The organism is Psychrobacter sp. NPDC078929, from assembly GCF_050267985.1.
Taxonomy (GTDB): Bacteria; Pseudomonadota; Gammaproteobacteria; order Pseudomonadales; family Moraxellaceae; genus Psychrobacter.
This window is the reverse complement of record NZ_JBNNFX010000006.1, coordinates 1-57,671: the sequence shown is the minus strand read 5'-3', so window position 1 is coordinate 57,671 and position 57,671 is coordinate 1. Positions and strand designations below refer to the sequence as shown.

The window sequence follows — 57,671 nt, the reverse complement described above, 5'->3', positions numbered from 1 at the left end:
GCATTTGGAAAACAAAATGAATAGGAAGTAAGGAAAATCCATACCAGATAATGCTACTTTAACGGCACCTTTTTGTTTTGAGCGCACTATATAAAATAGAGTATGAGATAAGGAATTTAACGCTCTCACTTATACTTGAAAGTCTTTACCTAGATAAACAGATTTTACTAAATCATTTTCTAACACTTCAGCCGAAGTGCCTTCTGCAATGATAGCGCCTTCTGATACAATATAAGCCTTTTCACAAATAGCCAGTGTATCTCGAACATTATGATCGGTGATTAAAACGCCAATGCCACGATTTTTTAACGTCAAAATAACGTCTTTAATATCACCGACAGAGATAGGATCTACCCCTGCAAAAGGCTCATCCAATAAGATAAACTTAGGATCAGCGGCCAATGCTCGCGCAATCTCACAGCGACGACGCTCACCGCCTGACACGCTCATACCCTGAGACTTGCGCACATGTTCTAAATGGAACTCGCCAATCAACTTTTCAAGTTCTTGCTGTTGTTCAGCTTTACTTAATTCTGTACGAGTCTGTAGGATAGCTAAGATATTATCTTCGATAGACAATTTACGAAAGATTGACGCCTCTTGCGGTAGATAACCGATACCCGCACGCGCACGCTCGTGCATTGCGTATTTAGATAAATCCATTTTACCTAGCGTAACGCGGCCCTTATCCATATTGACCAGTCCCACCACCATATAAAAGCTTGTCGTTTTACCAGCACCGTTAGGCCCCAACAGTCCGACGACTTGACCCTGTTCGACAGAAAATGAAACGTCTTTGACTACCCAACGCTTTCCATAGCGCTTGCCTAAATTTTGCATAGTCAATCGAGCGACAGGCGCCGTATTGGTATTTGATGCCGATAGGTCTAGATTTTTATCATCGCTCATAACTTACTCTTACTTTCACAAAATTTAAGCATTGCTAAAGGCAGACTTATTTACTCATAGCCTGTTTATTTGGATTAACGTACGCCACTTTGGTTTGTACCATTGTTAGGCGGGAATACCAGTTCAACGCGCTGATTGCCGCCAGCAGTCGCTTCAACATCACCTGCTTTTAGGCTATAACGAATGACGTTACCAGCGAAGCTTGCACCATTCTGAACCAGCTTTGCATTGCCAGTTAGCGTAATAATCCCAGACACTGCGTTGTAGTCAATTTTATTAGCCTGCCCTTTTGCCAAGCCCTTTTCTTGCGTGACTACTTGCTGCATAGTCGCTGGACGGCCAGTTGCTACCGCTGAGTTAATGCTACGCTGCTGAGATAGATTGACCGTGATGTTGTCGGCCGTCATCTTAAACGTACCTTGAGTAATAATGACATTACCTGCATAACTGGTCACGCCGGTACGCTCACTATAAGTGGCCTTATCTGCTAGCAATTTGATCTGCTGATTAGAATCTGATGGCAATGCATGACTATATAGCGGTAGCGCCAATAACATCACCATTGGCAGTGCGCGCAATTTGTGCAAGCAGAGTGATGATGCGCGTAAAGTAGGCAAAAATTTAAGTTTCATATAAATAACTCATTTCATAATAGGTGGTAGGATTTGCAAACTTTATGCTAGCTGCTATTTTTTGATACGGTAAATAGAAAGACTTTGACTAAAATAATGCTTTATCTTGGCGTTCAGATGGAGAAAAGGCAACAGCCACTTGACCAAATTCATACTCACCTGTCTCAAGATTGGCAGTCATACTAGAGGCTTCAAATCGATTCATGCCTTGTTCGATTTTCACAGGCGCGTCACTGTATACTTTGCCTGACTTCGTATTACCTTTTAGCGTACTACCAGTCACTTTTATCGGTTCGATATCAGGAGTACTCTTATTACCTTCGCTCACCAGTGTAAATCCACCTGATAAACTAAGCTCCCCTGTCTGTTGACTGATGGCTGCACTGCCCGCTTGAATACGATAACGTTGCTCTGCAGATGGTTCCCAATTCATGGTAATACCTGACATTTCATCCTGATTGGTCTCAGGATTATGCGTCAAAGACTCAGCGGTAAGCTCGTATTCGGTTTCGCCTTGCTCATTCGTCTGAACGGCTTTGATATCGGTGGCTTCATAATCGACATCTGTCGTTTCAATATTGACTGGCGGCGTTACGTCGCCTTGCTGCTGAAAAAACCAACCCGCGATACCGGCAATAATTAAGGCTAATACAATTAAGACACGTGTATTCACGACTGGTTATCCTGAGTTTGCGCCTCATCAAGCGTGTAATGCGCGATAAAGTCTTGATAATGTCCATGACCTTTTAAAATAAGGTCACATATCTCGCGCACTGCACCAGTACCGCCAGCACGAGTCGTTACCATGTCACTGCGCTTGATAACTTCAGCATGCGCGTTAGGTACGGTTGCCGCGAATCCTACTGTTTGCATTGCTTTGATATCCGGTAAATCATCGCCCATATAGGCACAGTCGGCAGCAGTGATATTCAGGGCAGGATCTAAAGACGATAGCAGCTCGTTTAATGCGATTAATTTATCATCACGGCCTTGAACCACATGGTTGACGCCCATTTCTGCTGCGCGCTTATTCACCATTGCACTACTACGACCGGTAATAATGGCTGTCAAAATACCGTAACGGGCTAAAGACTTAACACCCACACCATCATGTACTGAGAACGCTTTGATCTCAACACCATTGGCATCATAGATGATTTGACCATTGGATAAAATACCATCGACATCCATGACCAATAGTTTTACTTGTCCGGCTTTCTGTATCAAGTCCTGCATTATTTGTCTCTTTTTAATATTTATTTTCGAAGCGTTATTCTATATAGCTTAACTATTTCAACGGCAACTCACAAACCTTATTTGACCCCAGCTTGTAGCAAATCATGCACGGTAATAATAGCTTCTAAACGATCTTCATTATCAATGATCAATAACTGGCTAATACCACTTTCATTCATAACACTTAGCGCATCTGACGCACGCATCGTTTTACTAATATGGCGTGGATTGCTGACCATCACTTCATGCATTGGCGTTTGTAGATCGATGCCTTTTTCTAACCCTCGGCGTAAGTCACCATCTGTGAACACACCGACGACCTTATTGTTATCATCAGTCACTACGGTCATGCCCAATCGTCCGGCAGACATGGTAAACAAAGCTTGTTGCAATGGGGCCTGCTGATGAATCAAAGGCAAGTCTTCTGAATTGGTATGCATCAAATCTTCGACACGCGTCAATAGCTGACGACCCAAGGCACCAGCAGGATGCGATAATGCAAAATCTTCAGAAGTAAAATTACGTGCATGTACTAAAGCAACCGCTAACGCATCTCCGAGCGCTAAAGTAGCCGTCGTACTGGAGGTAGGCGCTAGATTAAGTGGACAAGCCTCCTGCGACTGACCAAGCGTTAATACAATGTCAGCTGCTCGTGGTAGCATACCGCGCTTATCACGACTGATACTGATAAGAGGGATATTTAGATGTTTAACAACTGGCAGTAGCATCTTGATTTCATCTGACTCACCTGAGTTTGAAATAGCAAGCAGCACATCACCTTTCACAAGCATCCCCAAATCACCATGCCCCGCTTCACCAGGATGCATAAAAAAAGCAGGCGTACCAGTTGAGGCAAAGGTCGCTGCAATCTTGCGTCCAATCAGCCCTGACTTACCCATGCCTGTAACTACCACTCGACCCTTACAAGTCAGGATGATGTCACATGCTTGGGCAAATCTGTCGTCAATCTGCTCTGTTAGTAGTGCTAACGCAGATATCTCTGTGTTAATGGCCTCGATAGCAGTGGTAATAAATTGCTCATGGGTTAAGTTGTTTTTGGTATCACTCATGAATCCGCTCTATTTTTATAATGAATCAATACGCTATTTTACTACACTATGTTTCATATTAGTAATAGTCTACAAAATCTACACTAATATAGTGCTGCATACGGAATAAAAGAGCTTGCTGCTATCTATACAAAAAAAACCCACTATTATTAGCAGGTTTTAAACGAATAAATCATGTCTTAATGTTTTTTCAGACAACACGCTCGATTAATTCAATACGTTAGCTATTGCTATCATTAGAACCGTCGTTTGGCTTATCTTCAAAGCCGGTGTTATCTACCGTGGCATCAAAGCCACGATCTTGACCGAAGCCACCACGCTCGAAGCCGCGCTCTTGACCTTGTCCAAAGCTACCGCGTTCAAAACCACGATCCTGACCTTGGCTAAAACCACCACGATTGAATCCACTGCGACTCGATGCGAATCCGCGCTCTTCAAAGCCGCCAGCAGCAGGGTTACTACCACGTTCAAAACCACCGCCTTGATATCCAGTCGGTGCTGCGCTCTGAGGCTGAGCACTTGTACCTGTCGTCGTACTACTACGCGGGTTACGCGCTGGCACGACTGTTGAGATGGCATGTTTATATACCATTTGGCTCACTGTGTTTTTTAGGAGAACAACATATTGATCAAATGATTCAATTTGGCCTTGTAATTTAATACCATTTACCAAAAAAATAGAGACAGGAATGCGATCTTTGCGCAGCGAGTTCAAGAACGGATCTTGTAAAGTTTGTCCTTTTGACATGAAATCTCTCCTAAATATTATATAGTTATGTTTTGAGTGCCAATTATTTTAAGTGTTAATTTAATTATAATGGCTAAAAGGTAGATACAATAAGGTGTTTTCTTTATAAAACGTATCTAAATAAATATTCGTTGCTCTTAAGTGATTCCACTTTATCGCGAATACGTTATTATTGTAAATAATTAAGTAACTGGTTGTTTCGTTAATAATTTCTGTCTACAAAAGTTCATAAAAAAGACATCATAACAATGCTCAACGCACTGAGCCAAATTATAACAGCTATCTATGTCAATTTTTGAAACTAATTGTGTTAGCTATCATCGCACTTTAAGACAAGTACTCCCGTGCTTCGACCATGGTTTCAAACGTTTGTAATATCATACGACTGCTAGCATCAGCCCCGCTCTCAAACTCTACTGTCCCATTCGATGATGCACTGGGCAGTTGCATTACCTTTCTCAGCCACGTGTACTGACGTTTTGCTAGCTGTCTTGTAGCATATAATGCCTTATTTTGCATTTCCTGACAAGCAAGCGCCTCGGTCTCTTGGTTAGCCATGTTTGGTTGAGCAGCTGAATGAGCAACATTATCTGAGATTTCTTTTTCTCCGTTGACAGCTGTATGCTTTCCAAAAGCTTCATAAAATTGAGCTTTATCTAGATGAGCCTCATTAAATATCGGATGATCAATATGCACCAAGTATTCTAGTACTTGCCTGTAACCCACACAGCGCATCGAAGGCATATTAGGCGTGAGCGGATACTTTTTTAGTAAGTCTATGACTTCAGCCACTAGCCCTTCATTCCACATTATGTCTAGACGTTGTTCGATACGATCATGTAGCCATGGACGATCTGGCATTACCGATAGCGCGTGCCACTGCTGATTCGGATTATGTGCCAATGCTTGCTTTGGCTTGCGCTGCCAGTCACTTATTGGAATATGTGTTTGTAGATAGACTTCAATTGCTCGCGTGATACGCTGAGTATCAGTAGCATTCAAGCGCTCATGACTTATAGGGTCTATACTCCCCAAATAATCATATAGAGCGCTAATACCTTCCTCTTGACGCCACTGCTCTACGCGCGCCCGTACGCTGTCATCGCTATCAGGCACAGGAGACAATCCATCGAGTAGCGCCATGTAATACATCATGGTGCCACCTACTAATAATGGTATCTTGCCATTTCTGTGACATTCGTCAATAAGACGAGCAACGTCACTGACAAACTCCGCCACGCTATAGCTTTGCGTAGGATCGATGATATCGACCAAATGATGTGGATAACGCGCCAGCTCAATCGCTGTTGGCTTGGCTGTGCCAATGTTCATGTCACGATATATCAGCGCTGAGTCCACAGAAATTAATTCAAAACGACCTGTATCGTATAGCTCGTATGCCAGTGATGTCTTGCCGCTAGCAGTTGGTGCCATAAGACAAACCACGCTATTATCCGCCAGCTTGTGAGGTAGGCTATCAGACGAATGTTGCATAAAGTGGCCTTTCATAATATATGTATAACTCAGATATCGATTGGTTTAATTGCTTTAAGATGTTGTAATTATTTTCAGATATTCAGGATAGCATTAGCTTTACTAAGAGGTGACTGTCTATCGCTTTAATAGCATTGTTCATGATTATTTCAGTAAGATCATTTGCAAAAACTATTGAATCTTGCGCAGACATTTGCGTATTGACACTAATAAGTTGCTGATTAATCTCAGTAGCACTGCTTGGCAATCTATCTTTTTTGAATACTTGCTGACTAGAGGTAAGTGATTCGAACAACTGGCTTACTTTAAACTGCCAGTCTTTAGCACTTATCAGTGCACACTGCCCTTGGTGATAAAATAATAACCAAGGTAGCTTTTTATCATCTGTGTTTAAGTCCATGTCAACAGCTTCTACATCGTTAATGATATCTAAGCAAATTGGTAAAGATGCAGAGGTAGCTGCTCCATCAGAATAATGTGACGTGCTGTTGTTACTATTGTTACTTTGGTCTGATCGTTCATTGATATAAGATCGCGCTGACTCTTGCAATGAAGGATTATATGAAAGTGATTGGTTTGCAGTAGACTGATAAGACTGCTTATTAGATTCTACTTTATTATGCTGCCTTGGGTTATTGCTAGACTGACTACTTGAGATGAGCATTTCAGACAAACGACTTTCAGAAGCATCTTCGTTTGATAATTCTTCAGATATGTATTGGCTGTCAGTTTCTGGCTTCGGTACAGATTTAAATGCAGACTCAGACCCAAACTTAGCTACATTAATCGTTTTCAACTGCGTACGAACTGTATGACCTAAGTGCGCCATAATATTATTCAATGGACTGATTTTGATACGTTGTTTAGATGGATGTACATTGATATTTAACCATTGGGTTGGCAAATCAAAATACAGTGCATACCCCATACCTACTAGCTGCGCACCTTGTGCCAGTTGACGTATTTGATTGCTAATCAGCGCTTCCTTTACTAGTCTGCCATTTACATAAATCAGCTTTGGTAAGTCAGATTTTTCATAATGCAATGGCCATAACCAACCACTAATCGCTGCTTGATTAGCATTGCTACTATCATACTCTACAGACGACTGTATCAGACTCGACAAATCTATCGATATTGCTAATGCATTATCTGTCAATGCCATACCAGTCGCTTGTTCCAACCGCGGTAGTGGCAAACGACTGTCATTGTTACCACTAATACTCGTAGCACTTGCAGATAATGATAGCCGCTGTTTATTGTCATGGTAAAGTGTCAAAGCAATATCGGCACGCGCCAGTGCGACTTCTCGAACGATGGTTTCGATATGACCGAATTCAGTAGCAATAGATTTTAGGTTGCCACGGCGGGCAGGCACATTGAAATACAAATCTTTTACGACAATCGTGGTACCGCGGTTATGCACAACTGGCAACAGTTTCGGTATGTCATCTAATACGCCAGCGACCTGTAATTGACGGCCAATACCACTCTCATCATGACTACTGGTTAAGGTCAAACGCGAGACAGCAGCCATAGCCGCTAACGCCTCACCGCGAAAACCCAACGTCGTAATACCATGTAAATTAGCAACGTCAGCAACCTTACTGGTCGCATGACGAGTGATGGCCATGACCATATCATCAGGATGAATGCCCACCCCATTATCTACTACCTCAATCAGGCCCATACCGCCTTGAGTGATGCGCACTTCAATATTGGTCGCGCCAGCATCGATGGCATTTTCCAGCAGCTCTTTGACCACTGCTGCTGGACGTGTCACCACTTCACCTGCTGCTAATTGATTGATCAGCAACGGCGATAGTTTTTTGATGCGGGTATTAGGATAATTATCTGGCATTGATAGATGTCATATTTTTGGAAAGTAGCGATTGGTATAATTTAGATATTCATTTAGATGCTAAGTTGTGATAAATCCAAACCTTGCGCTTGACCTGCCTTTGACAACCTCAACTGCACTTGGCGAGTTTCAGTGTCGTTATCATCACTGACACTTTGAGTCATATCGATGAATAACGTGGGCGGCGGAAGATAGCTATCAGCGCGGCTAGCCCATTCGATAATGACCAGAGCATTTGGCTCATCCAGATATTCATCAAACCCAATGAAAGACAGTTCTTCTGGATCTTGCAAACGATACAGATCTGCATGATAAACTGGCTTAATCGAGCCATCACTTTTCTGAATACTGTAAGGCTCAACCAAGGTATACGTTGGGCTTTTTACTGCACCTATATGACCAAGCGCTTGCAGCCAATAACGAGTCAACGTGGTTTTGCCTGCACCCAAGTCACCTGCCAGCCACACACTGCCTGTCAATGGCAGATCAGCTAATTGCTGCGCCAATGATTGAGTATCTTGCTCAGAGTTCAGTATCAATGTTTGCGAGTATGTGTCGTCTTTTATAGATTCATCAGTGTGCATCAGTCTGAACCTGCCTGTGCTTGCTCTGTTTGTACCTGCTCTGTCTGTACCTGCATGGTCACAGTTGGATTGGTAAAGCTTTCACCGCGAATCAGCTTGGCATACAGCTCAGAGTCAGTCCACTCAGCACGAACCTGCTCACTGAATTCAAAATCTTCTAAGACCAGCTTACCCATTTGATCGTTTGCAACATCATCAGCAAAACACTGCGCATACCCTGTCGCCGTCTCGTGGGCAATCACTGAGTACACGCTGACATCCGCTTCACCATTTTGCATTTGTGTCTGACGTAGTATTTCTTGTGCCCAAAAGAATATCACTCGTGAAAACTGCTCTGCTGATGGTGAAACTGGCAAGCTAATCCAACGTGCGCTGAATTTCTTACACGCTGCAACATACTCAGGATCATCTTTGTTCCAAAAACAAATGGCATGATCAAAGCTATCTATAATGTCTTTGATTGAAGATTTTAGCAGACCAAAATCATAAACCATTTGCCCATGGTCTAAACGAGTGGCCTCAAGGATCAGCTCGATCTGATAGCTGTGGCCATGAATCGAGTGCTTACAACGCTCAGAACTACAGTTACGAACGATGTGAGCATTTTCAAATTTGAACAGTTTACGAATACGCATAATAATTTGACCAAAACAGTAAGCACTATGGTGCTAAATGTTAATAAATAAGAGTTTGCCGCGTTTATAAATCGGTTTATGACTCATTATAGCAAATCGCCATGTATCCGTAAGTAAGCACTTATTAATACAATGATTGATTGAACGAATCAATTGATAGACTAGGACTAACCTTATTGGAGTTGCTCGTCATTCTGCATAAAGAACACTTAGCGAAAACAATAGAGGATTTGAATGATAATTGAATCGTAGACGAATTGTGCGAGCGCTATCTATTACTAAAGCTTAAGCCTATACTCTATTCAGTAAGCAGCTATGTTAGCTGTATTCACCCTGTCTTGAATGCGCTTAACTTGGCGTCAAGAGTAGTGTGCTGTAAAAAAGGAAACGATTATGAGCAAAGGTCAAGATAGTAAGAAGAACGTTAAGAAAAAGCCCCTTTTGACTGCTAAAGAAAAGAAAGCTGCCAAACAAGCTAAGAAAGACGACAATGGTAGTATTTTAGGTAAACATTAATAATCAATACATCAATATGCCAATCTGACCTAACCGTTTGATTGGTATTTTTTGATTCGTCATTGGCTTTTAGCTAAGTACTGTCTTTAATTAAGCTCCGCGCGGTGCAAACATAATAATCGCCATTCCTAATAGTGCAACTACTGAACCCACTATGTCCCACATAGTTGGCCGTATACCATTGACCGTCCACAACCATAAAATCGCCATACATATATAAACGCCACCATATGCAGCATAGACCCTGCCCGCAGCAGTTGGGTGTAATGACAGCAGCCAAACAAACGCGACTAAGCTCAGCGTACCAGGTATCAGCAGCCAGATTGACTTGCCTTCTCGCAGCCACAGATAAGGCAGATAACATCCTGCAATCTCAGCCAATGCAGTAAGCGCAAATAGCCCAACCGTCTTTAATTCTGTCAAAAATCACTACTCCTCATCTACTACTTTTCTAACCTGCTAAGACCAGCCATGTATTGTACGGCATTCCCCAAAATAATCACCCTATCTCTGTCACCACTTATAAAAAGCTATTTTTTCTGACATGACAGTTAAAATCACAGTACAATCTATCATAACAAACAAACCTCTTAGATAACCGTCTATCGAGGCCATACCGACATTGTAAATAGGAAGTTAGCATCATGATGCGTATTGGATTATTTTTATTAACCAACTTAGCAGTGATTGTGGTATTTAGCATTGTGTTTGGTATTTTATCGAGGTTTTTTGGGATTGGCGGCGTGCACAGCGCAGGTGGTCTTAACTACATTAGCCTTGCCGTTATGTGTGGTATCTACGGTATGGTCGGCTCGATGGTGTCGCTATTTATATCAAAATGGATGGCTAAAAGATCCACTGGTACGGTGGTGATAGAATCTCCACGCACCGCTACTGAGCAATGGCTAGTCGATACCGTAGCCAAACAAGCACGAGCCGTAAATATCGGTATGCCTGAGGTTGGTATTTTTAATAACTCGCAGCCAAATGCCTTTGCGACTGGCTGGAATAAAAATAAAGCGCTAGTGGCAGTATCGTCTGGTCTACTACAGAATATGAATCAAGATGAAGTCGAAGCGGTATTGGCGCATGAGATTGGTCATGTGGCTAACGGTGATATGGTAACCCTTGCCCTTATCCAAGGCGTGGTCAATGCGTTTGTAATGTTCTTTGCACGTATTGTCGGTAGTTTCGTGGACCGTACTGTGTTCAAAAACACCAGTGATCGCCCAGGTATCGGTTACTTTATCACCAGTATTGTGATGGATATTTTGCTTGGGTTTTTGGCGTCTGCCATCGTGATGTGGTTCTCACGCTTACGTGAATTCCGTGCGGATCAAATGGGCGCAAAACTTGCCAGTCGCGAAAAAATGATCAGTGCGCTTGATGCGTTGCGTCCTTCTGCACAGCGACCAGATCAAATGCCTGAGAGTATGAAAGCGTTTGCAATCTCGTCTGGGCAAACTCAAGGCTTTAGTATTGCCAACTTATTCCGCTCACACCCCACGCTTGATGACCGTATTGCGGCGTTAAGAGAATATAATCCTAATTAATGACAATCGATTTAAAACCAACTTGCTACTTGTTAGCAGGTTGGTTTTAAAAAAATACTTTATATAGAAAATTAGAAGTTAGAGTATGAATACTCAGTCACTATCATTTTATTTAGTAGTAAAAGGCTAAACATTAGCGCTAGTTTAAATAAAAGAGATATTACTTCTTTTCCTTAGATGGAAAAAGCGATACCAAACCATCTCCTATGATTCCTCGCCAAGCAAAGTAATCATGTCCTGCAGCATACTCTTGATAATGTGTATCGTACCTTTTTGCCAATAAAACGTCTCGCAGATGACGATTGGTTCCCAATATACCGTTGCTACCACTTTTACCACGAGCCGTTTCAAACACGCCTGCGCTCAAAAAGAAACGAACGGGTGCCTTATCCATTTTTATTACCTCAGACGCTACGAAGTGTTTATCTTCTGCTGTCTGATCTTTTGGATGCCACCAGTAAGACCCAGACATAGAGATAACATTGCCAAATATGTCGGGGTGACGTAGTGCGATAGTCGTCGCTGCTAAACCGCCATAACTTGACCCTGCAATGACCGTTCTATCCGTTGGTATCGCTACTGGCAATCGTTTATTTATTTGTGGTACTAACTCATTGGCCAATACATCTGCAAACATTGGGTTGGCAGGTAATTCACGTGCACGGGCATCATTATCAGGATTGCTAATAAACACCGCTGTCACTGGTGGAACCTTACCTTCTGCAATCAAATTATCTAAAATCGTGGGCAATCCAACCGTATCAATATAGGCTTCCGCATCAAAGATATATAACAGCACCGCATCATCTTTACTATTCTCCTTGTTGTTATTAACAGTTGGGGAGTAAATGGTGATATCGCGAGTATTGTCCAATGTACTATTGGTAAATTTAAAGGTAGACAACTCTCCTTTGGGAACCTCTGCCTGTCTTTTTATCCAACGCCTATTTGGTGCGTCTTTTAACGTAATAGTAGATTTGGTTGTGTACTTATCAGTGGCTGAACGTGGCCATGAATGGTGATTATAAGGATCGGCTTGAGCCACGGCTTTTATGGCGACTCTACGAGCAAACTCAGACAGAGGTGGCTCAGGGGTATTGGGAGCAATCTGATAGGATAAGTGCGTGTTGTTTGGCACAATAAAGCTTTTGTACCATGTATCAGAGTCTACCAATCGTTGCAATGCATCATGATTGGTGGACGGGCCACCCATTAACTTGACATTGCGATAGTCTCCTCGCGCTAAAAACGTCATCACAGTGCCCAAAGCTGTGTCTTCAATCAGCGGTGTACCTAATACTTCCACTTCCGCCCAAAAGCGATCTGTACTCTGCCCTTTCTGCAATGACTCAAGTAATGCCGATACTCTGGGGCTGAGTAACGTGTCAGAACTGTCTAGAGAATTTCCTAAAGAACCTTTTAAATCTTGCTCTGCTAAACTAACACGTTGTTCGAGCACTATCTGATAAGCACCTGAGCCAGACAGTCGCCAGGTCTCTGCACAGTTTTCGGCTACTGAATAGAAGTGTTGTTTGCCACTTTTATTATCAATCAAACGGCGCGATACTTTTCCTGTGGCATCGATAACATCTAGCGTCATCATACTTCTATCACTCTCAACATATCCGGTTAGATAATCGCCTGTATCGCAAGGAACGCTAAAATCTAATGACTTATGCTGTGGCTTGATATCAGCGTTTTCCCTGTTGGAATGATTTAAATCGCCTTTCAAGGGACTTTCAATCGTTAGCATCGTTGCCTCCGAACCAAATGCAGGAAATGACGCCGAATATAATAAAAAGGTAAAGCCTGCTATGGCCCATTTCTTCTTAGGAAGAAATCGTATGTATCTCATTCACTACTCCCTCATTTATTCACTGACAAACATCTAATTTCTACCTTTACAGAATGTCTAGCGAATGATACAAAAGTGAAATACTACCTTATTTTTAATATAGATGATATTGAAAATCATTATCGTTTGATAATTTATTCTGTATAATTAAATAGACAATGACAATTTATTTTTCCTTTATAAAATAAAAAACCCACCTGACTCAATTAAAGTCAGATGGGCTTTTAGAATAGATATAATGACTAACTAAATATCAAACTCAAGCGCTCTGTCACCTTCGCTATCTTTGATACGCGTTGGCAAACCAATCTTGTTCAATAGATTGATAAATGGCTTAGCATCTAGCTCTTCGACGTTGACCATCTTGCCTGCATCCCATTCGCCAGTCGCGACCAGTATCGCAGCAGCAACAGGTGGTACACCTGCGGTATAAGAGATACCTTGGCTACCAACTTCGTTATAAGCGTCTTTGTGATCTGAGACGTTATAGATAAAGACTTCGCTATCAACATCGTTGATCTTGCCTTTGACTTTATCACCAATACAGGTCTTGCCTGTATAGTTCGGTGCAAGCGAGCTTGGGTCTGGTAGTACTGCTTTGACCACTTTAAGTGGCACAACTTCTTGACCTTCAGCAGTCATCACTGGCTGCTCAGATAGCAATCCTAAGCTTTGAAGCACAGTAAATACATTGATGTAATGCTCACCAAAGCCCATCCAAAAGCGAATGTTTGGCACATCTAAGTTGGCTGACAATGAATGAACTTCATCATGACCACTCAGATAACTGTTTTGCACGCCAACCACTGGCAAGTCATCAGTGCGTTTGACTTCAAACATTTTGTTAGACTGCCACTTGCTATCCTGCCAAGAGTAAACGGTACCGGTGAACTCACGGAAGTTAATCTCTGGGTCAAAGTTGGTCGCAAAGTATTTGCCGTGGCTACCTGCATTGATATCAATGATATCAATATCAGTAACTGAACCTGCATCCATCATGTCATAGCCAAGACGCGCATAAGCATTGACCATACCAGGATCGAACCCTGCACCTAAAATGGCAGTGACATTGTTGTCTGCACAGCGCTCTTTACGTTGCCATTCATAGTTGTTGTACCATGGCGGCGTCTCACATATCTTGCGTGGATCTTCATGAATCGCCGTGTCAATATAAGCAACACCTGTCTCAATACAGGCTTCTAATACCGTCATATTGATAAATGCCGAGCCGACATTAATGACGATCTGAATCTCTATTTCTTTGATCAATTGCACCAGCGCTTGGCTGTCCATCGCATCGACTTGATGCGTGTGCAAGACCGCAGCTTGCTTAAAGCTGTCTTTTTCTTTTACGCTTTGCGCGATATCATCGCATTTGTCTTTGGTACGTGAGGCGATATGAATCTCACCAAGCACATCATTATGCATCGCACATTTATGCGCGACCACTTGAGCGACACCGCCTGCTCCGATGATGAGTACGTCTTTTTTGTTGGGCTTAACTGGTTGGTTTGTGTTCAATGAACAATCCTCCTTTGTGTCCCTGTCGATACCATTGATTGTGGCTATGCAAAACAGAAACGAGTGAATGATATGCGTGAATTAAAAAGGAAGACCGAGGAAAACCCACGCACCCGTCGGGCAAATACCACTCTAGTATTTGCCCGACGCGATTATAACAATTTTATCGTGTTATCGGTAAAAAAATCTATGAAAAACAGAAACACAAAAATACTCGACCATTTAGACTAAGCTGTTGTTTTAGAATGCTTAAAGTTAATAATCAAGCAACAATAGCATAGTACTAAAAGCCAAACACTAAGATAGACTGGCTTTGTAATCCTGATAGTCAAACTCGCGCTGCACATCAATCGATCCATCAAGGCGACGAATAACAATGGCAGGCATGTTGACACCATTGAACCAGTTTTTCTTAACCATCGTATAACCTGCGGCATTACCAAAGGCAATCTGATCGCCTATCTGTAAATCACTTGGCAAATCATACTCACCAAAGATATCTCCTGCTAGGCAAGAACGGCCATAAATAAGCGTACTGTCTGTACCGGTTTCGAGCGTCGGTTCTGACGTCTCAATCACTGAATGGCCAATAGGAGCGATATCCACCGCTGTATTGTTGATAGCGGCAATGGGTGCTGACTCACGATAAATCAGCAAATCAAGCATATGCGCCTCGATAGAGGAATCAACCACGGCAAGACTTTTTTCATTGTGCATGGTGTCTAAAACGGTGGTCACCAATGTACCCGCGCCATGAATGCTCGCCTCACCTGGCTCAAGGTAGACTTGCACACCATAAGTTTCGCTAAACGATTTTAAGCGTTCAGCCAGCTTCTCTAGTGGATAGTTAGGAGCGATGAAATGAATACCGCCGCCCAAACTGACCCACTCAAGCTGCTGCAAAATATCACCGAATCGTACTTCGATATCAGCCAAACTTTCGCTAAAATCCTCAAAACTGTCGTTCTCACAGTTGTTGTGAATCATGACGCCCGTAATGTCGCCAAGCACCGCTGCAATTTTGTCTTTATCATGCTCGCCCAAACGACTAAATGGACGCGCAGGATCCGCAATGATAAAAGACGAGTTGCTGGTTTTCGGGTTAAGTCGTAGTCCTACAGGAATGTTTTTCGAACGTGCTTGCGTCCCAAAAGCATTGAACTGCGAGATTGAGTTAAAGATGATCTTATCAGCGTATTTTAATACTTCAGGCATCTCATCGGCACTATAGGCCACGCTATAGGCATGAGTCTCTTTTTTGCCTTGGCTATTAGCATCGTCATTGTTGCCAAAAGTTTCATACCCCAATCTCACTTCGTTAAGTGAAGATGAAGTCGTACCATGCAGATAAGGCTGCATCACATCAAAAACACCCCATGTGGCAAAGCATTTTAGTGCTAATAATGCCTTTGCGCCAGACAGCTCACATAGCCGAGCGATGATTTTCATATTGTCAACGATGGCCGCTTCATCAAGCACATAGTAAGGCGTTGGTGGCAATGACGCGTTAGTAGAATTCTCTAGATTTTTTGCATTCATAATAGATTACCTAATAGACACTCTGCTGTTGGTATCTTGACAGACAGATATAAATATTTGCGCTATAGTAGACTAAATTCATCATAATTAGAATATCTTATGGCACTCTCAACCGATTATTCCACCTCAGCCAGTCGATCCCATTCATCACAATTGGATCCGAAAAACATAGATTTGACTTACCTAGATCCTGATGCGCGTGCCGTGTTAGATTTTTGGTTTGATAAAAACAATGAAGCATACTGGTTTGAACAAAACGATCGTTTTGATAAGCAGATACAGGATAAGTTTGGCGGCATTTGGCATGCAGCGAAACAAGGCGAATGTGTCACTTGGCGTATCGCAGAGTCTTCATTGGATGGTAATAGCTCGATAACGGCATTGGCAGGACGCTTGGCAGAAATTATTGTGCTAGATCAGTTTTCACGCAATTTATGTCGCGGACAAGCAAGTGCATTTGCACAAGACGGTATGGCATTAGCACTCGCCCAAGAAGCCATTCAACAGCCTTATTTTGACACCCTACCGATGCAATGGCGTAGGTTTATTATCATACCGTTTATGCACTCCGAGTCGGCCATGATTCATAAGCGTTATCTACCGCTATTTGAACAATTAGATGATGCAAACACATTAGACTTTGAACATCGTCACAAACAAATTATTGATCAATTCGGGCGATACCCACATCGAAATGAGGTACTAAATCGCGACTCAACCGAAGATGAAAAGAACTTTTTAAAACAGCCTAATTCATCGTTTTAAGCCACATTCCTAGTATTGTATGAAGATAATTAAAGTTATTACACAAAAAGAAGGTCTGAATCATATCACTGGTTCAGACCTTCTTTTTTACGACAAATCTTTAGAGGGTATTAAATACTTATTAGTAATTTACCTTACCAGTAGTAAACGTAAATGACTGCTGCTCTAATGTTTTATCGTCAACCAAAATATCAAAGCTGACCTTATATTTGCTATTACCATAAAGTCCACAATTACCACCTTTATTACTACCTGATTCACAGCTTTTGAGCGCATCCGTTAGTGGCAAAATAAATGCTTCATTCGTTGGTAGTGCATAATTCGTACCTTTGTACGGATCATTGTCAGAATCAAGCAGTTGAATCGGCACATCTATATTGCGCTGCACATCTCTGAATTTAACGTTACTCACTTTAACTTTATCGGCGGATGGCATGTTGATATAAACCGGCTGTCCGATAGGATCAGTACGCAAATTGCGCCCAGAGCCTCTGACAGGATTTGGGGTTTCGTTATAAAGTGCAGTGACTGTCCCTGTCACATCTTGACATGGATACGTAAAAACGCCTTCAAGTGTTTTATTTGTCGTGGTTTTTGTCCCTGCAGCATTACTTACCAAAACATAGCCTTTATTGTTAGCAGCATTTTTACCACTAGGCGTATAGGTAACCACTCCTGTTCCTACTACTCCTGAGGTTGGCAACATTAAAGAGCGTAAATGATAAGGCGCTGACAACAACGATTTTGCCATAGAACTTGCCACGGCTTCTGTACTCAAAAAATTGCCTGCCGAACTGTAATAGACAGACTGGGCAATGTTTTCAGTGACACTATATTGAGAGTTGCCATAGTCTGCATTGATCAATCGATCTGCCAGATCTAACCCACTGAAAAAAGGATTATTAGAACCTGTCACACTAGCAATATCGCTGATTTCATTTTCAAAATGCGCGTTAAAGCTGGTTGGCGAGCTATTGGTAAATACATATTTTATGTAGTTCGCGTGCTTAACGGCAATATCGTCTAGCCCTGTATCAACGGATAGACCATTTAGGCCACAACTGCTTCTTGCCAAACTAAACTGATCATTCGCACTTAATGCTGCTTGTGTATTGTTATCAGCTGGTACACTACTGTCAGTGTCAGGAGTACCACTGCTTGGTTTGTCACTTTGATCAATAGGTGTTGCTATAATCGGTGCTGAGGTGATTGGTTCTGACGTTGTTAGCTTAACTTTCTCATCACTTTTCGAGCCATTTAAACCATCCACAGATGGATCACTTCCTTCAGACTCACTACTTCCACCACAACCAGTCAGAAATAGAGTCAAAAATAGCACTGCAGCAAGGCTTTTTTGGGAAGTGTTGGCTATCATCTCTCATCCTATAAAGTAGTAATATTTGTGTGTCACTTATAGTAAAAATAAATATTAGAACTTAGCTATTGATTTAATAGCCTTTGATATTAAAAACGTGCTGTATTTAAATTTATAAAACCTTGCTCATTGTTTTTAAAGAAATTACATTCATGAGTATAAATTTTTTACTCTCATATTACAATATGACTTTTCGCTTAGGCTATTTCGAAGACTGATTATAAGTCCAGTATTATTAAGTTTCTAGCATTTTTCTCACTGGCGCAAAACTACGTCTATGCGTTGGCAAGACGCCATATTTTTCAATCGCCTCCATGTGCGCACGCGTTGGATAGCCTTTGTGTTTGGCAATACCATATTCCGGATACTGAATATCCAGTGCATACATCGTCTCATCACGACTTACTTTTGCTAATATACTGGCCGCTGCAATACTAGTATGACGCGCATCGCCTTTTACCCATGCTTGGCAATCAATCGCCAATGGCGCTCCCTCTAAATGTTTAAAGCTATCATAGTTCAAGTCAGGGCAACGATTTCCATCAAACAGTACTTCGATCTTTAATTGATTGAGCGACGTGCTTTTATCATTTCTAGTAGTCGAGAATTTTTCAAAAATCACTTCTAGCAATGATTCAGTACACAAGCGCATACCAAGCATCGTTGCTTGCAAGATGTTCACTTGATCGATCACTGCTGCTGGTATATCAGCGATGATATAACCGATAACATGCTGCTGAACCAATGGATAAAGGATATCGCGCTTTTTTTCACTCAGTTGTTTGGAGTCGGTCAGTATCGACAACGGTGTGTCTTTGAGCGGTTGTTCCTCAATGAGCCCTGACCAAGTCGCAGGTAATATTGCCGCCGCCACATTGACGCTGCCTAGTAGCGGGCCGCGCCCTGCTTCATCAACGCCGATTTGTAGTATTGATTGCTCCGCCTCTTGGTTATCATTAGTCAGATATTGAGTAAGTAACTCAGCGGTATTCATTTGCCCATATAAACGTATGGGCGCTGCTAACTGAATATATTGTCCTTTGACGTCAATATGCTCAATATTAATGTCAATTATTTGAGCTGAGCTTTCTGTACTGTGTTGAATATGCATAATATTAGAAGGTCTTTCTTGTTTAATTAGGATTAATAGTATCGGTATTTTGGATAAACCACTGTTCAATCACGCTGTTTGCAGGCTCATGGTTACTTTGCTGTTGTAGCGACTGCTTTGTCACTAGTAAGTCGTGTAATTGCTCGGCATAAGCGCGTGGTTGCAGCAATCGCATTACGGTGCGGCAGATATTGTCACCGCTCGCTTGCTCTTGAATCAGCTCAGGCACAATCGGTGCATTAGCCAATATATTAGGCAATGCCACATATGGCACTTTTACCAGACGCTTGGCTATTTGGTAAGTCAGCTGATTTAATTGATATACTACTACCATCGGCCGTTCAAGCAACATTGCCTCCAGCGTTGCTGTCCCAGATGCCAGCATCACGATATCTGATGCCGCCATGGCATGTTGGCTAAATTCCGGCTGGGTATCATCATAGACCACCACAATTGCTTCACGTAGCTGTTCTGAGCGTTGGTCGATCACTTCTTGTACGATATATTGATGGTTTTGATCGACCGTTGGAATGATGAAGCACAGCTTAGGATCTAACAGGATTAACTTTTGGATGCCATCAAGCATCAATGGCAGAATAGCTGTAATTTCACCGCGCCTAGAGCCTGGCATCACACAAATAAGCTGACTCACATCATCGAAACGTTCAATAAAAAACTGCTGTAATCCATCATTGTCCCAGACCAACTCACTACGACGTTGATTGATTGGTGTATCGATCAGGTTCTGATCAATGGTTCGTAGTAATGGATGACCCACACAGATCGCTGGATGGTTATGTCGCTCATAAACTGGCAACTCAAACGGGAATAGACATAGCACCAAATTGGTCGCCGCTTTAATATTATGGATACGCGACTCGCGCCACGCCCAGATAGAAGGACTGACGTACTGCACACAGAACACGCCTTGGGGCTTTAGTTTTTTGGACACGCGTAAATTGAAATCAGGTGCATCAATACCAACGAACCAATCAATATTAGCAGCCTTAAATGCGCTCAATAGCTCGCGGCGCGCTTTAAGCAAATCTGGTAGCTGCGACATTACCTCAACCAGACCCATCACTGCCAAACGCTCTAATGGGAAAATACTCTGTAGCCCTTGCGCATGCATCTTCGTACCGCCTACGCCTACCCAGACAATATCATCACGTAGATTATTCATTTGCCGCATAAAATCTGCGCCTAAGCTGTCGCCAGATACCTCACCTGCGACGATGCCTATCACTAGCGGCGTAGCATTTATCTTTGCTACTTGAGAATCCGTCTCGGCTTGATGAATGAGGTCAGTATGGTGATGAGACGTAGCAGAATCTGTCATGACAAGCTCTCGATATTAGAAATACACAAAATAAAATAAACCGTTATTATAAAATATAACGTAATAAATCAGCGATATGACCTCACGGATAATGTGCACACTCATCCGTACTGTTTTAATGCCACAGTTTGGGCCACCCATCGCTAATGTTGCTATCATACTTGACGATGATACAAATAGCGAAATTCACGCATAAAATCTGAGCGTTATGCATCAAAAACTCAACCAACTCTTATTAATAGATAGAAAAACCAAATGCTAAACGTGCATTTAGAACGTCAAATATCATGCTAAGTCTCTATAAGTATAACTAAGTTTTAGTTTTCTCATTCCAGTTATCAGTCAATTAACTGCTCGACTACCCTTGTCAACCAACACTTTTGTCCGCATAATGAATGTTCCTATAAATCAGCTAGACGATATATAACCATGACAACATCAGTTACCCATAATGCAGATATTGACGACGTGAATATTGAAAAATTTATTCCTTTGATTACTCCCGCCGAGCTAAAAGCCGAGCTGCCTTTGTCAGACGACGCGTATAACACCGTACTAAAAGGTCGTAATACTATTCAAGATATCTTGGACGGTAAAGACAAGCGTTTGTTTGTGGTCATTGGCCCCTGCTCTATTCACGATATCAAAGCCGCTCACGAATATGCCGATCGTTTAGCCGTATTGGCAAAAGAAATCGAAGACAGTGTATTTGTGGTCATGCGTGTTTATTTTGAAAAACCTCGTACGACGGTTGGTTGGAAAGGCATGATCAACGACCCTGACATGAATGACAGCTTTGATATAGAAAAAGGCTTGCGCACGGCTCGTAAACTGCTACTTGATTTGAATGAAAAAGGTCTACCTTGCGCGACTGAAGCACTTGATCCAAATACACCGCAGTACATCCAGGATCTAATCAGCTGGTCAGCCATTGGTGCACGTACCACTGAGAGCCAAACGCATCGCGAAATGAGCTCTGGTTTATCATGCCCAGTTGGCTTTAAGAACGGTACTGATGGTGGTATGACGGTTGCTGTAAATGCCATGCAAGCGGTTAAAGAAGGTCATAGCTTCTTAGGTCTATCATCAGATGGTAAAGTCTCTATCATCAAATCTAAAGGTAACCCTTACGCGCACGTGGTACTTCGCGGTGGTAACGGTAAACCTAACTATGATGAAACTGCGGTAGCTCAAGTTGAAAATGAGCTGGCAAAAGGCAAGACCAATAGCAAGATTATGATTGACTCAAGTCATGCTAACTCAGGTAAAGACCCTTACCTACAACCGATGGTTATCAAAAACGTTGCTGAACAAATTCAAAATGGCAATAAATCAATTATCGGTATGATGATTGAGAGCCACTTAAAAGGCGGCAATCAAAAATTGACTGCTGATCTAAGCCAGCTTGAGTATGGCAAATCGATCACCGATGGTTGTCTAGATTGGGATAGCACCGTCATAGCATTACGCGAATTACGTGATATGGTAAAAGATGTGCTACCAAATCGCTAATAGCTATCCACAATAAATTATCGTCGAGCAAACAATAAAAAGCCCCTTTCGCACTAATACGAAAGGGGCTTTTTATTTATGAATATTCTATAAGAAACACTCTATTCTAAAACTTGGTTAGCAATGACCAACAACGATACATGTTTCGTTAATTGGTCAGAGCTAGCCTTATTTTTACATTAGTATTTTTATAACATTAATATTGCATTTCAATGCATATTGCACTGCTCTTAATTAACTATTTGCAGCACCTAACACGCTCTCTAAGCTTTCGAGCACATGCTTAGATGAGACATTCTTTTGTAAATCAACCAGCTGCTCATGCGCTATTTGACGACGAGGCTCAGCCAACGTATTCCAGCGGGCTAGTACTTGCAATAAGCGTGACGCTAACACAGGATTGGCATCATCTAATTTTTGAATCACGCCTGTATACATCTCTAGACCTTCTGCCGTCCAAAGTACCGTCGGTTGTGAGCTAAAAGCACTGATAACTGAACGGACACGGTTAGGGGTATTCCAATCAAAGTCCGTATGCGTCAGTAGCGACTTAACCATATCAGGCGTCACATCATCAGCGGCAGCTTGTACACTGAACCACAAATCGACAACCAGATCATTTGCTTGGAAACGATCATAGAAGTCTGCTAAGTACTTATCTGCATCTACCAGCTGATGATTGACCATGGCCTTCAATGCACCAAAGCGCTCAGTCATACAGCTCGCATTGTCATACTGCTGCTGTGCCCAGTCTGCTGCATCATCTACATTCGCCGTCAATGCCATATCGAGTACGACATTACGCAGCGCACGAATGCCTCGAGCTTCAGCGCTATCCTCATAAGACTGCATTGGCAGATTATTGTACAGCTCAGCCCATTGGCCTTTTAACTTATCAGCCACTTGCTTGTATAGCCCATCACGCTGCTCTTTAACCAACACTGGATCGTAGTCTTTAGAAATAGCAGAAGCCAACTCTTGCGCTGATGGAATATCAAGCAATCGTGCCGCTAGCATCGCATCATCAGCTGCTAAGACAGGCAGTATCTGCGCTAATGCTTCTAGGTATACATCAGGGCTGCTCTTCGTACCTTGGCCTTGCAGCAAAATACGATTTACCAGCATTTGAGTTACTTGCCAGCGGTTAAACCCATTGGTTTCATGCTTAAGCAAAAATGCTAAGTCTGCATCTTGATAGTCATAATTGAGCTGTACTGGCGCGCTAAAGTCACGCAGTAATGACACAACAGGCTCGCTTGCGACATTTTCAAAGACAAACGTTTGCGTCGCCTCGTCAAGCAATAACATACGTTCAGCGACGATAGCGCCTGAGTCTTTGTCAAATAATGCCGTTGCTACAGGTATCGGCAATGGTTTTGGCGCATCAAAGCCTTTGACATGGCGTGTCTGCTGATTCAAAGTGATGGTCAGCGTCTGTGCTGCGCTATCATAGGTTTGAGAACCCGATACCACTGGCGTACCAGGCTGACGATACCAATCAATGAAATTCTCGATTTTGTCATCAGTGATACTCAGCGCTGATAAAAAGTCCTCAACCGTTACTGCTTGTCCATCATAGCGACGGAAGTACTCATCTGTTCCTTTGCGGAAATCATCTGGCCCTAACGTATTGGCAATCATACGCACAATTTCAGCGCCTTTCTCATAGACAGTCGTTGTATAAAAATTATTAATCTCAACGAAGCTCTCAGGACGTACTGGATGCGCTAATGGGCCTGCATCTTCGCTAAACTGATGCGCGCGCAAAGTCGCTACGTCATCAATACGCTGCACCGCACTTGACTGTTGATCTGCTGAAAATGACTGATCGCGGTAAACGGTAAAGCCTTCTTTCAAGCACAGCTGAAACCAATCACGGCAAGTAATACGGTTACCTGTCCAGTTATGAAAATACTCATGAGCAATAATGGCTTTTACGCTAAAACTACGGGCATCGGTAGTTGTTTCAGGGCTAGATAACACACAAGCGGTGTTAAAAATATTCAAACCCTTATTTTCCATTGCACCCATATTGAATTGGCTGACCGCCACAATCATGTAGCGATCTAAATCGTAGGCTCGTCCATAATTGACCTCATCCCATTTCATCGCATCTTTCAAAGCTTGCATACCGACATCGCATTTATCGATATCAGCAGACTTGGCGTACAACTCAAGCAATACTTCTCGACCTTCGCTGGTCGTATAAGAGTCTGTCAATACATCTAAATCAGCAACCACACAGGCAAATAGATAGCTTGGCTTATTGGTTGGATCGTGCCAGATGGCATAATGACGGTCTGGCGCGTCGGCCACTTCGCCTGCTTCGACTAAGTTACCATTCGCCAATAACGTCGGATAACGCTTATCTGCTTCAAGTCGCGTGGTAAATATCGCCAACACATCAGGGCGATCGGGATAAAAAGTAATTTTACGGAAACCCTCTGGCTCACATTGAGTGACAAACATAGTATCGTCACTACTACCGGCCATGTATAAGCCTTCAAGCGTCGTATTGGTCTGCGGACAGATACGTACTTGAATATCTAAAGTAGCTCGCTCAGGAGCATTATGAATCGTCAGCTTACCCGCTTCTTGCTGATAATCCTCAGTGCTCAGCGTCTTACCATTCATCGTAATCGTTAGCAGCTCTAATGACTCACCAAATAAGACAATATCCCCTGCCGTTTGGCGTACCATCTCAAGCGTACTGTCTACCTGCGCGTAGTCTTCAAACAGCTTAATATCTAAATGTACCGTATCGACATCAAAACTTGGTTTGGTATAGTCTTTTAAGTTAATCTTACTTGGCGCATGTGGCGGCACATCTGGCATTTCAGGATTAATGATTTGTGCATCAGTTTCAGCAGTAGACATATGGTGTCCTATTATTATCAGTGATTTGGTTATAAGTTATTTTTACTGGGGATAAGTAATGAGTAATATGATTTCACTATTTGCAAAAGGCACTAGTGCAAATAAAGACTTAGTCTCTAGGCTAACTAATCAGCTAAGCGCATAGTAAGCTAAGCACATAGACAAAGCTTCGTAGTGATTAAGCTAACTTTTATTACTAAATTGATTTTCTCATCAAGCTTATAGCTAGATTGACCTAAATCGCCAAATTTCAAGTATGCAAAGTAAGATATCGTCGGTTCAAGATGATTTAAATATGAAACATACGTTATCAATTGGATAATGTCGTTGAAAATGATTTAATAGTCGTACTGATGACCAATCATTTAACTAACGGCCTATTATATGACAAAAAATACGGTGAAACGCGCAGACATTACCCTACCTTTGCTTATAGAGTATGTTGAGGCACTACTACCCTCATTGACGACTCAGACAGAACAGTCATCTGATCATAATAAAGATAATAATGAGGCATTATGGGTAACACATAACAATGCGGACTTATTAGCACTACAAGCACAACTTGACGATACTACATCTACTAATGAGAACACTGAAGCGAAGCTGAATGCACGACACTTATCAACGTTATCGGATCTTGCTAAACAACACGTACCTGATCGTTATGAGCTTGCTTGCTTTTGGCTGCCTACCTTGTCAGCAGAGCTGACTCAACACTATGTGCCGCTACTGATGCGCTACCGTGACCTGTATGCCGCGCATTTACTTATTGCTTTAGATAGCTCAATAAATTTGAAACCTTACGGCTTTACGCCATTTGATATATTGAATGAGCCATCTCTAAATATTGATGACATTCAATCTATTACCTCATCAACCGTTACTGCGACGCTTTGGCAATTTAATCTATATGACTACAAACAACTGCCGAATTGGCTCAATGCTGATTACTGGGCTAACCCTGAAAACTGGGGCAAGCACCGCTGGTAATACGCTCGATTTTATCTATCGTAATTTACAGTAAAAATACTTACATAAATTAACATTTAGTATATTATAGATAGAGATTGCCTAAGTTTTATCGGAAGCAGTTTAAAAAAACAAATTTAATTAAAATTTTAGGAGCTCGTCATGTCAATCAGTTTTTCTAAGATCGCTGTTCTTGCTTTATTATCAAGTGCCGTTGCATTAACCACTGGTTGTGCTACCAAGCGTTCTACCTCAGAAGTTGTCGTTGCCCCGCTAGGTATTCCAGGTGGACAAGTGGGCTATAACGGTGCTGTTATCGTTGATAACTCAAACGCTGTCATCACTGGCGCTGAGAATATACAAGCAGTGGTCTACTTTGCCTTTGATAGCAGTGAAATTACTGCTCAATCAGCGAGCGTCCTTAATCAACACGTAAGCCTGCTAAATTCAAACCCAGCAGCTACTGTCGTTATTGCAGGTCATACTGATGAGCGTGGTAGCCGTGAATATAACATGGCACTAGGTGAGCGACGCGCACAAGCTGCACGTAACTACCTAGCTGCTCAAGGTGTCACTGCAAACAACATCCGTGTGATTAGCTATGGTGAAGAGCGCCCTGCAGCAGCTGGCAACACAGAAGACGCGTATGCACAAAACCGTCGTGCTGAGCTGTCTTACTAAATTGTGATTTAGCGTTATTTATAGCGTTCGATAGTTTAATGAAAGCCCAGCAAGAGTATATTGCTGGGCTTTTTGGATTTTTAGTAGGTTAATTAGATATAAACTATTTAAATATAGCTATTGTATGACTATCTATGTATCAAATACATAGCGTTCATAATTACACATTCTTATATATTCAATTCTACAATAATCGTTTTTGATGACTATTAATATATGCCGACTTCTAACCTCACCCAGATACAGTATACTCAACTCGACACCACGACATGGTGTGTGACTGCCCAAGTGAGCGAGTCAATCAGTCATTTAGTCACTGGAAGCTTATGGAACAAGTCATTATGGTTTTCTTCATGTAATACGTCGTATGAAGACATCATCAAGTTTGATAGCCTAAATTGGTACTATCAGGTGGCGACAGCAGTGCCTAAACACTCAGTACCTGCTCTAGCACGTAAACAGCGTCAGCAGCAGCGACAAGGCGTCAGGCAACTATTGCAAGAGCTGCTTAAAAAATTAGAAATAGATGACACCTTGGATGAGTCAAGCTTTCCCTATCGGCTCGTCAACAGTCAGTATTACGTATGCTTTAGCCATACAGGAGCTAGTAGTTCAAAGCAAACTACAGAATCGAATCAGACAAATTTTACACGTTTACACAGCAAAATAGCGGTTGTTATCAGTCGCCAGCGTCCTGCTGGTATTGATATAGAGACCAATAATATTGCATGGCATGTAGTCAAACGTTTCTATTCAAAGAGCGAGCTGACCATTTTACAGGAGCTATCTACAGATCAGCGAGAACGCACTGCCAAACTGTTATGGCAAATAAAAGAAAGCTTTATCAAAGTGAACCAATATACATTAGCTCAAGGCTTGGGTATGGATTACTCCTACCTTATTCCTAGCTTGATTAGAAATAATAGAGAGATTAACTCTGCATCTGTACTCAATGATAGTGAAGATACGGACTACCAATCTGTTTACCGCATTGCCACGTTACAATCTCAGCAAACTGTCATTGTTTTTTGAGCAGAGTTTTCTGAGTAAAGTTCAAACCTGATTTTTAGAATATCTTTTAATACTTTATTTTAAGCATAAAAAAACGACCCTAAAAAGGATCGTTTTTTTATTTTCTACTAATGACAGTCTTTAAACTGTGATTAGATTAGAAACGGTAAGTTGCACCAACTTTAACGATTGGCAACCACTCTAACCAATCTTTGTCTTCTAGCTCTTGCTCAGCAAGTTTAGCAACTTGACCCGCATTAAGACCAGAAGGTATATCAGTAACACCGTTAGAAACTCTCACAACATTTTCTGGGTCAGTTGCATTTACTGTAGCATCTGTTTTACCCATGTAAGCTGCGCCAATTTCACCAAATAGACCAAAGTTATTTGTGATGTTCGGACGGAAACCGATAGTAGCGTAAGGAGCTAGCTTGTTACGATGCTCCATAGTACCTTGTAAAGTACCTACATCATCTGCGTTGTATGACACATCATTAATTTTGTAAGTACCGCCTTTAGAGTTAGCAGTTACATCAAAATCGTTGTCTGGAACGATGATACCAGCACCAACTGTGAACCAGTTACCAGTAGGACGTAATTGTACACCTAGGTATGGGTTACTAAAGTCAGCATCTACATCATAGTTTACGTCGTCTGCATCGAAATCACCGCCGAAAAGGTCAGCTACATCGCCACCTGCCCAACCAGCTTGTAGTTCAGTTTTCTCATTCATTGACCAACCGATATTCGCACCATAACCTAGAGTACCAACTTCAGCGCTAACTGATGCTGGGTTTACTACTTTATTAAAGAAACCTTTAGTGCCACCAACAACAGCGCCAGTAGTGTTGCTTACTACACCAGCGTCAGCATTGTATGCATAAGAAGCAGGTTCTGCTTGATAAGCAACAGCAACTGGCTCAGCTTCATATGCAACGGCAGCATTGTTATCAACAACGATAACTGGATCAGCAGCTAATGCAGCAGTTGATGCTAGAACAGCAGCAGAGATTGCCGTCAATTTAATCAATTTCATAATTATTCTCCTAAAGTGTGAAATAAACCCGCCCATAAAAAACGATGATTGTGCTTTTGTTAAACCATCATTTTGTTGAGGTGATTAAAACAATTCTGACTTAAAAAGTCACCCCTACTGATGCTGTTTTTATTTGCCATTATGTAAAGATTGCATAGGTACTGTAATAATTGCTACACCAATCTGCAAAAATTCGCTTTTATGTTACATAACGTCCTTAAAGTAACCAAACAGCGTAAACATGAGACTTCGCTTGCTTAATGTTTATGTAAGGGTATTGCAAAACATGTCCACATAATTATCTAGGGCGTGTCTTCAATTCACTCGATAGTTATCTAAATGGGCTAAAAATAGCTAAATTTTGCCAAACATCGTCAAATCGCTGGTTAATATCCCGATATTATCTGCACTATTTTCCTCGTTTGACGGCAACTTATCTCATTTTTATCACCATTTTTGAAATGAAGACACGCCCTAGAACGCACTTTGAATCAATGACAGTTATATGGCTTAACCTTACCGAATAGTGTGCCTTGTGAGTTAACGTATCTATTGTTACTTATATGAGAAAATCTACACCGATAAATAAAACGATATAAATGATCTCATATAACGCGACTAACGCTTGCCTCAAGCGAATATTATGCTAAATTAGTTGTTATAACAGATTTGTTATAGAACGTCAGTATTGTCACTATTTGTCTTAGTTATGAAAACCTTGTGACGCTATTTGCTCTATTTCTTTACTCCTACTGAGTCATATATATGCCTAAAGTATCGTCGATTACCCGTGTCCTAGAAATCATAGAAGCAGTGTCCTATGCTTCAAAACCGCTTTCTCCACTCGAGCTTTCACAAGAGCTAGATATTCCTAAACCGACCATTCATAGATTGATTCAAAACTTGGTTGATGATGGTTTTTTGACTGTTGATATTGGTGGCAGTATTATCCCTGGTAAGCGCGTACGCAATTTGAGCGTTGAGCTATGGCAACAACGACTGTTCTTTAACGAGCGGCAGATGATTTTGCAAAAACTGGTTGATGAGCTTAAAGAAACTTGCGGTATTGGCATTCCCTATCATATGAATATGATCTATACCAACCGTGCTCAGACGACCTTGCCACTACAGATTTATCTTCCTGTCGGGGCAAAGTCACCTATGTGGTGTACAGCGACTGGCAAGCTCTATCTAAGCCAATTATCTACGACTAGCCGTATGAAAATATTACAAGGGTTACCACTAGATAAGTTCACTAAGAATACCATTACTGATATCGATGCATTAAATGCCGAGCTTGATCGTATCGCTGATACTGGTATCGGCATCGATAACGAGGAGTTTATCTCTGAGATGGTCGCAGTGGCTGTACCTATACTGGACAAAAAGTCACGCTATCTGGCTTCTCTCTATCTGCATGCACCAACCATACGGGTATCACTTGATGATCTATTGACCCATGTACCACGACTGCAGAAAGCTGCGCAAGACGTTCAGACGCTCGTCTACGATCTGCAAAGCTAATATTATCTATTAGCCATCAAAAAAGGTCTACGCTATGATTTTAGCGTAGACCTTTTTCTTTTTAGCAAATGCATTCTCTTAATTAATGCCACCTACTAATGATACGAAAAATTCTTAATATTAGTATCTTTAAGAATTGGTATTCCTAAAAATTGATATGTCTAAGAAGGTTACATTCAAAAGAGAGACAGTCAAGAGAATCATGTTTAAGACAATAATGAGACATCATGACGTCCGATAATGCTAGAGAAGTCTTTATCACCATTCTCTACAGTATGTGAGGCATATAACTCTGTTGCTTTGGCACCCATTGGTGTTTCTACTTCAGTGTCTTGAGCAGTCTGCATCGCAAGGTTTAGATCTTTTTGCATCAATTTGCTCATAAAGCCCCCTTGATAGCCATTGCTAGAGGGCACGTTTTCCATGACTTTTGGATAAGGGTTATAAACTTCTAGTGTCCAGTTACGCCCTGAGCTCTGTAGCATGATGTCTGATAGCACTTTGGGATCTAAGCCGTTCTTGACGCCTAGATTAATCGCCTCTGCCGTCCCTGTCATCAAAATACCTAACAGCATATTGTTGCAAATTTTTGCGACTTGTCCTGCGCCGTGCTCGCCAGCATGAAAGATATTTTTCCCCATCACAGCAAGTATTGGCTCAGCCTTAGCAAAAGCGGCATCATCGCCGCCGACGATAAAGGTCAAACTACCAGCAACTGCCCCACCTGTACCGCCAGAAACTGGTGCATCCAAGAAGTCTATACCAAGCTTATCTGCCGCCTCTGCTACCGTCCTTGCATCAGCCGCCGCAATCGTACTACTGTCAATCACAAGCGTGCCTTTTGGCAGTTCTGCAAGTAACCCATTAGAGCCACTATCACCCAAGTACACCGAATGTACATGCTGACCTGCAGGTAACATACTAATCACGACTTGAGTATTACTTGCAGCGTCTTTAGGACTTTTTGCGACACTAGCCCCTGCTTTTGCTAGGCGCTGGGTTGCAACCTCAGACAAATCAAAGACAGATAGCTCATAACCTGCCTTTAATAAGTTCTCTGCCATTGGCGCACCCATATTCCCAAGCCCAATAAAGGCAATATTTGGTTTAGAGTTATTATTATCCATCGTACTTGTATCCTTTGTACCCATCTCATCACTCCTTGATGATTTATGATGTAGCAATAGCTACATACTATTTAACAGTATTTATTAGTGAATATTGCTTATTAATGAATGCTGCTATCTTATGTCTTAGCATCATTCTTCAAAGCGTTATAAAGTCGCTGACTGTTTTACGTTATAAATTTCTTTTAGGCAGTTAGCGGACATACTGACTACCCAAAGCGTCACTACCTAACCAATCGCTCAAAGGATGCTCACCTTTTGCATAAGGATTGACAAAATGCTGGTCGATATACGCCTGCCCTTCTACACTGATACAATCTACTAATGAGCGCGACCATTTAGGACTTCTATCTTTATCAATCAATAGCGCCCGCACGCCTTCTTTGAAGTCAGGATTGGCCGCGCAATGTACTGCGACATTGGTCTCTAAATACAGTACTTGTTCGATCGATAGGTCAGCGACTTTGTGATACAACGCATAGGTTAATGCAGCCGTGACTGGGCAGCCATGCCGATAGGTTGCAACTGCTCGCTGAGTCCAACTGTCTTCTGCAAAGTCTTGGTTTAGCTGCATGAGTGCTTCATCGCTTTGTAGCAACGCATCAATATCAGCCAGACCACCACTATTCATTAGTTGCTGAATAGGTTGCCAATATATTGCAAGCTTACTATCTGGCAGTTCGGCTACTGGCAACTCAGCAAGCGCACGGCTGACAATACTATGCGCACTATTGTTATGGCACTTATCTGCACCGCTCGTGTTATCGACTGCCTGCCAGTCGCTCTGTCTGAGGCGCTGCATGACGGCATCATAGTCATGGCTGGCAACGGCATACTCTGCCAGATTGGCCAATAGCGCGTCACTGCCATTGCACATCGCGCCAGTTAGACCTAAAAACAAACCCGTCTTAGCAGGCATACGCTGCAAAAACCAACTGCCAGATGCATCAGGGAACAGTCCAATAGTGACCTCAGGCATGGCAAAACGTGTGCGCTCAGTGACCAGACGATGACTACATCCTGCCATCAGTCCCATACCGCCGCCCATGATGATGCCATCGCCCCAAAGTATTAATGGTTTCGGATAAAAATGCATTTGACGATAGAGACGATACTCATGACTGAAAAACTCAGTAGCATACGGGTTTGGCATGGGTGCACTGGTAGACATACTGTCATAGAGCTTACGAATATCACCGCCCGCACAGAATGCTTTGTCGCCCGCACCTTTTAACACAAGCGCAACCACTTGCTCGTCCGCTTGCCACTGCTCTAACTGCGCTGAGAGCAATTGACACATATCAACGCTGAGTGCATTAAGCGATTTGGGTGTATTAAGTGTCATGATCCCAATCAAGTGACCGCAATCTGTCGGTTCAGTATTGAATAACACAGGTGCTTCTTGTTTAGTATCGTTCGTCGCTGTCATAGCTGATGTCATAAAAGTGACCTACAAAATTAAATAATAGAAATGGCTCAAGCGTTTTGACTGCTGTTTATTTGTTTTGCCAATTGGGTTTACGCTTTTCTAAAAAGGCTTGTACCCCTTCGCGCTGATCGTTGGTATCAAACAATTTCACGAAAGCTTCACGCTCATGGATAAGATTTTGCGCAGGCGGGGTATCTCTAGCCGCCTGAATCAGTTGCTTGGAATAACTGACGGCGACGGGTGATTGCTTTGCTACTTTTTTTGCTAAGTCCTGAGCGATTTGCAGACCTTCACCTTTTGCAGTGACCTCTTCAACCAGACCGATACGCAATGCTATATCTGCATCGACGCGCTCGCCGCACAGTATCATGCGCTTAGCCCAACCCTCTCCTACTAACATAGCTAGGTTCTGTGTGCCGCCTGCACAGGGCAGTAATCCCACACCTGTCTCTGGCAGTGCCATCTGGGCGTGCGCTTCTGCGATACGAATATCACATGCAAGCGCACATTCAAGTCCACCGCCCACCGCATAGCCATTGATGACAGCAATACTGACACCGCGATAGGCAGATAGGGCCTCAAACGCTTCGCCAAATGCAATCGCCATGCTGATGGCACGGCCTTTATCACCATCTGAGAAATTGTTTAAATCTGCACCCGCTGAAAAGAACTTTTCGCCATCTCCATGCACGATCAGTGCATAGACATCGTCGTTGGCATTGAGGTCGGTAATGAGCTGCTTAAGTGCATGTAGACTGTCCATCGTCCACGTATGTGCCGGTGGGTTATTCAACGTCAATGTTGCGGTATGGCCATTAATTGATAGCTGTAGATTTGTATAATCTGTCATAAAACATCCTTGTTTCAGTAGATCGAGATAAATTAGCGAAGTTGGCTTAGCCCTTCATCTTGCAAGACTTGACGCGAAATAATCACGCGCATGATCTCATTGGTGCCTTCTAGAATTTGATGCACACGCAAATCGCGTACGTGGCGCTCAAGTGGATACTCGTTTAGATAACCATAGCCGCCGTGCAATTGCAGAGCTTCATTGGCAACATCGAAACAAAGGTCGGTGGAGAGACGCTTGGCCATTGCGCAGTAGGTAGACGCTTGTCCATCGTTGTTGTCAACTTTATCAGCTGCTAGATACAGCATTTGGCGTGCGGCGATGGTCTGGGTCAACATATCAGCAAGTTTAAACTGTACCGATTGTAAGCTAGCAATCGGGCTACCAAACTGGCTGCGCTCTTGCACATAACTGGTTGCGGTCTCTAACGCCGCTTGTGCCGTACCTACCGCGCAAATACCGATATTGATACGACCACCATCGAGTCCTTTCATAGCGATACGAAAGCCTTGGCCTTCCTCACCTATCAGGTTTTCTGTTGGGACTTTGACATCTTTAAAACTAATCGTGCGTGTTGGCTGTGCTTTCCAGCCCATCTTATGCTCATTTTTACCATATTCAATACCAGCACTATTGGCATCTACAACAAACGCTGATACACCTTTTGGCCCAGCACCACCAGTACGCGCCATCACCACCAATACATCGGTTGAACCTGCGCCAGAAATAAAGGTTTTTTCACCGTTCAGTACGTAATGATCGCCCCGCTTCTCCGCTTTGGTACGGAGTGAGGCCGCATCAGAGCCTGCGTTTGGCTCTGTTAGGCAATAGCTGCCAAGCCACTCACCGCTGACCATATTGGGCAAATATTTTTTGCATAGGCTATCGCTACCATATTCGCCGATCATCCATGCGGCCATATTATGGATGCTCATATAAGCCGCCACGGACGTATCACCCCATGCCAGCTCTTCGAATACCATTGCTGAGTCAAGTCTTGGCAGGCCCAAGCCATCATACTCTGGATTGGTGTATAGCCCCAAAAAGCCAAGCTCACCAGATTTTTTGATGATGTCCACTGGGAAATGCGAGGTGCAATCCCATTCAGCAGCGTTCGGTTTGAGCTCTTTTTGCGCAAACTGACGGGCCGTTTGGCGAAAGGCAACTTGGTCATCGGTCAATGAAAAATCCATAGGGTCATCCTTGTTCTTATAGATCAAATAGAGGGCTTAAATCTCAGATAAACGTCAATGAAAACGCTAATAAAAATATTGGTCAGAGATTTTATAAGACATTAGCGCTATATGATAACGGCATAACGATAATCAAATTGCGTTCAATAGTACCGCAAGTCGTATTAACGTCATACCGAAAATACAGTAATCCGACGATTAAATCGAAATTGTCGTGTTAACACCGCGGCTCGCTTCATCATCGAACCAACGTGCCGTCACTGTCTTCGTCTGAGTATAGAACTGTACGGCTTGCTTGCCATAAGGACCTAGGTCGCCAAGCTTACTGGCACGTGAACCTGAGAATGAGAACATTGGAAGTGGCACAGGAATCGGCAAATTAATACCGATTTGACCAACCTGAATGTCTTGCTGGAACTTATGTGCGGCTGCGCCTGACTGAGTAAATATCGCCGTACCATTGCCATGTGGATTGGCATTCAGTAGTTCAATCGCTTCGTCCAAGCTGTTAGCACGCATGATACATAGTACTGGACCAAAGATTTCTTGTTGATAAATTTGCATATCACTTGTGACATTATCAAAGATAGTTGGACCGACGAAGTTGCCTTTCTCAAACCCTTCAACGGTAATTCCACGGCCGTCTAGAATCAAGCTCGCGCCCTCTTCTACCCCAGTATCAATCAAGTGCTCGACACGGGCCTTTGCAGCAGGCGAAATCAATGGTCCCAAATCCTTGTCATTTTTCCCAGCTGAGACGACCAAGCTTTCCGCTTTTGCTTTAATATCATCAATCCACTCACCAGCTGCGCCTACTAGCACGACCACTGATAATGCCATACAGCGTTGACCAGCTGCACCAAATGCTGCGCCTGCTAGCTGATTGAGCGTTTGCTCTTTATTGGCATCAGGTAAGATAACACCATGGTTTTTCGCGCCCATCATGCACTGGGCACGCTTACCTGATTGGCTAGCACGCTCATAGACGTGTTTGCCTACATGAGTAGAGCCGACAAAAGAGACGGCTTTGATATCTGGATGGTCGCAGATAGCATCGACGGTTGCTTTGCCACCATGTACTACGTTTAGCACGCCTTCTGGTACGCCCGCTTCAATCGCTAGCTCTACCAAACGCATAGTCACCATCGGATCTTGCTCAGACGGTTTTAGGATAAATGTGTTGCCCGTAGCAATCGCCATTGGGAACATCCATAGCGGAATCATCGCTGGAAAGTTGAATGGCGTAATACCAGCACAAACGCCGAGTGGCTGCCAAATACTATAAGTATCGACCCCTGACGCAACGTTTTCTACGAAGTCGCCGATTTGCAGATTGGCGATACCAGCGGCATGCTCTACCACTTCTAGACCGCGAAACACATCACCGCGCGCATCTGCAATCGTTTTGCCTTGCTCTGCGGTCAAGATTTCTGCCAGCTCATCCATATGATCGCGAATCAAAGATTGATATTTCAAAAAGATACGCGCACGCGTGGTGATTGGCGTTTTGCGCCATGTTGCAAACGCAGTCTGTGCGGATGTAACCGCTTGGTTAATCTCATCATTGGTGGTTTGCGGCACTTTGGCGATGACTTCTTGCGTCGCTGGATCAGTGATATCAATCCATTCGTCGGTGTTTGATTGTACGAACTGACCATTGATAAGCTGTTGAACGTGGTGCATAAGATATCCTTATCTTTTTTGCGAGACTACCGTGTGACGGCACCTAGATATTTATTAGAAAAGTAAAAGCAATGAGGGTTTGTCTATAAAACATTCATAAAAAATTGAATTTTAAAATGATTTATTTTGTATCGTTATTAACTATAACAATAAATCAATTTTACGGTCAAGCGCTTTATCAAAATTTTCGCTAAGTTTGTTTTGTTAAAGGGGATTTATCCAAATATTAGAAACAAAAAGCCCATGATTGCTCATGAGCTTTTTGAAGTTAACCTGACTTTGATACGCGATGAACAACATCACTATTTTTGTATGAGGCTAATTTATACCAATCAATAATCTTTCATCGCCTGCTTGATCGCATCGATTGCTGTTGGATTGTCAAGCGTTGACATGTCTCCTGTTGGCTGGTCTTCCGCTAACGCACGAATTGAGCGACGTAGGATTTTACCCGAGCGAGTCTTTGGTAATGCCTGTGGGAAATAGATAGCAGCTGGTCGTGCGATACCGCCCAAAGATTTGACGACAGCACCTATTACTTGTTGCTCGATGCGGAAACGGTTTTCGGTGGTTTCAATTTGCGTCTGATCTTTTAGGACGCAGAACGCAATAGGTAGCTCACCTTTTAGCTCGTCTTGAATACCCACTACGGCACACTCTGCCATCTCTGGATGCGTACTGATCGCCTCTTCAATCTCTTGTGTGCCTATGCGATGTCCTGCGACATTGATCACATCATCGGTACGCCCTAAGATATAGAAATACCCTTCTTCATCTGTTACTGCATAGTCCGAGGTTGAATACTGCTGACCGTCAAACAGACCAAAATAACTGCTGATAAAGCGCTCGTCATTGCGCCATACTGTGGTCAGACAACCAGGCGGCAATGGTGCTTTAATCGCAAGCAACCCTTTTTCGCCAGCCTGACAAGGATCGCCTGTTTCCTCATTGATAACATGCGCCTCATAGCCATACATCGGGTAACCAGGTGACCCCTGCTTGTGCGGCTTATGATTGAACTTTGGCGTATGGCTCAAGATTGGCCAACCAGATTCTGTTTGCCAATAGTGATCTAAAATTGGTACGCCTAGATGCTGAGTCAACCAACTAGCCGTCGATTCATCAAGCGGTTCACCTGCGAGAAAGAACGACTTCACACTGGACACATCGTAGCGCGTCATCCAGCTTTCGTCTTGTTTTTTGAGCATACGCACGCCTGTGGGCGCAGTGAATAAAATATTAACTTTGTTAGCTTCAACGATACGCCACCAAATACCTGGATTTGGCATATGCGGCAAGCCCTCATACATGATACTGGTCATACCTGCTAGCAGTGGCGCATAGATCGTATAAGAGTGTCCTACAGCCCAGCCAATATCAGATATCGCCCAGAACGTCTCGCCAGCCTTACCGTCATAGACATAATCTATCGACGTCGTCAGCGCGACTGCATGACCACCTGTATCGCGTTGCACCCCTTTAGGTGTACCAGTAGTACCAGAAGTATAAAGCAAATAGGATGGGGTGTTTGACTCGAGCCAAACTGGCTCTACGACTGCATTTGCCTCACAGCTATGACGACGCTCGGTTGCATAATCAACATCGATCGCTTTGGTTTCAAATGGCAATATACCGCGATTGACCACTAGCACATGCTCTGGTTTGACAGTCGCTTGCTCGACGCCTTGATTGACTAGGTTTTTATAATTGACGACCTTACCACCACGTAGCCCTGCATCTACGGTAATGACCATTTTGGCTTCGGCATCGTCCATACGGATAGCCAAGTTATGTGCGGCAAACCCACCAAACACGACTGAATGCACGGCACCAATACGAGCACAAGCCAGCATGGCATAAGCCGCCTCTAATATCATCGGCATATAGATAATGACACGGTCACCCTTGCCAATACCGTGACGCTGTAGCACATCGGCAAAATAATTAACTTCTTTATACAAGTCATTATAAGTTAGGCGACGCTTGGTATAGTCTGTATAAAACTCAACGTTATTGCCCAAATCCTTAAACGAATCAACAACTGCTGGAAAGGTTTCTATCAACTCTTGATTAATCTCTGATGACACCCACACAAAAGCATCTTGCTCTGCACGGTCTACCAGATGACGATCGACACAGTTATAACAAAGATTGGTCTCACCGCCGACAAACCATCTGGCAAAAGGCAGATTGCTGTCATCTAGAATTTGTTCAGGCTCTTTATGCCAATAGATACGCTTCGCCTGCTCAGCCCAAAACTGCTCTCGATCCGTAATGGACTCTTGATAAATATCAGCGAAGTTTGGCGTGTCTGTCATTTGGGTAGAAACTGAGGATTGGGAATGGTCGCTCATAGTAGCTGTCCTTAGCATAAACGAGAAATGAGGCAATAGTATTTTGTAGTTAAGGCACTCAATAAGTTGTCACGGTACTCACCTCGCACGGTGCACTGTCTGCGTGCAATTGGCTGTTACCAACTCTAAAATGCTTCAACTATAAAAAACCATGTCTTAGTAAATACTGGTCATCCTTGCCAGAATTAAAAAACCGATACGATATGTATCGGTTTAAAATGTAGCAGAGCCTATCGGAAAGGTCAACTATTAAGCGTGTAATACGTGCTACATTTTGACGAATACAAATATTTGAACATTTAACTAATACTAATTATATCTCAGTTTGATTGGCATACATCTCACGCATGACTTTTTTGTCATGTTTACCAACAGAGGTTTTTGGTAGCTCATCAACGAACTTAAACTGGCTTGGCACACCATACTTAGGAATGATACCGCGCTCTACCGCTTTTTCTGCAATCGCTTTGATATCATCAGCACTAGTATCCTTAGCATCAGGCTTTAGCACCACCAAAGCCAGTGGACGCTCGCCCCATTGCTTATCACGCACCCCAATCACTGACACATCGGCTACTGACGGATGTAGTGATAAAATAGTCTCAATCTCTAGTGATGAAATCCACTCACCACCTGATTTGATCACATCCTTTAAGCGATCGGTGATTTTGATATAGCCATCAGGACGTATGTAAGCGATATCTTGGGTATGCATATAGCCATTTTCCCACAGCTCTTTGCCAGCGTCGTCGTTTTTAAGATAGCTTTGGGTCAACCAAGGCGCACGCAATACCAGCTCACCTGTATTTTCTGGCCCAGTTCCCACTGACTTGTTGCCTTCGCCCCATACCTGAGCGTCAACCATGAGTACGGGCTTACCTGTCATACAACGACGGGCAATGTCTTCTTCCTCTGTCATTTCAGGCTCATCGAGACTAAAACCCGTTAAGCTAATAAGCGGGGCGGTCTCTGACATTCCATAGCCTGTGTAAACTTCAATACCTTGGGCCATCGCCGTTTTTGCTAGACCTTCGGTCAACCTTGAACCACCAATAATCATTTTTAGACCATTAAAGCTGGCATCGCGATCTTGTGCTTCTTTGAGTACCATTTGCAAAATCGTTGGTACACAATGGGTGATACTGACCTTTTCATTGACAATTAAGTCCATCAACGTATCAGGCGCATAACGACCTGGATAGACTTGCTTTAGACCGACCATCGTTGCTGTAAACGGAAAACCCCATGCATGTACATGGAACATTGGCGTCATCGGCATATAGACATCACCATAGCTTACGCCTTGCTTATCAGGCAACATACCCAAAGTTGCCGCTTCTGCTAGGGTATGTAGCACTAGCTGACGATGGCTAAAGAAGACCCCTTTTGGATCACCTGTTGTGCCTGACGTATAAAAAGTCGTCGCGATGGTGTTCTCATCAAAATCTGGGAAATCAAATTCGCTATTGGCAGCTTCTAATAGCGCTTCATACTCGCCTGTGACACGGCTTTGGTTGCTACCAAAGATACCTTCAGCAGTGACACCGTTGTCATCAAGCCAGATAATATGCTCAATGCTTGAGTTCTCAAACTGATAGTCTTTCACCAATGGCGCAAACTCAGAGTTGAGCATGAGTACTTTAGGCTTGGCATGGTTGATGGTATAAAGGATTTTTTCAGGCGATAGACGGATATTGACAGTCTGTAAAACGTACTCTGACATTGGTACGGCAAAATAAGACTCAAGATAGCGATGACTGTCCCAATCCATCACGGCAACCACATCACCTGCATCAAGCTTTAGGTCTGCCAATACGTTGGCCAAACGATTGATACGCTCAAACAACTCTTTATAAGTCAGGCGCTTTTTGTCCGCATACACAATCTCTTGATCTTGCGATACCGTTTTTGCACGGCTTAATAACTGCTTGACCAGTAGTGGATAATCGTAGGCAGATGGTGCACTGTAATAAATGTTTGACATAGATTTGACTTCCTTGTTTGTCGTACTTATAAGGGATAAATAACAATAATAATCAAGTTAATAGCGGCATAAAATCTACTGCGCTAACCATTTTAATTTTTATAATAATAGGGTCTGTTAAACATTCAAATGTGGTGCTGGCAGTCACTATTTTTTAGACAATATGCAGTGCAATTTTTGACGCCTAGTCATTCTAGGTTAGACAATTTCACCATATACTGGCAAAAAATAGTACTGCCCTGAAAGGCTGATACTAAAATCACCCCAAACGTTGTTGCAAACCTAGCTAAGGTCTCGACATTATCGTCGGCTTGCGCCTCGTTTGGTGCACCTTTAGCAATCAGCAGCCCTAATATTTGAATGTTCAACAGACCCTAACATCGTTATTGATAGTAAGAAAAAAGCGGCGCTGTGTAAAGCGGTCTTACATTAAGTATCATAAGATGGCAGACCTATGCTACATAAGACAGCCAATCACTTTGCCCGTACTGTGGTTTTAATCATTCCAAAACTGGCTATTAATAACGCCAGTACCTGCACAAACAATAACAACCATACGGTAAGAGACCACTGCCCTCGCGCATAAGCTATGCCACCCAGCCATGCCCCTAGCGTACCGCCTGTATAGTAGCCCATATAATATAGACCCGAAGCTAATGAACGACCTTTTTTCACATTGACCGCGATATAGCTGATAGTCGCTGACTGTGTGATAAATACACCTGACGACATAATAGCCAGTCCTATAATCACCCCCCATAATGGCGTGACCAGAGTCAATAACACCCCAACCAGAGATACGAGGATAGCCACTCGTACTGTACGCGCCGATCCAAATCGGCGTAGCAATGTCGTAGATAATGGCGTGATAATAACACCAAGCAAATATACTGCAAAAATATTGGCGAGCGCACCAGTACCAAGCTCATAAGGCTTATCTGCCAAATGTAGGTTGATAAAAGTGAAGCAGCCTACAAGGGAGAATAGCACGCAAGCGCCAAGCAGACATGCTGTTACCACATAGCGATTGGTGACATGCTCACCCAGCGTCTGTATCGCTGAGCGGAAATTAGGATTGGCCACAAAGTGACGAGACGAAGGTAGCATCTTGCCGACCCATATCGCGCCTAGCAAGGTCATTGCCGTCATTACATAATAACCATGACGCCAGCCTATCAGCTCATGCAAATGCCCCAACAAGAACCGACCCATAAAGCCGCCAAGCACACATCCTGACACATAAAAGGACATCAGCTCAGTCATTGCCCGTCCCTCAAACTCCTCACCGATATAGGCAATTGTCACCACCGTAATACCCGGTACGGACAATCCTTGCATAAAACGCCAAATGCCGACCCATTCAATGCTCGAGCTCTGGGCGATGAGCGCTGTTGGTATCGCCAAAAACAATAAAGCACCAACGATAAACGACTTGCGCCCGACTGCATCTGAGAGCATGCCTAGAAATGGTGACATAATCGCAATTGCCAACACAGTGGCACCAACAATCATGCCAGCCTGTACTTCAGTCGCAGCAAAGTCCACCATCATGACCGGTAGTACTGCCTGAATAGAATACACTTGCAAAAAAGCAAACATACCTATTAGGCCAATTGTGAGCTTCAATATCCACGATGTTGAATGATTGGAGGTGACAGGTGGCACAGCTGTTATATCTTGGATCTGATCTTTAGAATTATTCACAGGGGATCTGACTATATTGGTTATACCATGACTGTAAATAATAACCGTCACTGGCGTGGATGATAGAGAGGAATAACGGTGATTTTTGCTCAATGTATAAGCAAAAGCACCATTATTAAACGATAAATGTTCATCATAATGACAAGCCAATTATGGTAGCACACTCACCAATATACTCAGGTTTAAAAGTGTTATTGCCTCTTGATAGATTCTTTATTCGGGTTCGAGATTATCGTAGAAAAACTTGACTAGGAATCATATTTCGACTTGAGACGGTAAAGACAGTTTTCGACTCACGAGGTCAAGATCAACGTTACGTTTATTGCATATACAGGATAGTATGGTTAGATGCTATTTGCGCACTTGTTAAGTACTTAACTGCTTTAACGATTGATGACGTTGACAGTTAACAATCACTACCTGCGTCTATCTTTTTTAGCCTAGAGACGTGCACGACCCCACAACCTTTGAGAATACGATTTACAATGATGAAAAATATGGTGCTTTTAAAACTTATTATCGCGATGAGTACATTGGTTTTCTCTACGATGGCTGTAGCAGAAATAACTGTTTCAGAAACTAGCGTTAAAAGCCTTAATCCAGTCTTATCGACATTTAACTCTACAAACTCACTAGCGGCATTAGACTGTATAAAGGATGACGCTATCACTGCTACTGAGCTCACAAAAACACGTGATAACGGTCCGTTTTCTGTAAAGTCCAAGCACGTGAATCGCCAATCTGCCAATGGTTTTGGTGGCGGCACTATACACTATCCAACGGATGCTGCTAACTGTGGTCTACTAGGTGGTATCGCGGTGGTGCCAGGTTACGTGTCTTATGAGTCTTCTATCAAATGGTGGGGACCGCGTTTAGCCTCTTGGGGATTTGTCGTTATTACTATTAATACTAGCTCTATTTACGATAATCCAGATAGCCGTGCTGAGCAATTGAGCGCGGCTCTCGATCATCTCATCGCTGATGAAACAGTAGGTCATATGATAGAACCAAATCGTTTGGGCGCGATTGGCTGGTCAATGGGCGGCGGCGGTGCGCTACGATTGGCAACTGAGCGCAATACGGTGCAAGCCATCATTGCACAAACGCCCTATCACGATAAAAACTATGGTGCGATGGATACGCCTGCTCTATTCATCGCTTGTGAAAATGACCGTATCGCCCCGAATAAAAAATATACCAATACTTTTTATCAAAAATCTGACGGTCCAAAAATGAAGGTCGAGATTAACAACGGCAGTCATTTCTGTGCCAGTCATCGTTTTAACGAGAAGCTACTGAGTAAGCCTGCTATTGCATGGATGCAGCGTTATATTAACGGTGATACCCGTTTCGATAAATTCTTATGTGGCAATGAAAGCTACAAAAATGATCCTCGTATATCAGCCTATGATTACGAAGACTGTTTATAAGCTATTTTTTAATCTACTTATAAAAGGAAGGACAGACAGCTTTCACTGTTAATAATGACATTTGAATAACAACTCTTTTTTATTTTTACACATTTACATTGCTTCTATCTTTTTTCTTACAGACTTTACTGCCATAAAAATTAATAATCATATAGTCAATCTTCTATAAATTGGATACGGTATCAGGCTCGTTTAGTCTACAACTTGTAGTGCTTTCACTCGCCTTCCTTGTATCCAAATTATATTGAACCGACTATAGGGTGCTACAAAAAAGTAAAACGATTGAATAAATGAACTATCAAGGAGTAATGTCGATGACTGATGAAATGTATGATTTAGGTGCAGGGTTTTGGAGTATTCGAGGCTCATTTATAAAGAACGGCATACTTGATATCGGTGTTCAATGTGCCCTCATAAAACTACCATCAGGACGATTTATATTCTTAGATAGCTACACATTAAAAGATAACGTTCGTCAGCAAGTAATGGCACTAACCAATGATGGTCGAGATGTTGAAGCCGTTCTCAATGTTCATCCGTTCCATACGGTACACTGTGCTCAAATGGCCAAAGACTTTCCGCAAGCGACGTTTTATGGCAGTAGCCGACATCCAGAACAAGTGCCTGAAGTCAATTGGGCAGATGACTTAGTCGAAAGCGATTCCGTTGCTGCGCGCTACCCTGAACTTAAATTCTCTATTCCTCAAGGCATCCATTACATCTCACCGGATGAAACGGTTCATGCCAGCTCCTTATTGGTCTATCATCCTGCTAGCCAGAGCATTTATGTCGATGATACCTTTGAGATACCCCCTTCCAAGTTAATAAATGCCGTGCAGCCTAACCTAGGCTTACACCCTACTACCAAAAAAGCGCTCAAAGATGAGCCAAACGCAGCTAAGCACTATTGTGATTGGGCAGTAGAGCTGGCACACGAGTGGCGCGATGGTCGTCATTTTTGCGGTGCGCATTCGGGATTGGTGATATTTGAGGAAGGTCAATTTGAGTCAGCACTTATATCAGCGATTGATTTGGCTCGCCCTGAGCTTAAAAAAGCATAAAAGCGTGAACCTTTAGAAGATATATTATTAAAACAACTCGAAAGATGAAGCTTACAGTGAAAAAGTAGCTTTGTTTTATTTACATATTTTATTTCATTTACTAAACGAGGAAAATTATAAATGACTGATCACATTCATGATTTAGGGGCAGGATTTTGGAACATACGCGGATCATTCCGCATTGGCGGTGTGCTAAACATTGGTACTCACTGCTCATTGGTCAAACTATCCTCAGGAAAATTCATCTTTTTGGACAGTTACGCCCTAACGGGTGATGTTCGAGATGAGGTCATGGCACTCACTAACAGTGGTCAAGATGTCGAAGCGGTGCTGAACGTACATCCGTTTCATACAGTCAGCTGTGCTCAAATGGCCAAAGACTTCCCGCAAGCGACCTTTTATGGCAGTAGCCGTCACCATAAAAAAGTACCAGAAATCAATTGGGCAGATGATTTGGTCGAAAGTGACGCAGTCGCTGCACGCTATCCTGAGCTCAAGTTCTCAATGTCAGAGGGCATTTACTATATCTCGCCCAATGAGATGATTCATGCAGGCTCTCTATTGGCCTATCATCCTGCCAGCCAAAGCTTGCACGTAGATGATACTTTTATGAGTCCACCAATTAAGTTATTAGAAGCTGTATTGCCTGAGCTGATATTGCATCCCACGACCAAAAAAGCACTGAAAAATGAACCAAACGCTGGCGCGCAATACTGCGACTGGGCGACCAATTTGGCTCATGAGTGGCGTGACGTTCGCAATTTTTGCGCAGCGCATTCTTATCTTGTTCAGTTCAAAGAAGGTGGGTTTGAGAAAGCACTGGTGAAAGCCGTTAAAAAAGCACGTCCAAAACTAGAAAATGCCTAACTTTTCACACCTTAGGCAAACATCTTTGCTAAACATAAAAATGGGTCGCTATTACTGTATTTACTAGTGTAGCAACCCATTTTTGTGAGCTGGTTATAATCATATCGAAACTATTATCGAAGCTGTTACCGAAACAGCAAAGTAGCCAACTCATCTTCATTGTTTAGAATATCTGCTAATGTATAACGCTCAAGCACATTGATAAATGCGGTGAGTGCTTCAAAAAATACGCTTTTAAGCTGACAGGCTGGACTGATTACACAGCCTAGTGATTTATTCTTTTTTTCTTCAATAAAAGTCACCGGCAAATCCGCCTGATGAGCATCCTGCTCACTATCATTGCGGGTCACTGGTACTGCAAAGCACTCAACCAAATTGAAATCAGGCTCTATTTTTTTGATCAATACGCCCAAATTGATATCCTTAGGCGCACGTGCCAATCGTATGCCACCGTTTTTGCCACGCACACTCTCTATATAACCGAGCTGACCCAGCTGATGAATAATCTTGGTCAAATGACTTTTGGAAATACCGTAACTATCAGCAATATCGCTAATATTAGCCAATAATGATGGATCTGGTCTCACAGCTAAATAAATCAATGAGCGTAGCGCATAGTCACTATAATTGGTCAGTCGCATGTACTTGCGCTCCTATTTTTATAAATTTTATATATTAAGCTAGGGCGTGTCATCAATTAGATTATGAGCATTAAAATAAGATAAATTGCTGTCAAACGAGAAAAATAGTGCAGATAATATCGAGATATTGACCAACTATTTGACGATGTTTGGCAAAATTTAGCTATTTTTAGCCCATTTAAAGGACACTCGTTTGAATTGAGCACACGCCCTAGACAAAGTAAGTCGCATTTTTGGTAATAACGTTTAGACATAGCATTTGTAAACAGTATCGTTAGCCCGCTTTAACCAAATAAACCATCAGGCCGAGGACGTGCCAGCATGGGCAGATAACTGATGCAAAATAGCACAAAACAAGCAATCCAAGCACCCTGTGCAATCATAATCCAAACTAGGTAATGACTCATATCTACTAATGGTAGCAGTACGCGGCTAACAAATACCAATACCATCAAACCGTACATAAGATTTACCGTTTTGGGCGGTTGGTGAATGCTGCGACCCGTATGACCCAAAGATACTCGCGTCATCATTGCCACCGTCATCATACCAACACCAGCAATCGCCAGTCCATGCATGGCGAGGCTGTGCGGATAACCGAGCCAAGGCTGTAGTGCGTATAATAAGAAACTCAAACACATGCCCAAAAACGCAATATACAATGACCAAAGTAATGGTTTTTGCCAAATACCGTGATGATACCACCCTATCAGACGAACGATATTAATCACTGCCACACCAAGTGCGGTCACCGTCAGCAGATATTTATTTGGGTAAAATATATCACTAATAAAAAAGGCGAAGAAAAACACTAAGCTTGCGATATCTTGTGTATTACTATTACGTAGTTTAATGGGTTCTGACGTTTCCATATCTATACTAAGACCACGTTCAATAAAAAATGGCACCACACGTCGGCCAATCGTTAGCACTAACCCAATGATCAAGTAAAACCCAAAATAAATCCCTATCTTAGTTGTATTCATATCAGCATTGATAATTCCCCAATAGCAGAGTCCGTTGCCAAAGGTCAGCAGTGCCAGTTTTGCCAAGATACCCATTTGCTTGTATTGCTTAACTTGCCATACCGCTCGACATATCACATATGCCATCGAGGCGACAAATACTACATCAAAAAGGGCTGCTATATATAACCACGACATACTATCACCTATGAGCGTTATGCCAAGCCCAAAACTTAGCCAGCTCAGACGTGCTAACAACCAACAGACAAAGATGCCTAGCAGCTTATAACCATGCGGCATCATTACCCCTGTCCATGTCTTGACCGCAGTTAGCAAGAACCCGGCTACCACTGCCAGAGCATAACCATACACCATTTCATGGCCGTGCCAGTATAACGGGTTCAAAACCTGTGCATCGATATCGGTGTGACCAGTGAACGCAAACACCCATAGCAGCATCGTTACTACGGCAAATATCGCCGCAGCACTAAAAAATGTGCGGAAGCTTAAATTAAGGATAGGATGCGGAGAGCTTGGTGGTTTGCTAGGTAGCTTGATAGAGTGCATAGCCATCTTCTTAGAGAAATATAGATAGCTTTAATTATAACATTCATTTAAAATGAATGTTATAATTCTTTATTCTGATTATTGAAATATTCTATCCATTAAAGTGCAGTGCCTACGGAAATCTCTAAAATAAATGTCCCAATTATAAAAATAGAGAAATCAAGCTGGCTGTTCTTTAGCTATTATTTAGCCATGACTTAGTTAATTTCACTTATAACTGTAATGCCGCAACAACTAACGATACGACGACTATCGCCGTGACATATTGTCTAATTTTAAAATATACATCGCTAATAATCTGCGCGCGATGCAGACTATAATCAATAACCAATAGACTTATAAAACCGACAACCAGTAGCCAAATAAAGCTACTGGCTGATAAGATTAAAAACCCAAGCCAAAGGCCAAGCGCAATGACATTGCTATACAGTGGAAGCCTAATAGCCCACTTATTGTCGTCAGCTAAATCTAAATGATTACCCCAATGCGCGCCTGCCATAAATGATGCAATCACTAGCCCATAAGCACTTAATACATCGCCTACCGAGCCCAGCATAGGCACGGTAACAACGTCTATCATCAGCAAAAATGCACAGGCGACAAACGGAATAGCACCTGCAAAAGTGAGATAAGGACTGGGCTTTTTCATTGTTTAAACCTATCTTATGATTAGTCTAATAATAGTTGTCACCTGTTGAGTGGAAGTTTTCAACATACATTAATCACTCTTTTGAGTGTTGCCTTGCCACTGACGGATAAATTCACCGTTTGGATCGTATTGCTGGGTTTGCTTGTCGAGATTAAACTGTCTGCATCCTCTTGGATCAGCGCCGACGCCTGCCAAATATTGCCAATTACCCCAATTACTGCCGACATCGTAATCAACAAGATGTTGCTCAAAGTAAGCTGCCCCGTAACGCCAATCAAGCCCTAGCTCGTGAATAAAGCAACTGGCAACCAGTTGTCGCCCGCGATTCGACATATAGCCTGTCGTGCGCAATTGGTTCATGCAAGCATTGACGATAGGATATTGTGTTGTACCACGCTTCCATTGCGCTAACAGACTCTCAATCAATTGGGTTGAAGGCGCGTGCTGACCGATACCTTTAAACCAAAATAACTTTTGCTGATGGGTGACAGCATACCAGTAGAAATACTCACGCCACAGCAGCTCAAACCATATCCAGTAAGTAGAGTCATTTGCGATGATATCGCGCTCATAGCGACGCAGACGATTTAATACTGTGTTTACAGATAGCGATCCGTTTGCAAGCCAAGCGGAGAACTTCGTAGAATGTGTCCAGTAATCTAGCGCGTTTCGGGTTGTTTTATAAGTGCTGGGCGCATCGGAACAGAAATAAGCATCTAAGTGCTTGAGACCGTTTGACTCTCCACCTCTAAAGCTGGATGACGGCTGCAATGGCTTATCAAGCCCTGCCTGATTAGGCAACTGAAATTCAAAAAAGCGCTCGTCCCTACTCTGCATATTGTCAGGCAATGGAGCAAGTGATTCTGGCGTTGGATAAATTACTATATCTTTTTCTGCATGTAGCAAATCATAATCAGTTTCGATTTGTTTACGAAATTGCGTAAAGCTTTTGGGCAACTGCTCTAACGGCAACTCATCAAACAAAGTTGCCGTTGTTTGAATGTGCCACTGTATCTCTGGATATTTCGCCTGTAGAAGGTCATATACTTTGTTTTGATTATAATCTGCCGTTTGACTGATGCAGATATCTGTCACTTGTTGCTGCGCTATTAGATCATTCAACTGAGTAAAGACGTCCAATGCTTCATCGTCTTTCTGTAAATACAGCAACCTATTACCCCGCTGCATCAATGACGCATTTAAATCAGCTAGGCTCTCATGCAAAAACTGCTGGCGGGCTTGGCCCATAGCCTCATAGCGATAGGCATCGTAATGGTCTCTATTATCTAATATATCTGTCAACGATGACGCGTAAACCAATAGCAGCTTTCCATTAATGGATATCTTAGATGCTTTCAATAAAGTGGCATTGTCCGCCACTCTCAAGTCATTATGAAATAGTACCAATGTGACATTGTTGTTCTCTAAGTTGTTCGCTGCTTGATTTGACATACCCTATCCTTCTGGCTGTTTAGCGCTGGTTTATTATTTTTAATTTTTAATCTTAAAATATCATATACGGTACAACACATACTTAGCATTCAATTTTGATGCTAACCTAATACTTGTAAGGCAATGCGCTCAGCCCCAGAAACCACTTATAAGCATTGACTCTCATGTGTCTGACTGCTTAAATGGCTTACCTCTAGGAGAACATCATGACTCAAAATAATACTACGACTGAAGAAAATAAATCAGATGAAAAGCGTAAACTTATCAATCGATTTTTGATGAGGTTGACAAAAGAGCAGCCTCAAATGTATTACGCGACCACCTCTGAGATATCACGAAGTATTCATACGATGATAAAAGAACATACCAACCGCTTGTCAGTAGAAGAGCAAGCACTGGTAAGACGCATGACTATGGAAGAGATTGAAGGGTTACTTGGCTTTCATGCTAGATAAGAGATTGACCAACTTCAAATACGTCATTATCAGTAATTTGCCAAATGACACACAAAAAAAGACCGCTATATAAGCGGTCTTTTTTATTAGCTATTAGCATTCTACTGTATGACAATTAGAACGGATATTCACGTGGCTCATTTTGCATTGAGATCCAATGTGTTCTGGTGAATTCTTCTAGTACCCACTCACCGTTGAAACGGCCGATACCTGAATTTTTCTCACCACCAAAAGCCACGTTACTTTCATCGTTTACTGGAATATCATTTATATGGGTCATACCTGCTCGGATACCACGAGCGAAACGTAAACCTTTTTGCATGTCTGCCGTAAACACCGCACTAGATAAGCCATACATAGAATCATTAGCTATCGACAAAGCATCCTCTTCATTTTTGGCTCGAATAATGCCTATCAATGGTCCAAATATTTCATTATAGGCAATATCCATCTCTCTAGTAACTTCGGTAAAGATGTGTGGCGGGACTAATTGACCATTGATTTCACCGCTCAAGAGCATTTTTGCGCCTTCTTTCTGTGCCTCATCAATCTTATCTCTAAGTGACTGAACTTGTTTCTCATTGATGATTGGGCCAATAGCAGTACCTTGATCGTTAGGATCACCTACCTGTAACGTTTTAACATGAGACAAGAAACGCTCTACAAACTCATCGTACACTTCATTTTCAACAATAATTCGGTTAATAGCCATACAAATCTGGCCTTGATGCAAGAACTTACCGAACACGGCTGCTTTTACTGCCTGATCAATATCTGCATCCTTGAGTACAACAAATGGACTGTTTCCACCTAACTCAAGTGCCACTTGTTTGATATGCTCACCACCATTAGCTAGCTCACCGATGTGTTTACCCACTGAAGTTGATCCTGTGAATGACACAAAACTTGATGCTTTGTGTTCAACGATTGCATCGCCTATCTCGCTACCTGAACCCACAACCACGTTTAACAGGCCTTTTGGTAGACCTGCTTCTTCAAACACTTTTGCAAGTAACAGACCACCTGTCACTGGCGTATCGCTAGCAGGCTTGAGTACCACTGCGTTACCAAGTGCTAAGGCAGGCGCGATAGAGCGCTGCGTTAAGTGTAGTGGAAAGTTCCATGGGCTAATAACAGCGACAACGCCGATTGGCTCACGATAAATGAAGTTTTCTTTACCAGGGGTGTTCGATGGGCGAATCTCACCATGGACGCGATTAGGGAATGTCGCTGCTTCCAGGGTAATCGCACGCGTTGCACCGAACTCGACCATGGCTTTGATACGAGTACTGCCCGACTCTTTGATTAGCCAATCAACGATTTCTTCTTGGCGCTGATCAAGTATGTTTACGACTTTATACAACACTGCAGAACGCTCTGCTGGTGTCTGCTTGGCCCACGCTTCTTGAGCTTGGGTCGCAGCATCATAAGCTTCGTTCAACTGATCTTTGGTCGCTTGCTGGATCTCTACCAGCGTATCACCGTTATATGGGTTGGTATTGGTGTTGGTGCTATCGTCTTTACCAGTTTGCCATTCACCAGCGATGAACTGCAAATGGAAATCACTATATGCACTCGTAGTATTAGTTGACATAATTATCCTTATTTTTAATTTGTTATGTTAAGTATTGGTTTGCGATTATTAAAATAAAATTATTAAGTCGGCGATATCTTAATGAGAAAATATCTGGCAAGTAGTAAGTCTAAAATCGTTATCGAGCTATTAATCAATAGTCATCAATTAAAAAAAGCTATAAAATTAAAAAAAGCTCTAATGAAAAATGATCTTTAGCAATAAATACTAACGGTAACGGATAACAACAAAACCTACCTTGCTAGACGACTGGTCTAATGCTACCATAGCTATTAATAAAACAAGACTACTTTGTCAGTGAATATTGTTGATAAAACGTAACACATATAACTATATCCTATTACAATACGCCATCAACGTGACGTTCAAATGAACGTTAACTGTTTTAACTGACTATCTAATGCATACGCTAATATAAGCGACTACTAAGGGAGACAATCCTGTTTATGTCTAATACAGACGCAACTACCACAGATACCAAAGCTCATTTACTTGCTACTGGCTACCAACTCATCGCCAAAAAAGGTTTTACCGCTGTTGGTCTAAAGCAGATTTTAGATACAGCAGGTGTGCCAAAGGGTTCTTTTTATCATTACTTTGCTTCTAAAGAAGCCTTTGGTGAAGCCATTATTAATCATTATTTTAGCTTATATAAGACTCGTCTAGATGTCATCGATGCACAAGATGTCAGTGCGCAGCAAAAGCTATATGATTATTTCCAAAACTGGTATGACACCCAGCAGAACGGCTGTGACCATGAAAAATGCTTGGTAGTGAAGCTCAGTGCAGAGGTAGCCGACATGTCAGAAACCATGCGTAAGGCACTCGATACTGGCTATCAGCAGACGACCATGTGGCTCGCTAAGCAGATCAAAGCTGGCTGGCTCGATGAATCTGTCCCTCGTCACGATAACATCTCGGCTGAGAGTATGGCCAAGCGTTGGTATTTTGCATGGCTTGGCGCAAGCTTGATTGCAAAGATTAGCCAAACCAATACGCCTTTAGCAGAAATTTGGCAGATGACCACGACCCAAATGGGACGCTAATCGTTAACTGTTCGAGTTTCTAGCGGCCGCACCTCTAGCATAAACAACATAAGCATTAAAGCACATTGAATATTTATAACGCTTATAGATAGTAGCTGTCAGTACTATGCTTGAGTGTTCAGTGTGCTTCATTGCCTTCTCTTTTTTAAATAAATTTCTGAAAGACATCTGCATACGGCTTAGACAGTTATACGAGAGTTTTGTAAATATAACTAGACGACTGGTCTAATTGGTGTACAATGCGCACAAATATTAAGAATGAATGTCTATACGAGCATTGCTTATCATTCATTGATTGATATCAGACAATATCCCATGTCAAAACCATTTGATTGAACCGTTTTTATTAAAAACTTTTTATTACTAATTAGGAATCTTATGAATAACTTCCAATATTACAACCCAGTCCGTATCGTTTTTGGTGAAGGTCAAATCGAGCAATTATCAGATCTAGTCCCTACTGATGCGCGTGTCCTCATTACTTATGGTGGTGGTTCAGCACAGCGTACTGGTACTTTAGACGAAGTAAAAACTGCCTTAGCGGCAAGCGGTAACCGTACTGTATTTGAATTCGGCGGCATCGAAGCCAACCCAGAATTCACTACGCTATTAAAAGCCGCTGATATGGTTAATGAGCACAACATTGACTTCTTATTAGCAGTTGGCGGTGGTTCTGTGATTGACGGCAGCAAATTTGTCGCACTCGTTTCTTCATTGACTGAAGAAGACGGTACTGTCTCACGTGACCAAGCTTGGGATGCCTTAACTGGTTATTGCAAAAACATCGATTCTGCTGTCGACTTGGGTGCTGTATTGACCATTCCAGCAACAGGTTCTGAGATGAACTCAGGCGGTGTGATTAACTATAGTGAACGTCAAGCAAAACTACCATTTGGTAACCCACTTGCCTTCCCTAAATTCTCAATTCTAGATCCAATCAAAACACTTACTTTGCCTGAGCGCCAAGTTATGAATGGTGTGGCTGATGCATTTGTTCATGTAATGGAACAATATCTGACTTACCCAGTAAACGCTAAAGTACAAGATGCCTTTGCTGAAAGCTTGCTTAAAATCCTTATCGATGAAGGTCTAGTTGTTAAGCAAGATCCAGAAAACCTAGAAACACGTAAAAACATTATGTGGACAGCGACCATGGCATTGAATGGTCTGATCGGTACTGGTGTACCACAAGACTGGACAACTCACATGGTTGGTCATGAGCTGACATCATTACACGCTATCGATCATGCACGTACGCTAACCATCGTATTGCCATCAGTTATGCGTGAGCTAAAAGAAAGTAAAAAAGAAAAACTGCTTCAGTATGCACGTAACGTATGGAACATTACCGATACTGACCTAGACGACGATGCGATCATTGAAACTGCTATTGTTTACACTGAAAACTTCTTCCGCGAGCTTGGCTTGCCAGTTAGCCTAGAAGATGTTGACTTGACGGAGTCAGCGATTGATCCAATCATCAAGCAGCTTGAAGTGCATAACATGGTTAAGCTTGGTGAACATGGTACCAACGACTTAGAAGTATCACGTCGTATCTTGCAGCGCGCTGTAACTAGCAAAGCGTCTTAATAGGCGCTTTAGCAAGAACCGTCAGAACAATTATAAGAAAAATCGCGACAGTAACAATAAGTACATATCGTTATGCTATCTATAGTAGTAGCTATTCCATGCTGAGTAGCTACTACATTTAACACCACTATAATAATGACAATTAATAAATATAAAGGAGTCCTACTATGAGCTTCGACAAACAACAGAATCAACAAACAAACCGTCAAATCAAATTAGCTAGCCGTCCTAACGGCGTACCTACTGCTGACAACTTTGACATGGCAACTAGCGACATTCCTACGCCAAAAGATAACGAGATGTTATTACGCACGGTATATCTATCACTAGATCCATATATGCGTGGACGTATGAGTGATGCAAAAAGCTATGCAGACCCGTTAGAAGTCGGTGACGTCATCATGGGTGGTACCGTAGCGCAAGTGGTCGAGTCGAATATCGATAATTTCGCGGTAGGCGACTTAGTCGTATCAAACTCAGGCTGGCAGGACTACAGTATCAGTGATGGCGTAGGCGTCCTAAAACTGGACAAAAACATGTCAAACCCTTCTTATGGTTTAGGCGTGTTAGGTATGCCAGGGTTTACGGGTTATATGGGTCTGACTGATATCGGTAAACCACAAAAAGGCGAGACTTTAGTTGTGGCAGCAGCAACTGGACCGGTCGGTGCCACTGTCGGTCAAGTGGGTAATCAATATGGTCTACGCACTGTCGGTGTGGCAGGCGGCAAAGAGAAATGCGACTTTGCAGTCAATGAGCTTGGCTTTGATGTCTGTATCGACCACAAAGCCGACGACTTCGCTGAGCAATTAAAAGCAGCATGTCCAGATGGTATCGACATCTACTATGAAAACGTTGGCGGTAAAGTATTTGATGCAGTAATGCCATTACTTAACGACCACGCACGTATTCCAGTATGTGGTCTGGTATCGCAGTACAATGCAACTGATTTACCGGATGGCAAAGATCGCCTAGGTATGCTGATGGGTCTTATCCTAAGCCAACGCCTAACTGTCAGAGGTTTCATTATCTTTGAAGAGTACGGCGACCACTTTCCAGAGTTCTTAGAAACCATGAGCAAATGGGTAGAGTCAGGCGAAGTAAAAACCAAAGAGCACATTACTGACGGTCTAGATAACGCTCCAGATGCATTTGTCAGTATGTTAAACGGTGATAACTTTGGTAAGACTGTAATCAAAGTATCTGACGTTAAATAGTTATTGGTTAAACATTAAGTAGTTAAGCAGCTACTGATAGTTAGCAATCGTTATGAATAACTACTTAACAACATAAATTGCTAATATCACTACTGAAAGTTGCTCACAAAGCAGGAATAATGCTAACAGTCATTATTTGCATTTAGGCTAATTAAGTAAAAACGGCTAATGATGTAACGTAAAACTTATGACTGTTGGCTATCTAGTTACTAACACATAAATAATAAACAAGGATAATTATGAACATTTTAATGGTACTAACTTCTCATGACCGTTTAGGCGATACTGGTAAGAAAACTGGCTTTTGGCTAGAAGAATTTGCTGCTCCTTACTACGCATTTCTTGACGCTGGCGTAAATGTAACTCTAGCTTCTCCAGCTGGCGGTCAGCCACCACTAGATCCTAGTAGTGACACAGAAGACACGCAAACCAAAGATACCACTCGTTTTAAAGACGATAAAGACGCTCAAGAGCATCTGGCTAATACCAAAAAACTTGCTGATATGAACGCTGAAGATTTCGATTCAGTATTTTATCCTGGTGGTCATGGCCCATTGTGGGATTTGGCAGTAGATAAAAACTCTATTAATCTGATCGAGACTTTTGTTAAGCAAGATAAGCCTGTTGCTTTTGTTTGTCATTCTCCTGCAGCACTTAAAAACGTCAAAGTCGATGGCGAGTATTTGGTGAAAGGCAAAACAGTGACTGGTTTTACCAACTCTGAAGAAGACGCAGTTGGCCTAACAGACGTAGTACCGTTCTTAGTAGAAGACGCATTGAAAGCCAATGGCGGTAACTACGAAAAAGCAGCTGATTGGGAATCATTTGTTGTTGAAGATGGTCTGCTAATCACAGGTCAAAACCCTGCATCATCAGAAGAAGCTGCTAAGCGTCTAATGGCGAAGCTGAAAGGTTAGTCAAATTCACTACGCAATAAGGTCGATACCATGATTCGCTTACATCATCTCAATCAATCACGTTCATTACGTACGCTATGGCTCTTAGAAGAGCTAGGCGTTCCTTATGAAGTCGTCAGCCATCAGCGCGATGCCAAGACTCATTTAGCACCAGATTCTCTAAAGGCTGTACATCCACTCGGTAAGTCTCCGGTTATTGAAATGGATGGACAGATTTATGCTGAGTCAGGTGCTATCACTGAGTTATTGATCGAACGGTTTGCGCCAGAGCGTCTGCGCCCTGCTACAGATAGTTCAGATTATGGATATTATCTGCAGTGGATTGACTTTGCAGAAAGCTCGCTGATGTTGCCATTAATGCTTGAGCTATTTACCAAAAAAGCAGGCATTGATGACAATGAGTTTTTGAATGGCTATATCGATACAGAAAAAACCAGATTGTTTGAATATAGTCACCTGACCACAAAAATGTTATAAAATAAATCAACTAAACGATTACCACAATAAATAACCATGACTTACTCCCTAGATTATCGCAAA

The 57,671-nt window shown here is 42.5% G+C and carries 49 protein-coding genes; 17 read left to right on the top strand and 32 right to left on the bottom strand.

Going from position 1 to position 57,671, the window contains the following annotated elements; genetic code table 11:
* Positions 1-129: 129 nt before the first annotated feature.
* The 10 genes from lptB to ACQKCG_RS05015 all read right to left on the bottom strand — a co-directional run bounded on the left by lptB (position 130) and on the right by ACQKCG_RS05015 (position 9,169).
* Positions 130-840 (bottom strand): LPS export ABC transporter ATP-binding protein, encoded by a 711-nt coding sequence (gene lptB / locus ACQKCG_RS05060; RefSeq protein ID WP_379544987.1) that lies wholly within the window; start codon positions 838-840, stop codon positions 130-132.
* Between the two features lie 143 nt (positions 841-983).
* On the bottom strand, positions 984-1,541 hold the full coding sequence (gene lptA, locus ACQKCG_RS05055) for a lipopolysaccharide transport periplasmic protein LptA (protein WP_057760441.1): 558 nt from the start codon (positions 1,539-1,541) through the stop codon (positions 984-986).
* A gap of 88 nt (positions 1,542-1,629) precedes the next feature.
* Positions 1,630-2,214, bottom strand: coding sequence for an LPS export ABC transporter periplasmic protein LptC (gene lptC, locus ACQKCG_RS05050; RefSeq protein WP_057760443.1), 585 nt, complete (start codon positions 2,212-2,214; stop codon positions 1,630-1,632).
* Positions 2,211-2,777, bottom strand: a complete 567-nt coding sequence (locus ACQKCG_RS05045; RefSeq protein ID WP_101205037.1) for a KdsC family phosphatase — start codon at positions 2,775-2,777, stop codon at positions 2,211-2,213. Before ACQKCG_RS05045 ends, lptC begins: the two co-directional genes overlap by 4 nt.
* A 77-nt stretch (positions 2,778-2,854) precedes the next feature.
* Complete coding sequence (locus ACQKCG_RS05040) at positions 2,855-3,847, bottom strand: KpsF/GutQ family sugar-phosphate isomerase (protein WP_101205038.1); 993 nt, start codon at positions 3,845-3,847, stop codon at positions 2,855-2,857.
* A gap of 220 nt (positions 3,848-4,067) precedes the next feature.
* On the bottom strand, positions 4,068-4,595 hold the full coding sequence (gene hfq, locus ACQKCG_RS05035; RefSeq protein WP_101205039.1) for an RNA chaperone Hfq: 528 nt from the start codon (positions 4,593-4,595) through the stop codon (positions 4,068-4,070).
* 327 nt (positions 4,596-4,922) lie between these two features.
* Positions 4,923-6,089: a tRNA (adenosine(37)-N6)-dimethylallyltransferase MiaA gene (gene miaA / locus ACQKCG_RS05030; protein ID WP_101205040.1), complete on the bottom strand. Its 1,167-nt coding sequence runs from the start codon at positions 6,087-6,089 to the stop codon at positions 4,923-4,925.
* Positions 6,090-6,171: 82 nt separating this feature from the next.
* On the bottom strand, positions 6,172-7,950 hold the full coding sequence (gene mutL / locus ACQKCG_RS05025) for a DNA mismatch repair endonuclease MutL (RefSeq protein ID WP_101205041.1): 1,779 nt from the start codon (positions 7,948-7,950) through the stop codon (positions 6,172-6,174).
* 53 nt (positions 7,951-8,003) lie between these two features.
* Positions 8,004-8,534: a tRNA (adenosine(37)-N6)-threonylcarbamoyltransferase complex ATPase subunit type 1 TsaE gene (tsaE, locus tag ACQKCG_RS05020; RefSeq protein ID WP_101205042.1), complete on the bottom strand. Its 531-nt coding sequence runs from the start codon at positions 8,532-8,534 to the stop codon at positions 8,004-8,006.
* The gene (locus ACQKCG_RS05015; protein WP_101205043.1) at positions 8,534-9,169 is read right to left on the bottom strand and encodes a 6-pyruvoyl trahydropterin synthase family protein; all 636 of its coding nucleotides are present in this window, start codon (positions 9,167-9,169) and stop codon (positions 8,534-8,536) included. The genes tsaE and ACQKCG_RS05015 overlap by 1 nt, the downstream gene beginning before the upstream one ends.
* A gap of 393 nt (positions 9,170-9,562) precedes the next feature.
* Between ACQKCG_RS05015 and ACQKCG_RS05010 the strand changes: the two genes are divergently transcribed.
* Complete coding sequence (locus ACQKCG_RS05010) at positions 9,563-9,685, top strand: hypothetical protein (RefSeq protein WP_021815223.1); 123 nt, start codon at positions 9,563-9,565, stop codon at positions 9,683-9,685.
* Positions 9,686-9,775: 90 nt separating this feature from the next.
* Here ACQKCG_RS05010 and ACQKCG_RS05005 read toward each other — a convergent pair whose 3' ends face one another.
* On the bottom strand, positions 9,776-10,108 hold the full coding sequence (locus ACQKCG_RS05005; protein ID WP_101205044.1) for a YnfA family protein: 333 nt from the start codon (positions 10,106-10,108) through the stop codon (positions 9,776-9,778).
* A gap of 221 nt (positions 10,109-10,329) precedes the next feature.
* Between ACQKCG_RS05005 and htpX the strand changes: the two genes are divergently transcribed.
* On the top strand, positions 10,330-11,238 hold the full coding sequence (gene htpX, locus ACQKCG_RS05000) for a protease HtpX (protein ID WP_101205045.1): 909 nt from the start codon (positions 10,330-10,332) through the stop codon (positions 11,236-11,238).
* A 160-nt stretch (positions 11,239-11,398) separates the two neighbouring features.
* On the opposite strand, the gene ACQKCG_RS04995 is transcribed toward htpX, so the two are convergent.
* The 3 genes from ACQKCG_RS04995 to ACQKCG_RS04985 form a co-directional block, all read right to left on the bottom strand.
* Positions 11,399-13,093, bottom strand: coding sequence for an alpha/beta hydrolase-fold protein (locus ACQKCG_RS04995; RefSeq protein WP_101205046.1), 1,695 nt, complete (start codon positions 13,091-13,093; stop codon positions 11,399-11,401).
* A gap of 246 nt (positions 13,094-13,339) precedes the next feature.
* Positions 13,340-14,614, bottom strand: coding sequence for a saccharopine dehydrogenase family protein (locus ACQKCG_RS04990; protein WP_101205047.1), 1,275 nt, complete (start codon positions 14,612-14,614; stop codon positions 13,340-13,342).
* A 297-nt stretch (positions 14,615-14,911) separates the two neighbouring features.
* Positions 14,912-16,153, bottom strand: a complete 1,242-nt coding sequence (locus ACQKCG_RS04985) for a carboxynorspermidine decarboxylase (RefSeq protein WP_101205048.1) — start codon at positions 16,151-16,153, stop codon at positions 14,912-14,914.
* A 99-nt stretch (positions 16,154-16,252) separates the two neighbouring features.
* Here ACQKCG_RS04985 and ACQKCG_RS04980 point away from each other — a divergent pair, with 99 nt between their 5' ends.
* The gene (locus ACQKCG_RS04980) at positions 16,253-16,918 is read left to right on the top strand and encodes a DUF924 family protein (RefSeq protein WP_101205049.1); all 666 of its coding nucleotides are present in this window, start codon (positions 16,253-16,255) and stop codon (positions 16,916-16,918) included.
* A gap of 121 nt (positions 16,919-17,039) precedes the next feature.
* On the opposite strand, the gene ACQKCG_RS04975 is transcribed toward ACQKCG_RS04980, so the two are convergent.
* The 3 genes from ACQKCG_RS04975 to lpxB form a co-directional block, all read right to left on the bottom strand.
* Entirely contained in the window at positions 17,040-18,293 is a 1,254-nt protein-coding gene (locus tag ACQKCG_RS04975; protein ID WP_101205050.1) for a CAP domain-containing protein, read from the bottom strand.
* Positions 18,294-18,528: 235 nt separating this feature from the next.
* Positions 18,529-19,404 (bottom strand): ribonuclease HII, encoded by an 876-nt coding sequence (locus ACQKCG_RS04970; protein ID WP_101205051.1) that lies wholly within the window; start codon positions 19,402-19,404, stop codon positions 18,529-18,531.
* A 22-nt stretch (positions 19,405-19,426) separates the two neighbouring features.
* Positions 19,427-20,743: a lipid-A-disaccharide synthase gene (lpxB, locus tag ACQKCG_RS04965; RefSeq protein WP_101205052.1), complete on the bottom strand. Its 1,317-nt coding sequence runs from the start codon at positions 20,741-20,743 to the stop codon at positions 19,427-19,429.
* A 429-nt stretch (positions 20,744-21,172) separates the two neighbouring features.
* Here lpxB and ACQKCG_RS04960 point away from each other — a divergent pair, with 429 nt between their 5' ends.
* Positions 21,173-22,255, top strand: coding sequence for a 3-deoxy-7-phosphoheptulonate synthase (locus ACQKCG_RS04960; RefSeq protein WP_101205053.1), 1,083 nt, complete (start codon positions 21,173-21,175; stop codon positions 22,253-22,255).
* 234 nt (positions 22,256-22,489) lie between these two features.
* Here the strand turns inward: ACQKCG_RS04960 and pepN are convergent, their stop codons facing one another.
* Complete coding sequence (pepN, locus tag ACQKCG_RS04955; protein ID WP_259358612.1) at positions 22,490-25,090, bottom strand: aminopeptidase N; 2,601 nt, start codon at positions 25,088-25,090, stop codon at positions 22,490-22,492.
* Positions 25,091-25,516: 426 nt separating this feature from the next.
* Here pepN and ACQKCG_RS04950 point away from each other — a divergent pair, with 426 nt between their 5' ends.
* The 3 genes from ACQKCG_RS04950 (at position 25,517) to ACQKCG_RS04940 (ending at position 27,817) form a co-directional block, all read left to right on the top strand.
* Complete coding sequence (locus ACQKCG_RS04950; protein WP_101205055.1) at positions 25,517-26,125, top strand: DUF6231 family protein; 609 nt, start codon at positions 25,517-25,519, stop codon at positions 26,123-26,125.
* A gap of 141 nt (positions 26,126-26,266) precedes the next feature.
* Complete coding sequence (gene pal, locus ACQKCG_RS04945; protein ID WP_101205056.1) at positions 26,267-26,785, top strand: peptidoglycan-associated lipoprotein Pal; 519 nt, start codon at positions 26,267-26,269, stop codon at positions 26,783-26,785.
* A 216-nt stretch (positions 26,786-27,001) separates the two neighbouring features.
* The gene (locus ACQKCG_RS04940; RefSeq protein ID WP_101205057.1) at positions 27,002-27,817 is read left to right on the top strand and encodes a 4'-phosphopantetheinyl transferase family protein; all 816 of its coding nucleotides are present in this window, start codon (positions 27,002-27,004) and stop codon (positions 27,815-27,817) included.
* 136 nt (positions 27,818-27,953) lie between these two features.
* Here ACQKCG_RS04940 and ACQKCG_RS04935 read toward each other — a convergent pair whose 3' ends face one another.
* The gene (locus tag ACQKCG_RS04935) at positions 27,954-28,832 is read right to left on the bottom strand and encodes a hypothetical protein (RefSeq protein ID WP_101205058.1); all 879 of its coding nucleotides are present in this window, start codon (positions 28,830-28,832) and stop codon (positions 27,954-27,956) included.
* A gap of 765 nt (positions 28,833-29,597) precedes the next feature.
* Here ACQKCG_RS04935 and ACQKCG_RS04930 point away from each other — a divergent pair.
* Positions 29,598-30,356, top strand: a complete 759-nt coding sequence (locus ACQKCG_RS04930) for an IclR family transcriptional regulator (RefSeq protein WP_101205059.1) — start codon at positions 29,598-29,600, stop codon at positions 30,354-30,356.
* A gap of 206 nt (positions 30,357-30,562) precedes the next feature.
* Here ACQKCG_RS04930 and mmsB read toward each other — a convergent pair whose 3' ends face one another.
* The 8 genes from mmsB to ACQKCG_RS04890 form a co-directional block, all read right to left on the bottom strand.
* Positions 30,563-31,507: a 3-hydroxyisobutyrate dehydrogenase gene (gene mmsB, locus ACQKCG_RS04925; RefSeq protein ID WP_101205060.1), complete on the bottom strand. Its 945-nt coding sequence runs from the start codon at positions 31,505-31,507 to the stop codon at positions 30,563-30,565.
* Between the two features lie 169 nt (positions 31,508-31,676).
* Positions 31,677-32,924: an enoyl-CoA hydratase/isomerase family protein gene (locus ACQKCG_RS04920; RefSeq protein WP_227522911.1), complete on the bottom strand. Its 1,248-nt coding sequence runs from the start codon at positions 32,922-32,924 to the stop codon at positions 31,677-31,679.
* Between the two features lie 55 nt (positions 32,925-32,979).
* Positions 32,980-33,762 (bottom strand): enoyl-CoA hydratase, encoded by a 783-nt coding sequence (locus tag ACQKCG_RS04915; protein WP_101205061.1) that lies wholly within the window; start codon positions 33,760-33,762, stop codon positions 32,980-32,982.
* Positions 33,763-33,794: 32 nt separating this feature from the next.
* Positions 33,795-34,955: an acyl-CoA dehydrogenase family protein gene (locus ACQKCG_RS04910; protein WP_101205062.1), complete on the bottom strand. Its 1,161-nt coding sequence runs from the start codon at positions 34,953-34,955 to the stop codon at positions 33,795-33,797.
* Between the two features lie 198 nt (positions 34,956-35,153).
* Entirely contained in the window at positions 35,154-36,638 is a 1,485-nt protein-coding gene (locus tag ACQKCG_RS04905; protein WP_101205063.1) for a CoA-acylating methylmalonate-semialdehyde dehydrogenase, read from the bottom strand.
* Between the two features lie 332 nt (positions 36,639-36,970).
* Positions 36,971-38,992 carry a propionate--CoA ligase gene (locus ACQKCG_RS04900; RefSeq protein WP_101205064.1) on the bottom strand — a complete coding sequence of 674 codons (2,022 nt, stop codon included), beginning with the start codon at positions 38,990-38,992 and terminating at the stop codon, positions 36,971-36,973.
* A 313-nt stretch (positions 38,993-39,305) separates the two neighbouring features.
* On the bottom strand, positions 39,306-40,976 hold the full coding sequence (locus ACQKCG_RS04895) for a fatty acid--CoA ligase (protein ID WP_101205065.1): 1,671 nt from the start codon (positions 40,974-40,976) through the stop codon (positions 39,306-39,308).
* A gap of 474 nt (positions 40,977-41,450) precedes the next feature.
* The gene (locus ACQKCG_RS04890; RefSeq protein WP_198551529.1) at positions 41,451-42,641 is read right to left on the bottom strand and encodes an MFS transporter; all 1,191 of its coding nucleotides are present in this window, start codon (positions 42,639-42,641) and stop codon (positions 41,451-41,453) included.
* 524 nt (positions 42,642-43,165) lie between these two features.
* On the opposite strand from ACQKCG_RS04890, the gene ACQKCG_RS04885 reads away from it, so the two are divergent.
* The 3 genes from ACQKCG_RS04885 to ACQKCG_RS04875 all read left to right on the top strand — a co-directional run bounded on the left by ACQKCG_RS04885 (position 43,166) and on the right by ACQKCG_RS04875 (position 46,038).
* Positions 43,166-44,110: a dienelactone hydrolase family protein gene (locus ACQKCG_RS04885; RefSeq protein WP_101205067.1), complete on the top strand. Its 945-nt coding sequence runs from the start codon at positions 43,166-43,168 to the stop codon at positions 44,108-44,110.
* A gap of 314 nt (positions 44,111-44,424) precedes the next feature.
* Positions 44,425-45,171, top strand: coding sequence for a hypothetical protein (locus tag ACQKCG_RS04880; RefSeq protein WP_101205068.1), 747 nt, complete (start codon positions 44,425-44,427; stop codon positions 45,169-45,171).
* 120 nt (positions 45,172-45,291) lie between these two features.
* The gene (locus ACQKCG_RS04875) at positions 45,292-46,038 is read left to right on the top strand and encodes a hypothetical protein (protein ID WP_101205069.1); all 747 of its coding nucleotides are present in this window, start codon (positions 45,292-45,294) and stop codon (positions 46,036-46,038) included.
* Positions 46,039-46,163: 125 nt separating this feature from the next.
* On the opposite strand, the gene ACQKCG_RS04870 is transcribed toward ACQKCG_RS04875, so the two are convergent.
* From ACQKCG_RS04870 to ACQKCG_RS04855, 4 genes are all read right to left on the bottom strand, one after another.
* Positions 46,164-46,679 carry an Rrf2 family transcriptional regulator gene (locus ACQKCG_RS04870; protein WP_101205070.1) on the bottom strand — a complete coding sequence of 172 codons (516 nt, stop codon included), beginning with the start codon at positions 46,677-46,679 and terminating at the stop codon, positions 46,164-46,166.
* Between the two features lie 284 nt (positions 46,680-46,963).
* Positions 46,964-48,211 carry an NnrS family protein gene (locus tag ACQKCG_RS04865; RefSeq protein ID WP_101205071.1) on the bottom strand — a complete coding sequence of 416 codons (1,248 nt, stop codon included), beginning with the start codon at positions 48,209-48,211 and terminating at the stop codon, positions 46,964-46,966.
* A gap of 211 nt (positions 48,212-48,422) precedes the next feature.
* Complete coding sequence (locus tag ACQKCG_RS04860; protein ID WP_101205072.1) at positions 48,423-48,860, bottom strand: DUF3429 domain-containing protein; 438 nt, start codon at positions 48,858-48,860, stop codon at positions 48,423-48,425.
* Between the two features lie 69 nt (positions 48,861-48,929).
* On the bottom strand, positions 48,930-50,312 hold the full coding sequence (locus ACQKCG_RS04855; RefSeq protein ID WP_101205073.1) for a DASH family cryptochrome: 1,383 nt from the start codon (positions 50,310-50,312) through the stop codon (positions 48,930-48,932).
* A gap of 206 nt (positions 50,313-50,518) precedes the next feature.
* Here ACQKCG_RS04855 and ACQKCG_RS04850 point away from each other — a divergent pair, with 206 nt between their 5' ends.
* Positions 50,519-50,767: a hypothetical protein gene (locus ACQKCG_RS04850; protein ID WP_057760515.1), complete on the top strand. Its 249-nt coding sequence runs from the start codon at positions 50,519-50,521 to the stop codon at positions 50,765-50,767.
* 115 nt (positions 50,768-50,882) lie between these two features.
* On the opposite strand, the gene ACQKCG_RS04845 is transcribed toward ACQKCG_RS04850, so the two are convergent.
* Complete coding sequence (locus ACQKCG_RS04845; protein WP_101205074.1) at positions 50,883-52,361, bottom strand: aldehyde dehydrogenase family protein; 1,479 nt, start codon at positions 52,359-52,361, stop codon at positions 50,883-50,885.
* Between the two features lie 446 nt (positions 52,362-52,807).
* Here ACQKCG_RS04845 and ACQKCG_RS04840 point away from each other — a divergent pair, with 446 nt between their 5' ends.
* From ACQKCG_RS04840 to ACQKCG_RS04820, 5 genes are all read left to right on the top strand, one after another.
* Positions 52,808-53,407: a TetR/AcrR family transcriptional regulator gene (locus ACQKCG_RS04840; protein WP_101205075.1), complete on the top strand. Its 600-nt coding sequence runs from the start codon at positions 52,808-52,810 to the stop codon at positions 53,405-53,407.
* A gap of 378 nt (positions 53,408-53,785) precedes the next feature.
* Positions 53,786-54,997, top strand: coding sequence for an iron-containing alcohol dehydrogenase (locus ACQKCG_RS04835; protein WP_101205076.1), 1,212 nt, complete (start codon positions 53,786-53,788; stop codon positions 54,995-54,997).
* A gap of 167 nt (positions 54,998-55,164) precedes the next feature.
* Positions 55,165-56,214, top strand: a complete 1,050-nt coding sequence (locus ACQKCG_RS04830; RefSeq protein WP_101205077.1) for an NADP-dependent oxidoreductase — start codon at positions 55,165-55,167, stop codon at positions 56,212-56,214.
* A gap of 239 nt (positions 56,215-56,453) precedes the next feature.
* The gene (locus ACQKCG_RS04825) at positions 56,454-57,131 is read left to right on the top strand and encodes a type 1 glutamine amidotransferase domain-containing protein (protein WP_057760524.1); all 678 of its coding nucleotides are present in this window, start codon (positions 56,454-56,456) and stop codon (positions 57,129-57,131) included.
* A gap of 30 nt (positions 57,132-57,161) precedes the next feature.
* Complete coding sequence (locus tag ACQKCG_RS04820; protein ID WP_427585215.1) at positions 57,162-57,608, top strand: glutathione S-transferase; 447 nt, start codon at positions 57,162-57,164, stop codon at positions 57,606-57,608.
* The last annotated feature ends 63 nt before the right edge of the window (positions 57,609-57,671 follow it).

Excerpts from the sequence above, each read along its gene's own strand:
- lpxB (WP_101205052.1), bottom strand. The coding sequence starts at position 20,743 with ATGACAGATTCTGCTACGTCTCATCACCATACTGACCTCATTCATCAA.
- ACQKCG_RS04985 (WP_101205048.1), bottom strand. The coding sequence starts at position 16,153 with ATGAATGCAAAAAATCTAGAGAATTCTACTAACGCGTCATTGCCACCA.
- lptB (WP_379544987.1), bottom strand. The coding sequence starts at position 840 with ATGCAAAATTTAGGCAAGCGCTATGGAAAGCGTTGGGTAGTCAAAGAC.
- ACQKCG_RS04860 (WP_101205072.1), bottom strand. The coding sequence starts at position 48,860 with ATGAAAAAGCCCAGTCCTTATCTCACTTTTGCAGGTGCTATTCCGTTT.
- ACQKCG_RS04905 (WP_101205063.1), bottom strand. The coding sequence starts at position 36,638 with ATGCACCACGTTCAACAGCTTATCAATGGTCAGTTCGTACAATCAAAC.
- ACQKCG_RS04960 (WP_101205053.1), top strand. The coding sequence starts at position 21,173 with ATGACAACATCAGTTACCCATAATGCAGATATTGACGACGTGAATATT.
- tsaE (WP_101205042.1), bottom strand. The coding sequence starts at position 8,534 with ATGCACACTGATGAATCTATAAAAGACGACACATACTCGCAAACATTG.
- ACQKCG_RS04870 (WP_101205070.1), bottom strand. The coding sequence starts at position 46,679 with ATGCGACTGACCAATTATAGTGACTATGCGCTACGCTCATTGATTTAT.
- ACQKCG_RS04835 (WP_101205076.1), top strand. The coding sequence starts at position 53,786 with ATGAATAACTTCCAATATTACAACCCAGTCCGTATCGTTTTTGGTGAA.
- ACQKCG_RS04850 (WP_057760515.1), top strand. The coding sequence starts at position 50,519 with ATGACTCAAAATAATACTACGACTGAAGAAAATAAATCAGATGAAAAG.
- ACQKCG_RS04995 (WP_101205046.1), bottom strand. The coding sequence starts at position 13,093 with ATGAGATACATACGATTTCTTCCTAAGAAGAAATGGGCCATAGCAGGC.
- ACQKCG_RS04910 (WP_101205062.1), bottom strand. The coding sequence starts at position 34,955 with ATGGATTTTTCATTGACCGATGACCAAGTTGCCTTTCGCCAAACGGCC.
- ACQKCG_RS04915 (WP_101205061.1), bottom strand. The coding sequence starts at position 33,762 with ATGACAGATTATACAAATCTACAGCTATCAATTAATGGCCATACCGCA.
- ACQKCG_RS05010 (WP_021815223.1), top strand. The coding sequence starts at position 9,563 with ATGAGCAAAGGTCAAGATAGTAAGAAGAACGTTAAGAAAAAGCCCCTT.
- ACQKCG_RS04970 (WP_101205051.1), bottom strand. The coding sequence starts at position 19,404 with ATGCATATTCAACACAGTACAGAAAGCTCAGCTCAAATAATTGACATT.
- ACQKCG_RS05045 (WP_101205037.1), bottom strand. The coding sequence starts at position 2,777 with ATGCAGGACTTGATACAGAAAGCCGGACAAGTAAAACTATTGGTCATG.
- pepN (WP_259358612.1), bottom strand. The coding sequence starts at position 25,090 with ATGCCAGATGTGCCGCCACATGCGCCAAGTAAGATTAACTTAAAAGAC.
- ACQKCG_RS04825 (WP_057760524.1), top strand. The coding sequence starts at position 56,454 with ATGAACATTTTAATGGTACTAACTTCTCATGACCGTTTAGGCGATACT.
- ACQKCG_RS04875 (WP_101205069.1), top strand. The coding sequence starts at position 45,292 with ATGACTGATCACATTCATGATTTAGGGGCAGGATTTTGGAACATACGC.
- ACQKCG_RS05040 (WP_101205038.1), bottom strand. The coding sequence starts at position 3,847 with ATGAGTGATACCAAAAACAACTTAACCCATGAGCAATTTATTACCACT.
- ACQKCG_RS04950 (WP_101205055.1), top strand. The coding sequence starts at position 25,517 with ATGACAAAAAATACGGTGAAACGCGCAGACATTACCCTACCTTTGCTT.
- ACQKCG_RS04935 (WP_101205058.1), bottom strand. The coding sequence starts at position 28,832 with ATGAAATTGATTAAATTGACGGCAATCTCTGCTGCTGTTCTAGCATCA.
- ACQKCG_RS04895 (WP_101205065.1), bottom strand. The coding sequence starts at position 40,976 with ATGTCAAACATTTATTACAGTGCACCATCTGCCTACGATTATCCACTA.
- ACQKCG_RS04940 (WP_101205057.1), top strand. The coding sequence starts at position 27,002 with ATGCCGACTTCTAACCTCACCCAGATACAGTATACTCAACTCGACACC.
- ACQKCG_RS04855 (WP_101205073.1), bottom strand. The coding sequence starts at position 50,312 with ATGTCAAATCAAGCAGCGAACAACTTAGAGAACAACAATGTCACATTG.
- ACQKCG_RS04880 (WP_101205068.1), top strand. The coding sequence starts at position 44,425 with ATGACTGATGAAATGTATGATTTAGGTGCAGGGTTTTGGAGTATTCGA.
- mmsB (WP_101205060.1), bottom strand. The coding sequence starts at position 31,507 with ATGGGTACAAAGGATACAAGTACGATGGATAATAATAACTCTAAACCA.
- ACQKCG_RS04840 (WP_101205075.1), top strand. The coding sequence starts at position 52,808 with ATGTCTAATACAGACGCAACTACCACAGATACCAAAGCTCATTTACTT.
- ACQKCG_RS05015 (WP_101205043.1), bottom strand. The coding sequence starts at position 9,169 with ATGCGTATTCGTAAACTGTTCAAATTTGAAAATGCTCACATCGTTCGT.
- miaA (WP_101205040.1), bottom strand. The coding sequence starts at position 6,089 with ATGCAACATTCGTCTGATAGCCTACCTCACAAGCTGGCGGATAATAGC.
- pal (WP_101205056.1), top strand. The coding sequence starts at position 26,267 with ATGTCAATCAGTTTTTCTAAGATCGCTGTTCTTGCTTTATTATCAAGT.
- ACQKCG_RS04865 (WP_101205071.1), bottom strand. The coding sequence starts at position 48,211 with ATGCACTCTATCAAGCTACCTAGCAAACCACCAAGCTCTCCGCATCCT.
- hfq (WP_101205039.1), bottom strand. The coding sequence starts at position 4,595 with ATGTCAAAAGGACAAACTTTACAAGATCCGTTCTTGAACTCGCTGCGC.
- ACQKCG_RS04845 (WP_101205074.1), bottom strand. The coding sequence starts at position 52,361 with ATGTCAACTAATACTACGAGTGCATATAGTGATTTCCATTTGCAGTTC.
- ACQKCG_RS04820 (WP_427585215.1), top strand. The coding sequence starts at position 57,162 with ATGATTCGCTTACATCATCTCAATCAATCACGTTCATTACGTACGCTA.
- htpX (WP_101205045.1), top strand. The coding sequence starts at position 10,330 with ATGATGCGTATTGGATTATTTTTATTAACCAACTTAGCAGTGATTGTG.
- mutL (WP_101205041.1), bottom strand. The coding sequence starts at position 7,950 with ATGCCAGATAATTATCCTAATACCCGCATCAAAAAACTATCGCCGTTG.
- ACQKCG_RS04900 (WP_101205064.1), bottom strand. The coding sequence starts at position 38,992 with ATGAGCGACCATTCCCAATCCTCAGTTTCTACCCAAATGACAGACACG.
- ACQKCG_RS04830 (WP_101205077.1), top strand. The coding sequence starts at position 55,165 with ATGAGCTTCGACAAACAACAGAATCAACAAACAAACCGTCAAATCAAA.
- ACQKCG_RS04975 (WP_101205050.1), bottom strand. The coding sequence starts at position 18,293 with ATGATAGCCAACACTTCCCAAAAAAGCCTTGCTGCAGTGCTATTTTTG.
- ACQKCG_RS04930 (WP_101205059.1), top strand. The coding sequence starts at position 29,598 with ATGCCTAAAGTATCGTCGATTACCCGTGTCCTAGAAATCATAGAAGCA.
- ACQKCG_RS04885 (WP_101205067.1), top strand. The coding sequence starts at position 43,166 with ATGATGAAAAATATGGTGCTTTTAAAACTTATTATCGCGATGAGTACA.
- ACQKCG_RS04920 (WP_227522911.1), bottom strand. The coding sequence starts at position 32,924 with ATGACATCAGCTATGACAGCGACGAACGATACTAAACAAGAAGCACCT.
- lptA (WP_057760441.1), bottom strand. The coding sequence starts at position 1,541 with ATGAAACTTAAATTTTTGCCTACTTTACGCGCATCATCACTCTGCTTG.
- ACQKCG_RS04980 (WP_101205049.1), top strand. The coding sequence starts at position 16,253 with ATGGCACTCTCAACCGATTATTCCACCTCAGCCAGTCGATCCCATTCA.